The sequence below is a fragment of the Flavobacterium sp. IMCC34518 genome (assembly GCF_027111095.2).
Lineage (GTDB): Bacteria > Bacteroidota > Bacteroidia > Flavobacteriales > Flavobacteriaceae > Flavobacterium > Flavobacterium praedii.
The window spans coordinates 1,107,501-1,165,171 of sequence record NZ_CP114284.2 but is presented as its reverse complement, the minus strand read 5'-3'; the positions used below and the strand labels follow the sequence as shown (position 1 = coordinate 1,165,171).

At 34.9% G+C, this 57,671-nt stretch carries 51 protein-coding genes, 1 rRNA gene and 1 riboswitch (2 of these 53 cut by a window edge); of the genes, 45 read left to right on the top strand and 7 right to left on the bottom strand.

Annotated elements, in window-relative coordinates:
• The 5 genes from OZP06_RS05160 to OZP06_RS05140 all read left to right on the top strand — a co-directional run.
• Window positions 1-482 carry the end of an alpha/beta fold hydrolase gene (locus tag OZP06_RS05160; RefSeq protein ID WP_269223945.1) on the top strand. 484 nt of this gene lie to the left of the window's left edge, so 482 of the gene's 966 nt are visible here — the last part of the coding sequence; its start codon lies off the left edge, out of view; it ends in the stop codon at window positions 480-482.
• A 241-nt stretch (window positions 483-723) separates the two neighbouring features.
• Entirely contained in the window at window positions 724-3,138 is a 2,415-nt protein-coding gene (gene thrA / locus OZP06_RS05155) for a bifunctional aspartate kinase/homoserine dehydrogenase I (protein ID WP_269223944.1), read from the top strand.
• A gap of 120 nt (window positions 3,139-3,258) precedes the next feature.
• Complete coding sequence (locus OZP06_RS05150; RefSeq protein WP_281324314.1) at window positions 3,259-3,501, top strand: DUF2007 domain-containing protein; 243 nt, start codon at window positions 3,259-3,261, stop codon at window positions 3,499-3,501.
• Window positions 3,502-3,536: 35 nt separating this feature from the next.
• On the top strand, window positions 3,537-3,971 hold the full coding sequence (locus tag OZP06_RS05145; protein ID WP_264566519.1) for an OsmC family protein: 435 nt from the start codon (window positions 3,537-3,539) through the stop codon (window positions 3,969-3,971).
• 127 nt (window positions 3,972-4,098) lie between these two features.
• Complete coding sequence (locus tag OZP06_RS05140) at window positions 4,099-5,271, top strand: aminotransferase class I/II-fold pyridoxal phosphate-dependent enzyme (RefSeq protein ID WP_281324313.1); 1,173 nt, start codon at window positions 4,099-4,101, stop codon at window positions 5,269-5,271.
• A 95-nt stretch (window positions 5,272-5,366) separates the two neighbouring features.
• Here the strand turns inward: OZP06_RS05140 and OZP06_RS05135 are convergent, their stop codons facing one another.
• On the bottom strand, window positions 5,367-6,020 hold the full coding sequence (locus OZP06_RS05135; RefSeq protein ID WP_281324312.1) for a porin family protein: 654 nt from the start codon (window positions 6,018-6,020) through the stop codon (window positions 5,367-5,369).
• Window positions 6,021-6,209: 189 nt separating this feature from the next.
• Between OZP06_RS05135 and OZP06_RS05130 the strand changes: the two genes are divergently transcribed.
• The 15 genes from OZP06_RS05130 (at window position 6,210) to metF (ending at window position 21,616) form a co-directional block, all read left to right on the top strand.
• Window positions 6,210-6,746 carry an alpha/beta hydrolase gene (locus OZP06_RS05130; protein WP_269223940.1) on the top strand — a complete coding sequence of 179 codons (537 nt, stop codon included), beginning with the start codon at window positions 6,210-6,212 and terminating at the stop codon, window positions 6,744-6,746.
• A gap of 66 nt (window positions 6,747-6,812) precedes the next feature.
• Window positions 6,813-7,223, top strand: a complete 411-nt coding sequence (locus tag OZP06_RS05125; protein WP_111411123.1) for an Rrf2 family transcriptional regulator — start codon at window positions 6,813-6,815, stop codon at window positions 7,221-7,223.
• Between the two features lie 111 nt (window positions 7,224-7,334).
• Window positions 7,335-8,087 carry a phosphoadenylyl-sulfate reductase gene (locus OZP06_RS05120; RefSeq protein ID WP_281324311.1) on the top strand — a complete coding sequence of 251 codons (753 nt, stop codon included), beginning with the start codon at window positions 7,335-7,337 and terminating at the stop codon, window positions 8,085-8,087.
• A 43-nt stretch (window positions 8,088-8,130) separates the two neighbouring features.
• Window positions 8,131-9,030, top strand: a complete 900-nt coding sequence (cysD, locus tag OZP06_RS05115; protein WP_269223938.1) for a sulfate adenylyltransferase subunit CysD — start codon at window positions 8,131-8,133, stop codon at window positions 9,028-9,030.
• A gap of 92 nt (window positions 9,031-9,122) precedes the next feature.
• Window positions 9,123-10,367, top strand: coding sequence for a GTP-binding protein (locus OZP06_RS05110; RefSeq protein WP_269223937.1), 1,245 nt, complete (start codon window positions 9,123-9,125; stop codon window positions 10,365-10,367).
• 89 nt (window positions 10,368-10,456) lie between these two features.
• Entirely contained in the window at window positions 10,457-12,547 is a 2,091-nt protein-coding gene (locus OZP06_RS05105; RefSeq protein ID WP_269223936.1) for a nitrite reductase, read from the top strand.
• Window positions 12,548-12,556: 9 nt separating this feature from the next.
• The gene (cobA, locus tag OZP06_RS05100; RefSeq protein WP_269223935.1) at window positions 12,557-13,378 is read left to right on the top strand and encodes a uroporphyrinogen-III C-methyltransferase; all 822 of its coding nucleotides are present in this window, start codon (window positions 12,557-12,559) and stop codon (window positions 13,376-13,378) included.
• Window positions 13,378-13,956: a bifunctional precorrin-2 dehydrogenase/sirohydrochlorin ferrochelatase gene (locus OZP06_RS05095; RefSeq protein WP_281324310.1), complete on the top strand. Its 579-nt coding sequence runs from the start codon at window positions 13,378-13,380 to the stop codon at window positions 13,954-13,956. The genes cobA and OZP06_RS05095 overlap by 1 nt, the downstream gene beginning before the upstream one ends.
• Window positions 13,957-14,061: 105 nt before the next feature.
• Complete coding sequence (locus OZP06_RS05090; RefSeq protein WP_281324309.1) at window positions 14,062-15,114, top strand: NAD(P)/FAD-dependent oxidoreductase; 1,053 nt, start codon at window positions 14,062-14,064, stop codon at window positions 15,112-15,114.
• Window positions 15,115-15,221: 107 nt separating this feature from the next.
• Window positions 15,222-15,446, top strand: a complete 225-nt coding sequence (locus tag OZP06_RS05085) for a hypothetical protein (protein WP_269223934.1) — start codon at window positions 15,222-15,224, stop codon at window positions 15,444-15,446.
• A complete protein-coding gene (locus OZP06_RS05080) occupies window positions 15,437-15,730 on the top strand; it encodes a type II toxin-antitoxin system RelE/ParE family toxin (protein ID WP_269223933.1) in 294 nt (97 codons plus the stop codon). Before OZP06_RS05085 ends, OZP06_RS05080 begins: the two co-directional genes overlap by 10 nt.
• 68 nt (window positions 15,731-15,798) lie before the next feature.
• A riboswitch (SAM riboswitch) is annotated at window positions 15,799-15,906 on the top strand.
• A gap of 326 nt (window positions 15,907-16,232) precedes the next feature.
• The gene (locus tag OZP06_RS05075; protein WP_281324507.1) at window positions 16,233-17,180 is read left to right on the top strand and encodes a homocysteine S-methyltransferase family protein; all 948 of its coding nucleotides are present in this window, start codon (window positions 16,233-16,235) and stop codon (window positions 17,178-17,180) included.
• Window positions 17,181-17,294: 114 nt separating this feature from the next.
• The gene (locus OZP06_RS05070) at window positions 17,295-17,576 is read left to right on the top strand and encodes a hypothetical protein (protein ID WP_269223931.1); all 282 of its coding nucleotides are present in this window, start codon (window positions 17,295-17,297) and stop codon (window positions 17,574-17,576) included.
• 301 nt (window positions 17,577-17,877) lie between these two features.
• Complete coding sequence (metH, locus tag OZP06_RS05065) at window positions 17,878-20,559, top strand: methionine synthase (protein ID WP_281238738.1); 2,682 nt, start codon at window positions 17,878-17,880, stop codon at window positions 20,557-20,559.
• Window positions 20,560-20,659: 100 nt separating this feature from the next.
• The gene (gene metF / locus OZP06_RS05060; protein ID WP_281238739.1) at window positions 20,660-21,616 is read left to right on the top strand and encodes a methylenetetrahydrofolate reductase [NAD(P)H]; all 957 of its coding nucleotides are present in this window, start codon (window positions 20,660-20,662) and stop codon (window positions 21,614-21,616) included.
• Window positions 21,617-21,732: 116 nt separating this feature from the next.
• Here the strand turns inward: metF and gldA are convergent, their stop codons facing one another.
• Window positions 21,733-22,629, bottom strand: a complete 897-nt coding sequence (gene gldA, locus OZP06_RS05055; RefSeq protein ID WP_281324308.1) for a gliding motility-associated ABC transporter ATP-binding subunit GldA — start codon at window positions 22,627-22,629, stop codon at window positions 21,733-21,735.
• 165 nt (window positions 22,630-22,794) lie between these two features.
• Between gldA and OZP06_RS05050 the strand changes: the two genes are divergently transcribed.
• The 12 genes from OZP06_RS05050 to kynU all read left to right on the top strand — a co-directional run bounded on the left by OZP06_RS05050 (window position 22,795) and on the right by kynU (window position 37,049).
• On the top strand, window positions 22,795-24,039 hold the full coding sequence (locus OZP06_RS05050; RefSeq protein ID WP_281240393.1) for a dicarboxylate/amino acid:cation symporter: 1,245 nt from the start codon (window positions 22,795-22,797) through the stop codon (window positions 24,037-24,039).
• A 562-nt stretch (window positions 24,040-24,601) separates the two neighbouring features.
• Window positions 24,602-25,429, top strand: coding sequence for a prephenate dehydratase (locus tag OZP06_RS05045; RefSeq protein WP_269223927.1), 828 nt, complete (start codon window positions 24,602-24,604; stop codon window positions 25,427-25,429).
• Window positions 25,430-25,560: 131 nt separating this feature from the next.
• Window positions 25,561-26,703, top strand: a complete 1,143-nt coding sequence (locus tag OZP06_RS05040; RefSeq protein ID WP_269224553.1) for an aminotransferase class I/II-fold pyridoxal phosphate-dependent enzyme — start codon at window positions 25,561-25,563, stop codon at window positions 26,701-26,703.
• Window positions 26,704-26,837: 134 nt separating this feature from the next.
• Window positions 26,838-27,695, top strand: coding sequence for a prephenate dehydrogenase (locus OZP06_RS05035; protein WP_269223926.1), 858 nt, complete (start codon window positions 26,838-26,840; stop codon window positions 27,693-27,695).
• 135 nt (window positions 27,696-27,830) lie between these two features.
• The gene (locus tag OZP06_RS05030) at window positions 27,831-28,913 is read left to right on the top strand and encodes a bifunctional 3-deoxy-7-phosphoheptulonate synthase/chorismate mutase type II (protein WP_269223925.1); all 1,083 of its coding nucleotides are present in this window, start codon (window positions 27,831-27,833) and stop codon (window positions 28,911-28,913) included.
• Window positions 28,914-29,030: 117 nt separating this feature from the next.
• Window positions 29,031-30,686, top strand: a complete 1,656-nt coding sequence (locus OZP06_RS05025; RefSeq protein WP_281324307.1) for a hypothetical protein — start codon at window positions 29,031-29,033, stop codon at window positions 30,684-30,686.
• Window positions 30,687-30,862: 176 nt separating this feature from the next.
• Window positions 30,863-31,840: a ribosome small subunit-dependent GTPase A gene (gene rsgA / locus OZP06_RS05020; protein ID WP_269223922.1), complete on the top strand. Its 978-nt coding sequence runs from the start codon at window positions 30,863-30,865 to the stop codon at window positions 31,838-31,840.
• Between the two features lie 133 nt (window positions 31,841-31,973).
• Window positions 31,974-32,426 carry a D-aminoacyl-tRNA deacylase gene (dtd, locus tag OZP06_RS05015; RefSeq protein ID WP_281324306.1) on the top strand — a complete coding sequence of 151 codons (453 nt, stop codon included), beginning with the start codon at window positions 31,974-31,976 and terminating at the stop codon, window positions 32,424-32,426.
• Between the two features lie 42 nt (window positions 32,427-32,468).
• On the top strand, window positions 32,469-32,795 hold the full coding sequence (locus tag OZP06_RS05010; RefSeq protein ID WP_007811153.1) for a nucleotide pyrophosphohydrolase: 327 nt from the start codon (window positions 32,469-32,471) through the stop codon (window positions 32,793-32,795).
• 80 nt (window positions 32,796-32,875) lie between these two features.
• On the top strand, window positions 32,876-34,111 hold the full coding sequence (locus OZP06_RS05005; protein WP_269223921.1) for a 3-phosphoshikimate 1-carboxyvinyltransferase: 1,236 nt from the start codon (window positions 32,876-32,878) through the stop codon (window positions 34,109-34,111).
• Window positions 34,112-34,285: 174 nt separating this feature from the next.
• The gene (queA, locus tag OZP06_RS05000) at window positions 34,286-35,335 is read left to right on the top strand and encodes a tRNA preQ1(34) S-adenosylmethionine ribosyltransferase-isomerase QueA (protein ID WP_281238745.1); all 1,050 of its coding nucleotides are present in this window, start codon (window positions 34,286-34,288) and stop codon (window positions 35,333-35,335) included.
• Between the two features lie 436 nt (window positions 35,336-35,771).
• On the top strand, window positions 35,772-37,049 hold the full coding sequence (gene kynU, locus OZP06_RS04995; protein WP_269223920.1) for a kynureninase: 1,278 nt from the start codon (window positions 35,772-35,774) through the stop codon (window positions 37,047-37,049).
• A 230-nt stretch (window positions 37,050-37,279) separates the two neighbouring features.
• Here kynU and OZP06_RS04990 read toward each other — a convergent pair whose 3' ends face one another.
• Window positions 37,280-37,924, bottom strand: a complete 645-nt coding sequence (locus tag OZP06_RS04990) for a flavin reductase (protein WP_269223919.1) — start codon at window positions 37,922-37,924, stop codon at window positions 37,280-37,282.
• 272 nt (window positions 37,925-38,196) lie between these two features.
• Between OZP06_RS04990 and OZP06_RS04985 the strand changes: the two genes are divergently transcribed.
• Window positions 38,197-40,587, top strand: coding sequence for a penicillin acylase family protein (locus OZP06_RS04985; protein ID WP_269223918.1), 2,391 nt, complete (start codon window positions 38,197-38,199; stop codon window positions 40,585-40,587).
• A gap of 1 nt (window position 40,588) precedes the next feature.
• On the opposite strand, the gene OZP06_RS04980 is transcribed toward OZP06_RS04985, so the two are convergent.
• Complete coding sequence (locus OZP06_RS04980) at window positions 40,589-41,035, bottom strand: DUF4440 domain-containing protein (RefSeq protein WP_269223917.1); 447 nt, start codon at window positions 41,033-41,035, stop codon at window positions 40,589-40,591.
• Window positions 41,035-42,543 carry a helicase HerA-like domain-containing protein gene (locus OZP06_RS04975; RefSeq protein WP_281238750.1) on the bottom strand — a complete coding sequence of 503 codons (1,509 nt, stop codon included), beginning with the start codon at window positions 42,541-42,543 and terminating at the stop codon, window positions 41,035-41,037. Before OZP06_RS04975 ends, OZP06_RS04980 begins: the two co-directional genes overlap by 1 nt.
• Before the next feature lie 364 nt (window positions 42,544-42,907).
• Between OZP06_RS04975 and OZP06_RS04970 the strand changes: the two genes are divergently transcribed.
• The 8 genes from OZP06_RS04970 to OZP06_RS04935 all read left to right on the top strand — a co-directional run bounded on the left by OZP06_RS04970 (window position 42,908) and on the right by OZP06_RS04935 (window position 50,086).
• On the top strand, window positions 42,908-43,732 hold the full coding sequence (locus OZP06_RS04970) for a MotA/TolQ/ExbB proton channel family protein (protein WP_269223916.1): 825 nt from the start codon (window positions 42,908-42,910) through the stop codon (window positions 43,730-43,732).
• Between the two features lie 42 nt (window positions 43,733-43,774).
• The gene (locus OZP06_RS04965) at window positions 43,775-44,398 is read left to right on the top strand and encodes a biopolymer transporter ExbD (RefSeq protein WP_281238751.1); all 624 of its coding nucleotides are present in this window, start codon (window positions 43,775-43,777) and stop codon (window positions 44,396-44,398) included.
• A gap of 19 nt (window positions 44,399-44,417) precedes the next feature.
• The gene (locus OZP06_RS04960) at window positions 44,418-44,990 is read left to right on the top strand and encodes a biopolymer transporter ExbD (protein ID WP_269223914.1); all 573 of its coding nucleotides are present in this window, start codon (window positions 44,418-44,420) and stop codon (window positions 44,988-44,990) included.
• Window positions 44,991-45,024: 34 nt separating this feature from the next.
• A complete protein-coding gene (locus tag OZP06_RS04955) occupies window positions 45,025-45,822 on the top strand; it encodes an energy transducer TonB (RefSeq protein WP_269223913.1) in 798 nt (265 codons plus the stop codon).
• A 232-nt stretch (window positions 45,823-46,054) separates the two neighbouring features.
• Entirely contained in the window at window positions 46,055-46,969 is a 915-nt protein-coding gene (locus tag OZP06_RS04950; RefSeq protein ID WP_281324305.1) for a substrate-binding domain-containing protein, read from the top strand.
• Window positions 46,970-46,997: 28 nt separating this feature from the next.
• Window positions 46,998-48,671, top strand: coding sequence for a hypothetical protein (locus OZP06_RS04945; RefSeq protein ID WP_269223912.1), 1,674 nt, complete (start codon window positions 46,998-47,000; stop codon window positions 48,669-48,671).
• Window positions 48,672-48,778: 107 nt separating this feature from the next.
• Window positions 48,779-49,411 (top strand): 7-carboxy-7-deazaguanine synthase QueE, encoded by a 633-nt coding sequence (locus OZP06_RS04940; protein ID WP_281238754.1) that lies wholly within the window; start codon window positions 48,779-48,781, stop codon window positions 49,409-49,411.
• Window positions 49,412-49,687: 276 nt separating this feature from the next.
• The gene (locus OZP06_RS04935; RefSeq protein ID WP_269223911.1) at window positions 49,688-50,086 is read left to right on the top strand and encodes an energy transducer TonB; all 399 of its coding nucleotides are present in this window, start codon (window positions 49,688-49,690) and stop codon (window positions 50,084-50,086) included.
• Between the two features lie 168 nt (window positions 50,087-50,254).
• Here the strand turns inward: OZP06_RS04935 and OZP06_RS04930 are convergent, their stop codons facing one another.
• A complete protein-coding gene (locus tag OZP06_RS04930) occupies window positions 50,255-50,959 on the bottom strand; it encodes a class I SAM-dependent methyltransferase (protein ID WP_269223910.1) in 705 nt (234 codons plus the stop codon).
• 74 nt (window positions 50,960-51,033) lie between these two features.
• Between OZP06_RS04930 and OZP06_RS04925 the strand changes: the two genes are divergently transcribed.
• Both OZP06_RS04925 and OZP06_RS04920 read left to right on the top strand, forming a co-directional pair.
• Window positions 51,034-51,528, top strand: a complete 495-nt coding sequence (locus tag OZP06_RS04925) for a YkgJ family cysteine cluster protein (protein WP_269224552.1) — start codon at window positions 51,034-51,036, stop codon at window positions 51,526-51,528.
• A gap of 105 nt (window positions 51,529-51,633) precedes the next feature.
• Window positions 51,634-52,869 (top strand): FtsX-like permease family protein, encoded by a 1,236-nt coding sequence (locus OZP06_RS04920; protein WP_269223909.1) that lies wholly within the window; start codon window positions 51,634-51,636, stop codon window positions 52,867-52,869.
• Window positions 52,870-52,920: 51 nt separating this feature from the next.
• Here OZP06_RS04920 and OZP06_RS04915 read toward each other — a convergent pair whose 3' ends face one another.
• Window positions 52,921-53,088 carry a hypothetical protein gene (locus tag OZP06_RS04915; RefSeq protein WP_269223908.1) on the bottom strand — a complete coding sequence of 56 codons (168 nt, stop codon included), beginning with the start codon at window positions 53,086-53,088 and terminating at the stop codon, window positions 52,921-52,923.
• Between the two features lie 136 nt (window positions 53,089-53,224).
• Here OZP06_RS04915 and OZP06_RS04910 point away from each other — a divergent pair, with 136 nt between their 5' ends.
• On the top strand, window positions 53,225-54,385 hold the full coding sequence (locus OZP06_RS04910) for an IS110 family transposase (protein ID WP_269222240.1): 1,161 nt from the start codon (window positions 53,225-53,227) through the stop codon (window positions 54,383-54,385).
• Between the two features lie 2,170 nt (window positions 54,386-56,555).
• A 16S ribosomal RNA gene (locus tag OZP06_RS04905) occupies window positions 56,556-57,671 on the top strand (it continues 398 nt past the right edge of the window).

The window sequence follows — 57,671 nt, the reverse complement described above, 5'->3', positions numbered from 1 at the left end:
ATTGTTTTTTGCAAGAACAAATTTTGAATAATTCGGCTAAGCCAATTGAAGACGCTCGCATTCACGCCATGTTGTGTTATAGAACGCCGGAGTCTTTCAAAGCAAAATTTGATCGAACCACCAATGAAGAATTGGCTGTTTTTAATATCGAAAGTTGGCTGAATCATCACGGTGAGAAATTGCAAAAGCGTTTTCAGCTTTCAGCGTACAAGTTGATGAATCAATTGTTGAAAACGATAGACATTTCAAGAAATAGAGAGTCTTTTATTTCGGTAGCCTCTCAAATTGAAGGGAATATTCACATCATCGGAATCAATTCGGATTTGTTTTTTACGGTAAATGAGAATAAAGAGACCTACGAAACATTGAGAAAACACAAAACCAATGTAACGTTTCAAGAGATTGATTCCATTCACGGACACGATGCTTTCTTGATAGAATACAAACAATTGGATAATTTGCTTAAAGGAGTTTTTCTTTAGGAAATATAAAGTTCTAATTATAATAAATAGTTCTTGGTCATGCGTGAGGGATAGAAGCTGGCTACCAAAGTAGCGCGTATAGCCCGACAGCATTAGGAAAAGGAGCCGAATGAGCGCATAGAAAAGTTGGCTCCTTTCCCTAATGGTGGCACGCCCAAAAGAAGATAATTAAAAAGAAATAAGGTTTTATTACGGATAGAAAAAACGGTCGAACGAGATTTTGACTTTAAAAAATAAGATAATGAAGATATTAAAATTTGGAGGAAAGTCTTTGTCGAATGGAGACGGAATCAATAAAGTGGTGGCGATTATTGCCGGAAAAGTAACTAATGGAGAGCAGATTGCTGTAGTGGTTTCGGCACGTGGAAACGCAACAGATGAACTGGAAGATATATTGGCTTTGGCCTCTAAAAACGGGGATTACAAACCGCTTTTTGAGGATTTTAAAAGTTACCAACAAGACGTTTACGAGGATGTAGATTTGTCTGAAGAATTCAATAAACTGGAAAAACTTTTTGAAGGGGTTAGTCTGATTGGGGATTATAGCGTGAAAATTAAAGATGAGGTTTTGTCAAAAGGAGAACTCATTTCGGCTAAATTGCTGACAGCTATTTTAATCAAAAACGGTATAAACGCTCACTTTGCTGATACTCGTGATTTGATAAAAACGGACTCGAATTATGGTGATGCGCAACCAGTTGAGCAATTGTCTAAGAAAAATGTGGTGGCTTATTTTAAAGAGCATAACGGAACTACGGTAAATGTGGTGACTGGTTTTATTGGTTCCAACAGTAAAAATGAAGCTACGACTTTGGGAAGAAACGGTAGTAATTATACGGCTTCGTTGTTGGCGAATTACCTTGATGCAACGGAACTTCAAAATTATACGCACGTTGACGGAATTTATACGGCGAATCCTGATTTGGTTTTGGATGCCAAAAAAATAGACCATTTGTCTTTTAACGAAGCGAATGAGTTGGCCAATTTTGGAGCAACGATTTTACACGCAAAAACTATTATTCCTTTGTTGGAAAAAAATATTCCGCTTCGTATTTTGAATACATTCAATCACGAAAACCAAGGAACATTAATCACTTCCAGGGCAGATAAAGAAGGAATTAAAACACTTTCGGTTCTGGAAAATGTGGCTTTGGTGAATTTGGAAGGTCGAGGATTGCTAGGAAAAACAGGAGTTGATGCCCGTATTTTTAAAGTAATGGGAGACAACGAAATCAGCGTTAGTATTATCTCGCAAGGTTCATCTGAAAGAGGAATTGGCCTTGTGGTTGATGCAGACAAAGCGACTCGTGCGATGATTGAATTGGAGAAAGAATTTGAAAATGATTTTTACTCAAAAGACGTTAACAAAATTACGGTAACCGATAATGTTTCGGTAATTTCTATTATCGGACAGGATTTGAGTACGTTTCATAAACCGTATACGGCTTTAATCAAAAACAAAATTGTTCCGATCCTTTTCAACAACACGGTTACGGGTAAAAACGTGAGTTTGGTGGTGAAAAAATCGGAGTTGAACAAGGCTTTGAATGTGATTCACGGAGAGATTTTTGGAGTTTCGAAGAAAATCAATATTGCAATTTTTGGTCACGGATTGGTAGGAGGAACGTTGATAAACCAAATTTTGGAATCGGCTGGTGCGATCGAAAAACGCAAAGGAATCAAACTGAATGTTTTTGCGATTGCCAATTCCAAAAGTGTGCTTTTGAATAAAAACGGCGTTTCGCCAAATTGGAGAAATGAAATTCAAACCAACGGAACTTCGTATACAATTGATGATGTTATTGCTTTTGCAAATGAGCATCACTTGGAGAATTTGATTGCGATTGACAACTCGGCATCTACTGCTTTTGTTGAAAATTACATCAAATTGGCCGAGAATAGCTTCGACTTGATTTCGTCTAATAAAGTAGCGAATACGTTGAGTTACGCTTTTTACAAACAATTGCGTCAAGTATTGGAACACAATCAAAAAACCTATCTTTATGAAACCAATGTTGGTGCTGGTTTGCCATTGATTGATACGATAAAATTATTGCACCTTTCGGGTGAAAATATTACCAAAATCAAAGGTGTATTCTCTGGAACATTGAGTTATTTGTTCAACAATTTCTCTGCGAAAGACGCTCCGTTTAGTGAAATATTAAAAGAGGCCATTGATAACGGTTACACAGAACCGGATCCAAGAGAAGACCTTTGCGGAAACGACGTAGGTAGAAAATTATTGATTTTGGCTAGAGAATTGGACTTGCAAAATGAGTTTGAAGAGATTAATATTGAGAATTTAATTCCGGAGCATTTGCGTGAAGGTGATGTGTCGGATTTCTTGAATAAACTGACAGAATTTGATCCTATTTATGCTAAAATCAAAGCAGATCAAGAACCGAATCACGTGTTGCGATACATTGGAGAATTATCGGGTGATTTGCAAAACGACAAAGGGAATCTAGAAGTGAAGCTGGTTTCGGTGCCAAAAGACACTGCTTTGGGTGGATTGAAAGGTTCGGATTCTTTCTTCGAAATTTACACCGAATCTTATGGAGATAGACCAATCGTTATTCAAGGAGCTGGAGCTGGATCGGCAGTAACGGCGAGAGGCGTTTTTGGAGATATTTTGAGATTATCGGATAAAGGGTAGCCCCCTACCCCCCGAAGGGGGAATAAAAAAGATTGCAGATTTTAGAGTTTGATTTAAGAATAAAAATAATCGTTGAATCTGAGTTAGAAAATCGCATTATTAGCATTAAAAAAAATAGTTATGGTAGAAGTTTTTCGTGGGTCGTATTTTGAGGCAATGAATGTTAGAAATTTATTAGAAGGAAAAGAAATTTCAGTTTTTACCCAAAATGAATATATGTCCAATATTGAGCCTTGGGTTGTTGCTTCGGGAGGTTTAAATCCTGTAAAACTTCAAGTTGATGAGCTGGATTTTGATGCATCAAAAATAATAATTGATGATTATTTAAATGGTAATAATAATTTAGAAACTGGAGATCAATAAAAAAATCCGCATCATCAGCGTTTAAAAAAAGAACAATGAAAATAACACTTAACAGAGTAAACGACAACTTCCATTTCGAAATGAAAAACGAACGTGGAATGGTTGTAAATGTAGACAGTCGTCCGGAATTTGGAGGAAATGATATGGGACCAAGCCCAATGGAATTAGTATTAATGGGCGTTGCAGGTTGTAGCGGAATTGATATGATTTCAATCCTAAAAAAACAGCGTCAGGAAATCACTTCTTTCAAGGCTGAGGTTGAAGGTGAACGCGTACAAGTAGGAGAAGCAAAACCTTTCAAAGATATTCACGTTGTGTTTTATTTGGAAGGACCAATAAATGGAGAAAAAGCGTTGAAAGCAGCACAACTTTCTTTTGAGAAATACTGCTCAGTTTCCAAAACATTGGAACCAACAGCAACAATACATTATAAAGTAGTTTTGAACGGAGAAGAATTAGCGAAAATCTAAATTCAACAATTATAAATATTCAACTTTAAAGAGATTCTTGTACAAACAACAAGAAAAAGAAACTTTGCGAATCTCTGTGTTTGCTTTGTGAATCTTTGCGAAATAACTCTTTTGAAAAATAATAACAATGAACGAACAAGAATTTGGTTTTGAAACCCAAGCCATACGTACCCAATTAGAAAGAACGCAATTTCAGGAACACTCAGTGCCTTTATACCTAACCTCTAGTTTTGTATTTGAAGATGCCGAAGATATGCGTGCTTCTTTTGCAGATGAGAAAGACCGCAATATTTATAGCCGTTACAGCAACCCCAATACCAACGAATTTATCGAGAAAATCTGCAAGATGGAAGGTGCTGAATCGGGTTTTGCCTTTGCCTCCGGAATGGCAGCCGTATATTCAACTTTGGCGGCTTTGTTGAACTCAGGAGACCATATTGTTTCGGCAAGTAGTGTTTTTGGAGCTACACATTCGCTGTTTGTCAATTATTTTCCAAAGTGGGGAATTGAAACTTCGTATTTTGATATCGATAAGCCTGAAACCATCGAAAATTTTATAAAACCAAACACAAAGATTCTTTTTGCAGAATCTCCAACCAATCCAGCGGTAGATATTATCGATTTGGAACTGTTGGGAGCTATTGCCAAAAAGCACAATTTGATTTTGATAATTGACAATTGTTTTGCTACACCTTATTTACAGCAACCGATCAAATGGGGGGCGCATTTGGTTGTACATTCGGCAACAAAATTAATAGATGGTCAAGGTAGAGTTTTGGGCGGAATAACAGTTGGAGATGCCGAATTGATTCAAAAAATCTATTTGTTTTCTCGACTTACAGGTCCTTCTTTATCCCCATTTAATGCTTGGGTATTATCAAAAAGCTTAGAAACTTTGGCGATTCGTTTAGATAGACATTGTGAAAATGCCTTGAAAGTGGCAACATTTCTAGAAAGTCATCCTCAGGTGAATAAAGTGAAATATCCTTTCTTGAAATCGCATCCGCAATATGAAATTGCCAAAAAGCAAATGAAATTAGGAGGCAATATTGTTGCTTTTGAAATCAAAGGCGGACTTGAAGCGGGAAGAGCTTTTTTGGATAAAATTAAATTGTGCTCCTTGTCACCAAATTTAGGAGACACAAGAACAATCGTTACACATCCAGCCTCTACAACGCACAGTAAATTAACCGTTGAAGAACGTTTGGCCGTGAGTATTACTGATGGTTTGGTACGGGTTTCCGTAGGATTAGAAACCGTAGACGATGTTATTGCCGATTTAGATCAAGCGCTTTCATAAAGATTTATAATTATAACAAAACCCACAGTTCGAACTGTGGGTTTTATATTTATAACAGGGGCATGTTATTATTAATTGCCAAAACATTTTTTTTGCTATTTTAAAAATACCGATATTCCAATATTAGCGCCTAATGAACCTGTTTTGACTTTACTATTATTTTCTTTATAAGTATACTTTGCATAAGCTAATCCTAAATCAAAACCAATTGCTTTCGAAACAAAATAGGCAAGACCACCACCTGCACCCCAAACAAGTCCATTATTGCTAGTACTAAAATTTGAAGATGTTTGACCATCTGCTAGTGAACCATAATAATTACTTTTTTCTTTCATATTAGCAAACCCCATCCCTGCATTTATATAAGGTCTTGTTTTTCCTTTGGAAAAAAAATAGGTTGCGGTTGGTATAATTGAAAGTGTATTTTGAGTAATTTTTTCATCAACTATCGTGTATCCGCCAGTAACACCTGAATTTATAAAGAAAGTTTTCTGTTTGGTGGTAACGGTTTTATAATTGAGATCCAAACCTAGCGATAAATTATCAATTATAAAATAACTAAGGCTTGGGGAGATATTAAAGGAACTTGTTTTTGGACCATCTGTTGTATTTCCTGAATTCTCGTATTTTATGGTTGTTGAATTGAAACCTAATCCTGTTTTTCCGCTAATTGCAAAAGTACCTTTTTCGGTTTGTGCAGTTATTATGACTGAAAATAATAAGGCAACTAATAAAAATCTTTTTTTCATTTTTATGTGTTTTTTGATTGTCGCGTAAAAATAGCGTATTGTTTTTTATTTGTACGAAAAAAACTAAAATTAACTTAAAATTATAAGATATTTTACTTAATGCAAAAGCAAAAATTTAAATTTGACACAGTGGAAGTCCGTTTTTGATTTGTTAAAATTGTAAATTTGGTTTTCTAAAATTATAATTAAATGAAACCAAGATTAATCATTTTATCAGATTTGTGGGGAAAAGAAAAATCAGATTGGGTTTCAGATTATGTTGAATTATTGAAAGACAATTTCGAAATTCAATATTATGATTGTTGTGAGTTGGGAGAAATTGATAAAACCAATTATATAGAAGAAAATTTGCACAGTCAGTTTGTGAATGGCGGAATTGAAAAGGCAGTTGAGAATCTCTTGAAAGTAGAAAAGAATCAAGTTGATATTCTAGCCTTTAGTATTGGTGGAACAATTGCTTGGAAAGCCGCTTTGAAGTGGTTGAATGTTAGAAATTTCTTTGCCGTTTCATCAACAAGATTGCGCTATGAAAATGAGATTGCCAATGGAGCAATAAAACTCTATTATGGAGAAAACGACAGCAATGTACCAAGTCAAAATTGGTTTAAAAAACTGTCGATCAATTTTGAAATTATAAAAAATAAGGATCACGATTTTTATACTGAAAAAGAATTTACTTCTTTAATTTGCAAGGAAATTTTTAAAATAGTTAGATGTAATTGGTAGACAAAAGAATAAAGTTTGTAGTTTCGTAAACATATAAAAAATGATAATCCACAATCTTAAATCATAATGCTTTCAAAAAAAACAAAATACGGAATAAAAGCACTTACTTTTTTGGCACGCCAAAAGGATAATACGCCTGTTCAAATTGCCGAAATTGCTAAAAACGAACATATTTCGATTAAATTTTTGGAAAGTATTTTGTTATTACTCAGAAACTCTGGTTTTCTGGGTGCCAAAAAAGGAAAAGGCGGTGGTTACTACTTGATAAAAGACCCAAAAGACATCAGTATGGCCAAAGTATATCGCATTCTCGAAGGGCCAATTGCATTGCTTCCGTGTGCAAGTCACAATTTTTATGAAAAATGTGATGATTGTGATGACGAAACTACTTGTGCCGCACGACGCTTAATGACTCAGGTTAGGGATAATACCCTTAAGGTTCTTGAGAGTAACTCTTTGGCTGACATCGCTTTTTAAACTATAAATTTTATTTAAAAAATTTTTGAATTTAAAAAAAAATGTTACTTTTGCAAAGTAATCTAGTAAGCCGATAGGGTAATGGATTTAAAATTAAAAGCGAACAGATAAATGAGCACAGCAATAGCAAATACTTTATTAGAAAAAACTGCAGGATTTTCCATTGAGGAAACCTTGGCTTTTTTAGCTAATGAATACAAAGGAAAAGCGGTTTTTTCGACTTCATTTGGTCAGGAAGATCAGGTTATAACTGCATTAATTGCTAAGGATGAGTTGCCAATCAATATATTCACATTAGATACGGGCAGATTATTCCAAGAAACCTATGATGTTTTTCACAGAACAATAAAGAAATACAAAGTAGCCATTCAAACTTATTTTCCTGAAGCCAGCGATGTAGAAAATTTGCTGAATAAAAAAGGGCCAAACAGCTTTTACGAATCGGTGGAGAACAGAAAAGAATGTTGTTTTATTCGAAAAGTAGAGCCGTTGACCAAAGCGTTGAAAGGAAATGAAATTTGGATTACCGGTTTGCGTGCCGAGCAATCGGAAAATAGAAACGATTTGGCAGCCTTTGAATACGACGCTCATTTCAATATCATAAAATTCAATCCATTGTTGAAATGGAGTTTAGAAGACGTTCAAAAATACATTGATGAAAATAATGTACCACAAAATGCTTTGCACAAAAAAGGTTTTGTAAGTATAGGTTGCGCGCCATGTACGAGAGCCATTGCCGAAGGAGAAGATATTAGAGCAGGTAGATGGTCGTGGGAATCCAGTCATAAAGAATGCGGATTGCACAGCCCCCTAGCCCCCGAAGGGGGAAACAATAATGAGATAAATAAAATTATTAACAAATAAATACCCCAATAGTTCCCCCTTCGGGGGTTAGGGGGCTGATATTATGAGTACACTTTTAAAAACAAATGCTTTAGAAAGCGAAGCAATTTACATATTCAGAGAAGTAATTTCTCAATTCGACAAACCCGTTTTGCTTTTCTCAGGCGGTAAAGATTCTATTACTTTAGTGCGTTTGGCACAAAAAGCATTTTTCCCTGCGAAAATTCCTTTTCCATTGTTGCACGTAGATACTGGTCACAATTTTCCAGAAACTATTGAATTTAGAGACAGATTGGTAGCCGAATTAGGATTGGAACTAATCGTTCGTAATGTTCAGGATGCAATTGATGAGGGGAAAGTGGTTGAAGAATCTGGTAAATATTCCAGCCGAAACAGTTTGCAAACGACTACATTATTGGATGCTATCGAAGAATTCAAATTTGACGCTTGTATTGGAGGTGCCCGTAGAGATGAGGAAAAAGCAAGAGCCAAAGAACGTATTTTTTCTGTTCGTGATGATTTTGGTCAATGGGATGAAAAAAACCAACGCCCTGAATTGTTTGATTTATTAAATGGAAAAATTGAAAATGGTCAAAACGTACGCGTTTTTCCAATTTCAAACTGGACAGAATTGGATGTTTGGAGTTATATCGAACAAGAGCAAATCGAAATTCCATCGATTTACTTTTCACACAAACGTAAAGTTTTTTTGAGAGACGGTTTAATTTGGTCACACTCTCCTTTTGTGTACCAAGAAGAAGACGAACAAATCGAAGAACGAATTGTTCGCTTCAGAACCGTTGGCGATATGAGTTGTACTGCCGCAGTTGAGTCGTATGCCGCAACCATTCAAGAAGTGGTTGGAGAGATTCGTATTTCGACTATTTCTGAAAGAGGAGCCAGAATCGATGACAAACGCTCTGAAGCTGCTATGGAAAAAAGAAAGCAACAAGGGTACTTTTAGAATAGCAATTGAAAGATTTAAGGATTTAAAAATTAAAAGATTTGAGGAGCAAGTTAAACAACTTTAAACCTTAAACTTTAAACAAAAAATAAATGGAAGTTTTAAAAATAGCAACAGCAGGAAGTGTAGATGACGGAAAAAGTACTTTAATCGGGAGATTATTATACGATACACAATCGTTAACTACCGATAAATTAGAAGCAATAGAAAAAAGCAGCAAGCAAAAAGGATACGATTATCTTGATTTTTCTTTGGCTACTGACGGTTTGGTTGCCGAGAGAGAGCAAGGAATTACGATAGATGTAGCGCATATTTATTTTTCGACTGCGAAAAAAAGTTACATCATTGCCGATACTCCGGGTCACGTAGAATACACTCGTAACATGGTTACTGGAGCTTCAACTTCGCAAGTGTCCATCATTTTGATCGATGCCCGTAAAGGAGTGATTGAGCAAACGTACCGTCACTTTTTTATCAATAATTTATTGAGAGTAAAAGATGTGATTGTTGCGGTAAACAAAATGGATTTGGTTGATTATTCAGAAGAAGTTTATAACAAAATCAAAGCCGATTTCCAAGCTTTAAACGCAAAAAGCGCTTACAAGGAACAAAATGTAAGTTACATTCCATTGAGTGCTTTGACAGGAGATAATGTGGTGGAAACATTAGGGAAAATGCCTTGGTATACAGGACAAACTATCCTGCAACATTTGGAAAATTTAGAAGCAAAAGATGTTTACGATAATGGACAAGCACGTTTTCCGGTTCAAACAGTTATTCGTCCAAAAACGGAAGAATATCATGATTTTAGAGGATATGCCGGAAAATTATACGGCAACAATATTAAAGTGGGTGATGCAGTAACTGTTCTTCCTTCATTAACAGAATCTACAGTGACGAACATTCACTTTTTCGACAAACAATTTGATGAGGCGAGCGTTGGTTCTTCCATCACTATTGAATTGGAAAATGATATCAATGTGACTAGAGGTGATATGATTGTAAAATCAAACGAGCTTCCTAGAATTGAAAAAGACATCATAACAACGGTTTGTTGGATGGACAGTAAAAAATTGGTGGCAGGAGCAAAATATTTTGTGCAACACAACACGAATAGAGTTTTGGCAAAAATTGATAGTGTGAAAAACGTAATCGCTACAGATTATTCAGGAGTAACACCAGCGACTCAATTGGCCATAAATGAAATTGGAGAAGTGACCATTAAATTGAGCAAAGCCATTTATTTTGATGCTTACAATGACAACAAATCTAATGGAGCTTTTATTTTAATTGATGCAGCAACCAACACAACTGCAGGCGTTGGATTTATAAAATAGTTTTTAGCTTTTGCTAAAGAAGTAAAGGAATTAAAAAAGATATCGATTAACAGCTAAGAGCCAGTGCTAGTAGCCTAAAACCATACAAAATGCAAAGTTTTAGAACCGAAATAGAAGACCCGATTGTTCAAAAAGACATTATCGATTTAGAAAGAAAAATTGCTTTATTCCGTGATGGAAAAATCGATGACGAACGTTTTCGCAGTCTTCGTCTAGCAAGAGGAATTTACGGTCAGCGTCAGGAAGGCGTACAAATGATTCGTATCAAATTGCCTTACGGAAAAGTGACAAGTGAACAATTGCACCGTATTTGTAAAGTTTCAGATGAATATTCAACTGGACGTTTGCACATTACAACGCGTCAGGACATTCAAATTCACTATGTAAGTTTGGATAGAACTCCGGAACTTTGGGCTGAGTTAGAAAAAGACGATGTTACTTTGAGAGAAGCTTGTGGAAACACCGTAAGAAATATTACAGCTAGTGAAACGGCTGGAATCGATGTGGATGAGCCTTTTGACGTATCGCCTTATGCACATGCTTTATTCCAATTTTTGTTGAGAAATCCAGTTTGTCAGGAAATGGGACGTAAGTTCAAAATGGCGTTTTCTTCTTCGGATAAAGATACTGCTTTGAGTTATTTACACGATTTAGGATTTATTCCAAAAGTGGTAAACGGAGAAAAAGGGTTCAAAGTAATGCTTGGAGGAGGTTTAGGATCTCAACCACATCATGCCGAATTATTGTCCGAATTTATTCCAGTAAATCAAATTATACCAACAACTGAGGGGATTCTTAGAGTGTTTGACCGTCATGGAGAAAGAACCAAACGATTGAAAGCACGATTGAAATTTTTAGTAAAAGAGTTAGGCAGAGATGAGTTTTTAAGATTGGTAGAGGAAGAGAAAAAAGCCTTGTCTTGCCAAACTTTTGAAATCGATACCACTGCATTTGAAGGAGCTATTCCAGCACCTTTGTTGGCAGCACCAAAAGTTGTTATTGAAGACACTGCAGCTTTTGAAGCTTGGAAAAAGTCAAATGTATTTGCTCAAAAACAAGCTGGATATGTAGCAATCGGAATCAAAGTGGCTTTGGGTGATTTTTATACAGACAAAGCGAGACTATTGGCTGATTTAATGAAAAATTATGCTACTAATGAATTGCGTTTTTCATTAAGACAAAATATAGTTCTTCGTCATATTAAAGAAGAAGATTTGCCTTTTTTCTATCAAGAATTAGCCAAATTGGATTTTGTAAGTTTAGGATACGATACTATTGGTGATATTACAGCTTGTCCAGGTACAGATACCTGTAATCTTGGAATTGCAAGCAGTACTGGAATTGCAGTAGAGCTAGAAAGAGTATTGGCAACAGAATATCCACAATACAGCAACAATCAAGGAATCACTATCAAAATTAGTGGATGTATGAATGCTTGTGGACAACACAATATGGCCGAAATTGGTTTTCAAGGGATGTCCATCAATTCCGGAAAATTAGTAGCTCCAGCACTTCAAGTATTGTTGGGTGGTGGAAATTTAGGAAATGGTCAAGGTCGTTTTTCAGATAAAGTTATAAAAATACCAAGCCGAAGAGGTCCAGAAGCTTTGCGTTCTATTCTAAATGATTTTGAAGCAAACGCAAACGGATTATCCTTTTTGAATTACTATGATGCCAAAGGAGAGAAATATTTTTTCGAATTATTGAAACCGCTTTCGGATATTACGAATTTAACAGAAGCCGATTTTGTAGATTGGGGAAATGCAGACAACTACGTAAAAGCAATTGGAGTTGGAGAATGTGCAGGTGTTGTAATTGACTTAGTAGCAACTTTAATCTTTGAAGCAAAAGACAAACTAACATTTGCTAAGGAAGCTTTTGATGACAAAAAATGGTCAGATGCTATTTATTTGGCTTATGCAGGATTTGTAAATGGAGCCAAAGCATTATTATTGGCCGAAAACGAAAAAACAAACCACCACGCAGGAATAATCGATTTGTTTGATACGGTTTTTATCGAAAGCAAAAAAATCGAACTGGGTTCTACTTTCAAAGATTTGGTTTATCAAATCAAAGCCAATGAACCATCTGAAGCCTTTGCACTAAAATACATTCAAGAAGGAGTTGTCTTTTTTGATAAAATAGAAACATACAGAGCCAAAGATTTAGCTAATGCCTAATACTGACAAATGAATTCAAAATCAACTTACAACAGTTCTTACTCCCTCCCTTTTGGGGAGGGTCGGGGTTGGGCTAAAGTAACTTTAGTAGGTGCAGGTCCTGGCGACCCAGACTTGCTTACCCTTAAAGGTGTAAAAGCACTTGCTGAAGCGAATGTGGTTTTGTATGATGCCTTGGCCAATGAAGAAATAATGAATCACGCTCCTCTAGATGCCATAAAAATATTTGTGGGAAAAAGAAAGGGTTGTCATGAATATTCGCAAGACCAAATCAATCAGTTGATTGTTGATAATGCGCTAACTTACGGCCACGTGGTTCGATTAAAAGGCGGAGATCCATTTATTTTCGGACGAGGAAGCGAAGAAATAGAGTACGCAGAAAGTTTTGGAATCCCTACCTTTGTAGTTCCTGGAATTTCATCGGCAATTGCAGTTCCCGCTTATCAGGGAATTTCATTGACCAAAAGAGGAACTTCAGAAAGTTTTTGGGTAATCACAGGAACTACTTCCGACAGAAATATGTCTAATGATATTGCTCTCGCAGCACAATCGTCAGCAACTGTTGTAATTTTGATGGGAATGAGTAAACTATCACAAATTGTTAGTTTATTTCAAAAAGAATCCAAAGGAGAAATTCCAGTTGCGATTATTCAAAACGGAACAACAGCAAACGAAAAAATGGGTGTGGGAACAATTGATACCATTGAAGAAGTGGTTGCCGAAAAGAATTTAAGCTCACCGGCAATTATTGTAATTGGAGAAGTGGTCAAAGAAAGCAATAAATTAAAAGGCTTTTACGAAGAATTTGTAGCTGCTGAAATAAAATTATAATGGAAAGAAACGAATTATATCCTATTTTTTTAAAACTGCACAACCTCAATGTACTTATTGTGGGTGGGGGAAATGTAGGGTTAGAAAAATTGTCTTTTATGTTGAAATCCAGTCCCAATGCCAATGTTGAGGTGGTAGCACCAAAGTTCTTACCTGAATTGGAAGACTTAGTCGAAAAACATCCTTCGGTAAAATTGACCCAAGCGAAGTTCAAGAAAAAAATGCTCAAGAAACGCAACATGGTCATTGCCTGTACGGATGATTTGAAAGTTAATAAAAGAGTATATGATTTGTCCCGAAAAAGATATCTCATTTGCAATATTGCAGACACTCCGGATTTATGTGATTATTATTTGGGTGGCATTGTAACCAAAGGAAACGTAAAAATTGCCATTTCGACCAATGGAAAATCACCAACAACGGCCAAAAGACTGCGTCAGTTTTTTGAAGAAGTTATTCCGGAAGACATCAATAAAATGGTAGAAAACCTGAATGAATATCGCAAAACACTGAAAGGTGATTTCGAAGAAAAAGTCCAAAAGATGAACGAAATCACAGAGTCGTTGAAAAAAGAATAAGTAGATTTAATAGACAAAAAAGAATAAATAAAACAGAAATAAAAACAGAACTCAACCCAATATCTTCTTTCTTGGAGAGATTGGAGGGAGAAAAACTTAAACAGAATGATTAAAACAGACATACTTATAATAGGAGCGGGACCAACAGGTCTATTCGCTGTTTTCGAAGCAGGATTATTAAAATTAAAATGTCATATTCTAGATGCTTTGCCACAACCAGGTGGACAATTGTCAGAGTTGTATCCAAAGAAACCGATCTACGATATTCCAGGATTTCCAGAAGTATTAGCAGGTGATTTGGTTGATAATTTAATGGAACAAATCAAGCAGTTCGAACCGGGATTTACTCTGGGAGAACGTGCAGAAACGATTGATAAGCAAGAAGACGGAAGTTTTATTGTAACATCTAATAAAGGAAAAAAATTCCATGCTTCGGTAGTAGCCATTGCGGGTGGTTTAGGAAGTTTTGAACCAAGAAAACCTTTAATCGAAGATATTGAGTTTTACGAAGATAAGGGAATCAAATATTTTATTAAAAATCCAGAGAAATTTAGAGACAAAAGGGTCGTAATATCCGGAGGTGGAGACTCTGCTTTGGACTGGAGTATTTTCTTGTCGAATGTGGCTTCAGAGGTAACTTTGATACACCGCAGAAACGAATTCCGTGGAGCTTTGGATTCTGTAGAAAAAGTACAAGAGTTGAAAAATGCCGGAAAAATCAAAATGATTACTCCAGGAGAAGTTGTTGGATTAAACGGAGCAGAGCATTTAGAATCAGTAGATGTAGATATTGATGGAGCGCATCAAAATATCCCTACCGATTATTTTATTCCACTTTTTGGTCTTACTCCAAAATTAGGACCAATAGGCAATTGGGGATTGGAAATCGAAAAAAATGCCATCAAAGTAAACAACGCTTTAGATTACCAAACGAATATCCCTGGAATTTTTGCCATTGGGGACGTTAACACCTATCCAGGAAAACTAAAATTGATCCTTTGCGGATTCCACGAAGCTACATTAATGTGTCAAGCGGCGTACCAAATTATCAATCCAGGTAAAAAATACGTAATGAAATATACCACCGTTTCCGGAGTTGACGGATTCGACGGAACTCGTAAAGAAGCTCCAAAAGCAGTCGTGAAAGCAATTGTTTAAGTTGCTGAGTTACTGAGAAGCTAAGATTTTTACAAAAAGCTCAAACTTGTATTAAAGTTTGAGTTTTTTTTATTTATATCTTTGTGTTATATCAAAAATAATTCAAAATGAATTTAGCAACAAGGAAATATAATTTTATTCAAGAATTATCCAATGTAGATGAAAGTCTCTTAGGAAAACTGGAACTGTTGGTAAAGGCAAGCAAAAAGGACTGGTACACTGAATTATCAGCGCAGGAAAAAGAGGAAATTGAAATTGGAATTTCTCAAGCTGATAATAATGAGTTGTTAAGCCATTCAGCCATTATGGACAAATTTTCAAAATGGCATTAAGCACTAGGTGGACTCCACAAGCAGAAAAGGGATTAGACAGCGTGCTTCTTTATTTGGAAGAATTCTGGTCGATAAAAGAAATTTTGCAATTAGAAGAAAAAATAAAACAAGTAACACGTCTGATTATCCTTTATCCTGAATTATTTCCAAAATCAGAAACACATCAACTATTGCACAAAGCAATTATAGATAAAAATAATTATTTGGTTTACAGAGTAAACACTAAGAGGAGTCGAATTGAAATTGTTAATTTTAGAGGCACTAAGCAAAACCCAAAATATTAAACTTCTAAAAAAACATTTGCAATTGTTAGCGCTATGTCGTTTCTTTGCACTGTTCCTATTTTTATTGAAAGTTATCACGAAAGGCGGAGGGAAAAGACCCGATGAAACCTTAGCAACCCTTTACTTTTTTAAAGAAGGTGCTACATTCTACCACGCACAGCGCGGATAGATAACACAAGAATACATCTCCGTATTCCTCAAACCTTTTCCTGACAACATTTCGATATTTTTTTAAAGCGAATGATTAGTGCATTTTTGGCATTATCGTTCCCGCTATACACAAGTATCTTTTGTGCCGAACCCCGGCACAAAAGGATACTTGCTCCTATCGGGGCTAAAGAGTAAATAATTGTGATTTTTTGGATTCAAAGAGCCAAAAAACAGTAAATAATAAAATAAAATGTCAAAAGATTTAAAAGACAATATTGGTGTTCCCCCTTCGGGGGCTAGGGGGCTGATTACGGAAGAAATAAAAAAGAGAATACTCGTGCTCGACGGAGCAATGGGGACCATGCTGCAACGTTATAATTTCTCCGAAGAAGATTTTCGTGGCGAACGTTTCAAAGATTTTCCGCATTCGCTGAAAGGGAACAATGATTTATTGTCCCTAACGCAACCTCAAGCCATCAAAGCGGTACACGCCGCCTATTTTGAAGCAGGAGCTGATATAGTTGAAACCAACACGTTCTCCGGAACCACCATCGGAATGGCGGATTATTATCTAGAAGAATATGTTTATGAATTGAACTACGAGTCGGCAAAACTAGCCCGTGAAGTAGCTGACGAATTCACTGCCAAAAATCCAAACCAACCTCGTTTTGTTGCCGGTTCAATAGGCCCGACAAACCGTACGGCGAGTATGTCACCAGACGTGAACGATCCGGGATACAGAGCCGTTACTTTTGATGATTTGCGTATTGCCTACAAACAGCAAGTAGAAGCCTTACTAGACGGCGGTTGCGATTTACTTTTGGTAGAAACCATTTTTGATACTTTAAATGCCAAAGCAGCACTTTTCGCCATCGAAGAAGTAAAAGAAGAACGCAATCTTGATATTCCAATTATGGTTTCCGGAACAATAACGGATGCTTCGGGAAGAACACTTTCGGGGCAAACGGTGGAAGCTTTTTTGGTTTCGGTTTCGCATATTCCGTTATTGAGCGTAGGATTCAATTGTGCTCTTGGTGCCGATTTATTGAAACCGTATCTGCAGACTTTGTCACATAACACTTCTTTCAACGTGTCGGCGCATCCCAATGCTGGATTGCCAAACGCTTTTGGAGAATACGATGAGACACCAGAGGAAATGCAAGCCCAAATTAAAAGTTATTTAGACGATAATTTAATAAATATCATAGGCGGTTGTTGCGGAACAACCCCAAATCATATCAAATTGATTGCGAATATCGCCAAGGATTACAAGCCGAGGGTTTCTAAGGCTGTGATGTAGATTGAATAAATGGAAAGAGATTAAGATTTAAATCTACTGGATGTCGTATGATTTTCAGCGTGAGATATTGTTGTTGAAGCAGAGAATTAATTAAAAAACATTGTATAAATTTTTATGAATCAGACATTTCAATTGCACTATTTCGATTTTAATATTTTAACTGAAAATATTTTAAGTTTTAAAAATTCATCATTTAAAGATGAAAAAACAGTTAGGCAAACTATTGAAAATTGTATTATTTTTTTAAAAATAGAAAACATAATAGAGGTAAGCGAAATAAGTTTTTCTAGAGGTTCTATAGGTGAGAATTCGTTTGTGCATTTTACATTGACAAAAAAAGAAAATGTACAAGATAAAGATTTTTTAAAAGCTTTAAAATTTTTTAATATTAAGTAGCCCGATAGCGCGGATTTGCAATCCGTGCCCGTAAAGAGAATAAAATAAAAGGGTTTGATTAAAAACAAAACTTAATTTATTGCACAATGCCCGCGTGAGGGATAGCAGTGAAAAGCCCGGAGACCAATGGAGTGATAACGGAATTGGTCGAGGACTTGAAACGAATAGCCCGACCCTTTTGGTCACGCCCAAATAAAGTTGAAATTAAAATAAAATATAACTACAGTTTTTTAGCTGTAGACAAAATAATAAAAACTTAGGATCTAAGCTGCTTAGAAACTTAGTAACTCAAAATAAAAAAATGGGACACAATAAAAATAGAAGAAACCTTGTATTATCGGGATTAGAGCCTTTGATCATTACGCCGGACAGCGTATTTGTGAATGTTGGGGAAAGAACCAATGTAACAGGTTCTAGAAAGTTCCTTCGATTAATCAAGGAGGAAAAATACGAGGAAGCACTTGATATTGCGAGACAGCAGGTAGAAGGTGGCGCGCAAATCATCGATATCAATATGGATGAGGGAATGCTGGATGGCGTTTATGCGATGACCAAATTCCTAAATTTAATTGCTGCCGAGCCGGATATTTCTCGAGTGCCCATTATGATTGACAGCTCGAAATGGGAAATCATTGAGGCTGGTTTGAAAGTCGTGCAGGGAAAATGTGTGGTAAACTCGATTTCGCTAAAAGAAGGTGAAGAGGCATTTATCCATCACGCCAAATTAATCAAGCGTTATGGAGCCGCGGCTATTATCATGGCTTTTGATGAGGTGGGACAAGCGGATAATTACGATCGTAGAGTGGAGATTTGCCAACGTTCGTATGATATTCTGGTTAATAAAGTTGGGTTTCCTCCGCAAGATATTATTTTCGATTTGAATATATTCCCCGTAGCGACTGGTATGGAGGAACACCGCCTGAATGCTTTGGATTTTTTTAGGGGAACCAAATGGGTTCGGGAAAATTTACCGCACGCACACATAAGCGGTGGAGTGAGTAACGTTTCGTTTTCGTTTAGAGGAAATGACACGGTGAGAGAAGCGATGCACTCGGTTTTCTTGTACCACGCCATTCAAAACGGAATGACAATGGGAATTGTAAATCCAGAGATGCTGTCGATTTACGATGAAATTCCAAAGGATTTATTAGAGCATGTTGAGGATGTTATTTTGGACAGACGCGATGATGCCACAGAGCGCTTATTGGATTTTGCCGAAAATGTAAAAGGAGATACTAAAAGCAATGAAGTTGCGATACAAGAATGGCGTTCGGGAACAGTTCAGGAAAGAATCACGCATTCCTTGGTAAAAGGAGTGGATGCTTTTATAGAAATAGATGTTGAGGAAGCCCGATTGGCAGCCACAAAACCTATCGAAGTTATCGAAATCAACTTGATGACGGGGATGAATGTTGTGGGAGATTTGTTTGGTAGTGGTAAAATGTTTTTGCCACAGGTGGTAAAATCGGCACGTGTGATGAAAAAAGCGGTAGCTTATTTATTGCCGTTCATTGAAGCTGCTAAACAGGTAGGCGACAAATCAGGGAATGGAAAGATTTTGATGGCAACCGTAAAAGGCGACGTTCACGATATTGGTAAAAATATTGTTTCGGTGGTATTGGCTTGTAATAATTATGAAATTGTGGATTTGGGTGTTATGGTGCCTCCCGAAAAAATTATTGCTGCGGCTATCGAACACGAGGTAGATATTATTGGCTTGAGCGGATTAATCACGCCGTCGCTAGACGAAATGGTGTATCTCGCTAAGGAATTGGACAAAAGAGGAATGAAAATCCCAGTGATGATTGGTGGCGCAACCACTTCACGTGCACATACTGCCGTGAAAATTGCACCTCAATACAGGGAAACCGTGATTCACGTAAACGATGCGTCAAGAGCGGTTACAGTAGCTGGAAATTTATTGGATCACAATAGAAAAATTTATGCCAGCGATATTCGTGCCGATTACGATGCGTTTAGAGAAACATTCTTAAACCGTTCGCGCGACAAGAATTTCTTGACGATTGAGCAAGCCCGTAAAAATAAATTGCAATTGGATTGGAGGCATTTCGAACCTGTAAAACCAAAAGTTATTGGTGAGCAGATTGTGGAAGTGGATTTGGATGTGTTGGTTCCGTATATCGACTGGACGCCGTTTTTCAGAACTTGGGAATTATTCGGAAAGTATCCTGCGATTTTGACAGATGATGTTGTTGGTGAACAAGCGACTTCTGTTTTTGCAGATGCGCAAGCGATGTTGGAAGTAATTTTGAAAGAGAAAAAATTGCAAGCCAAAGGAATCTACGGCATTTTCCCTGCGAATCAAATCAACGATGATGATATTGAGTTGACTGATGAAAACGGAAAACCATTACAGACATTCTTGACTTTGCGTCAGCAGTCACAAAAAACTAAAGGTGCTCCAAATATCGCATTAGCCGATTTTATTGCTCCAAAAGAAAGTGGAAAAGTAGATTATATGGGAGCGTTTTGCGTAACCACTGGTTTTGGCGTTGACGAATGGGCAGCTGAATTTGAAAAGGATTTAGACGATTATAATTCGATTATGGTCAAAGCTTTGGCTGACCGTTTCGCCGAAGCATTCGCCGAATATTTACATGAAAAAATCCGTAAAGAAATTTGGGGTTATGCCTCTGATGAGGTTTTGAGCAAACAAGCACTTATTGAGGAAGATTATAAAGGAATTCGTCCTGCACCAGGTTATCCAGCTTGTCCAGATCACTTGGAAAAACCAACCATTTGGAAACTCTTAAACGTTGCTGAAGAAATAGGAGTAACCTTGACCGAAAGTATGGCAATGTGGCCTGCTTCTTCTGTTTCGGGTTATTATTTTGGAAATCCTGAAAGCAAGTATTTTGGACTTGGAAAAATAAAAGAAGACCAGGTTATTGATTACGCGAAACGAAGAAGTGTTTCAACCGAAGTTGCAATGAAATGGTTGAATCCGAATATTGCAGATTAGCCCCCTAACCCCCGAAGGGGAAATAGAAAGGCAGAATATATTAACACAATCCTGATGACCCCTTTCAGGAATTCCCCCTTCGGGGGTTAGGGGGCTGATTATGAAGGTAACACAACATATAGAAAATGCCAAAGGAGAAACGTTATTCTCTTTTGAAATTATTCCGCCGCAAAAAGGCAAAAGTATTCAGGAGTTATACGACAATATCGATCCGTTGATGGAGTTCAAGCCACCATTTATAGATGTAACGACTTCTCGTGAGGAGTATATATATGTGGATAAAGGCAATGGTTTATTGGAAAAAAAATTGACTAGAATGCGTCCCGGAACCTTAGGGATTTGCGCTTCTATCAAACATAAATACAATGTAGATACCGTTCCTCACGTACTTTGTGGTGGTTTTACCAAAGAGGAAACAGAATATTTATTGGTCGATTGTCACTATTTGGGAATCGACAATGTTATGGCACTTCGCGGAGATGCGATGAAAGACGAACAGTCCTTTGTACCCAAAGAAGGTGGGAATAATTATGCATCCGACTTAGTGAGTCAAATTTATCAATTGAATAACGGAAAGTATCTGCACGATGTAATGGACATCGACAACAAGGCCGATTTTTGTATTGGTGTTGCGGGTTATCCAGAGAAACATCTGGAATCGCCTTCTTTGATTTCGGACTTAAAAAGATTGAAAGAAAAAGTAGATGCTGGAGCCGATTATGTGGTGACTCAAATGTTTTTTGACAATGCCAAATATTTTGAGTTTGTAGCCAAAGCCAGAGAAATGGGAATCACCGTTCCAATTATTCCAGGAATAAAACCAATTGCGGTACAAAGACATTTACAAGTCTTGCCTCAAATTTTCCGTATCGATTTGCCCGAAGATTTGATAAATGCAGTTGATAAATGCAAGAACAATGCCGAAATACGTCAAGTGGGTATCGAATGGGCCATTCAGCAATCCATAGAATTGAAAGCAGCTGGAGTTCCAGTTTTGCATTATTATTCTATGGGAAAATCTGAAAATATCAGACAAATAGCGAGTCAGGTTTTTTAGTACTGACGTTTCAAAAAGAGAATCGGTCTTAATATAAAAAAGAAAGCTCGTTTAAATCCATTTTAAACGAGCTTTCTTTTTTATCTGCAAACTGACTGACCACTAAAAACTGATCACTACTTCGTTATCTCTCTAAAAACCGCTTCCAAATTCTTGTTCTTCTGATTCAGTTGTAAAGTCTTCAATCCATTATCATAAGCAAAGTCAAACACAGTTGGGCGCATATCTTTATCCGAAACAAAAATCAATTCCCAAGAGCAACCTTGAATATTTTTAAACGATTTTAAATGTGGAATTTGAGCAATTAATTCAGAGTCTGCTTCCAAATCAAATTCGACTTCAATTACCTGTTCTTTATTGACAGAGATTAAGTTGTCCAATTTTTTATCAGCTACAATATGTCCTTTGTCAATAATAATTACTCGGTCGCAAATTGCCTCAACCTCCTGCATAATATGTGTAGAAAGGAAAACGGTTTTGTCTTTCCCAACGTTTTTAATCACATTTCTGATTTCGACCAATTGATTTGGGTCTAATCCTGTTGTGGGTTCATCCAAAATCAAAACATCAGGATTGTGCAATAAGGCATTGGCCAATCCCACACGCTGACGATACCCTTTGGACAATTGTCCTATTTTTTTATGGCTTTCGGATTGTAACCCCGTTAGCTGAATCACTTCTTCGATTCTGGATTTTTCTACCTTATATACATCGGCATTAAAAGCCAAGTATTCCCGAACGTACAAATCCAAATATAACGGATTGTGTTCCGGCAAATACCCAATAGAGAGCTGAACTCTTTTTTCTTGAGAGTTCACATCAAAACCATTCACAAGTGCTACTCCTGAATCAGCGCTGATGTAAGTCGTTAAGATTTTCATCAAAGTAGATTTTCCGGCACCATTAGGTCCTAAAAACCCAACAATCTCTCCTTTTTTAACCGCAAATGAAATGTTGTCCAACGCTTTTTGAGCACCGTAACTTTTCGAAATGTTTTTTACTTCTATTGACATAAAACTTTATTTGTTGCAAAAGTAAACAGAAAAAACGTTTGTTTATTGTTTTTGTCCAACAATGAGCCTTTCGCCTTTGTCAAAGTTCAAAACTTTGACAAAGGTTGGATAGAAATGATGGCTTTATCATTAAGATTTATATATTTACAAGTAAACAAATTCAATATGGGAAATAATCAATCGGGCAGTTTCTTAAAAAATTACAGTAGTATCCTATTGCTCCTTGGCGGAATAATGGTTGGTAGCATTTTAGGTCTAGTTTTCGGAAATGGCGTAGAAGTCATAAAACCATTAGGAGATATTTTTCTGAATTTACTTTTTACTGCAATCATACCGCTAGTGTTTTTTACTATCGCTTCTTCGATTGCCAATTTGCAAAAATCCGAAAAACTCGGTAAACTTTTCGGTATCGTGCTAGGAGTATTTTTAACAACCGTAATTATTTCGGCCATCATAATGATTATTGGCGTTTTGCTTTTTCCAATCCATCAAGGCATTATAATCTCAAAAGTTGCCTTAGAAACCATTCAGGAAAGTAGTACCGGATCTCAAATCACACAACTGCTGACGGTTAATGATTTCTACGAAATATTGTCAAGAAAAAATATGCTCGCACTTATATTATTTTCTTTCCTAATTGGTTTTTCAACGCTACGCGCAGGCGAAAAAGGAAAAGACTTCGCAAGATTTCTTAATTCTGGAAACGAAGTAATGAAACAATTACTGCATGTAATCATGAAAACAGCTCCAATTGGTCTTGGCGCTTATTTTGCGTATCAAGTTGGAATTTTCGGGCCGCAATTGTTTGGCGCTTATGCCAAACCATTGGCGCTTTATTATGCCGTTTGTACTTTTTACTTTATCGTGTTTTTCAGTTTATATGCTTTTTTTGCTGGAGGAAAACCGGGATTAAAACTATTTTGGAAAAACAACATCACACCCGCATTAACTGCCGTGGGAACCTGCAGCAGCATCGCAACCATTCCGGCAAACCTTGAAGCAGCAGAGCAAATGAACATACCAAGTCACATTCGCAATCTCGTAATTCCTCTTGGAGCACCTTTACACAAAGACGGTTCCAGCATGTCGTCGATTGTCAAAATCGCCGTAATTTTTGCCTTATTCGGCAAGGATTTTACCGATCCTTACACCCTATTAACCGCAATCGGCATCACCATAATAGTGTCTGTAGTCGAAGGCGGTATTCCAAACGGAGGCTATATAGGAGAAATTCTCGCCATCACCGTTTACGGATTCCCAATGGAGCAAGCCTTGCCGGCCGCCATGATTATCGGAACTCTAGTAGATCCAATCGCAACTTTATTAAATGCCAATGGTGATTTGGTCTCTGCAATGGTAGTTGCCAGAATTTCCGAAGGCAAAAAATGGATTTCAAAAAGCATTACTTAAATTTAGATATTTTGGGCGTGCCCCCGTTGCGCAAAGGAGCCAAATTTAGACACTGCTTATTGGGCTCCTTTGCGCAACGCGGTCAGGCTGTTGCTGCTACTTCGGTAGCTTAGCCCATCCTTCACGCGTACATATCACCTTTTGATTAAAAACAGAACGGTGCCGTTTTTCATCAACTTTATAAAGGAAGGAATTCAAAAAACACTATTTTTCATCCAAATAGCCATATGCTTTTTTATTAGTTGTTTTGAATTCAATAATTTTAAGGTGCAAAAAACTCTTATTTTTATGAAATAATAAGTCAAAACATCTTTTAACAAGCAAATCTTTTTTTGTTACATAAAAAATTATATTTATTTTGGCCGACTCGAAATATGTTATACATTTGCATTAAATAATTGAACAACAAAGAAAACCATGTCTAATAATCGTTTTTATTTTAGCAACTCTTTTTATTTCTTCTTTAGGAAGTAAGGGATTGTGCTATGGTTATTTGAAAGATTAAAAAACAAATAAAACTAATATACAATCCTGATGAAAATCAGGATTTTTTTTTGACCCAATGAGAACGAAAATTGCAATACAAGGAATTAAAGGATCTTTCCACCATCAAGTGGCTCAGGACTATTTTTATCAAAATGTAGAAGTGGACGAATGTCTGTCTTTTGAGGAATTGGTAGCGAGTTTACTGTCGGGAAAATCAGATCAGGCGGTAATGGCCATTGAGAATTCTATTGCTGGACCTATCATTCCAAATTACGCACTAATTGACAAAAACAATTTGCACATTATAGGAGAACATTATTTGGATATTCACCAAAATTTAATGGCGCTGAAAGGTCAAAAAATAGAGGATATTCAAGAAGTTCATTCACACCCGATGGCTTTGTTGCAATGTATGGAATTCTTGAAAAAATACCCAAACATAAAACTGGTTGAAGACAAGGATACTGCCGAAACCGCTAGAAGAATTCACGAAAAACAGCTGACAGGAATTGCAGCTATAGCCAGTAAAACAGCTTCGGAAATGTATGATTTGGAGATCTTGGCGCCAGAAATTCAAACGATAAACAATAATATGACTCGTTTTGTTATTCTTAAAAAAGAAAATTCTTTTCTTGAAAAAAACGAAATCAATAGAGCATCGATAAAATTCGAATTGGATCACAAACGAGGAAGTTTGGCAGCGGTGCTGAATGTGATGAGTGATTGTAAATTGAATTTGACCAAAATACAATCGTTGCCAAAAATTGAAACACCTTGGAAATATTCTTTTTTCGTTGATGTGACTTTCGATAAATATGAAGATTATGCCAAGTCAAAAGCTTTGTTAACGATAATGGCCGAATATTTTAAAGTATTGGGCGAATACAAAAACACCAAACCTTAGCCCCCTAGCCCCCGAAGGGGGATTATAGAGCAATAAAACTTATAATTTTAGATTAAAAAATAGTACAATTGAAAAATTCAGAAAAAAAACAAATCTCTGCAATAGCTCCCTCATCTTCGGGGAGGGCTGGGGTGGGGCTATCAAAACGTCTCGATATCATTGAAGAATACTATTTCTCATCAAAGTTGAGAGAAGTGAGACAACTGGCCTCAGAAGGAAAACCAATTATCAATATGGGAATTGGAAGTCCGGATTTGAAACCATCATCAGCGGTAATTGACGCGGTGGTTTCGGCAATGCAGGACGAAAACGCACACCAATACCAAAGTTATCAAGGATTGCCAGAACTTAGAAAAGGTATGGCCGATTTTTATCAAAATAATTATGGAGTTGCCTTAGATCCCAATGTGGAAATTCTACCTTTAATTGGTTCCAAAGAAGGAATTATGCACATATCTATGGCTTTCTTGAATGAAGGAGATCATGTTTTGATTCCAAATCCAGGTTACCCGACATACAGTTCTGTGACGAATCTGGTTGGAGCCGTGCCTGTTTATTACGATTTGAAAGAAGCAAATAATTGGGAACCTGATTTTGATGCTTTAGAGAAATTAGATTTGTCAAAAGTAAAAATTATGTGGATCGGTTATCCGCACATGCCTACAGGAGCGAGAGGAAGTTTGGAATTGTTTGCAAAATTAGTGGCTTTCGCCAAAAAACACAGCATATTATTAGTCAATGACAATCCGTATAGTTTTGTTTTGAATGATAAACCAATGAGCTTATTGCAAGTGGAAGGAGCTAAAGAGGTGGCATTGGAATTGAACTCTTTGAGTAAAACATTCAACATGGCAGGATGGAGAGTTGGAATGGTTTTGGGAAATGCAGCATTTATTGATGCCGTTCTTAAAGTAAAAAGCAATATGGATAGTGGTATGTTCTACGGAATTCAAAAAGGAGCGATTGAAGCTTTAAAAAGCGATCAGTCTTGGTTTGATTCGATGAATGCCATTTACAAAACACGTCGTGTCCTTACCGAGCAATTGGCTGAAAAACTTGGTTGCGAAGTATACAAAGAAGGTGTTGGACTATTTGTTTGGGCCAAATTGCCTGCAGGGATAGCATCTGCGGAGGATTTTATCGATAAAATATTATACGAGAAACATATTTTTATTACTCCAGGAACTATTTTTGGAAGCAATGGAGAAGGGTACATTCGATTTGCACTTTGTGTAAAAGAGGAGAAAGTACAGGAAGCTATTGATCGATTTTAGTACCGTTGAAATAAAATAAAATCTCTTAAAAAACGGGAAGCCCTAGCCCTGATAGCAGTGTAAATCCTTTTACTTTTTCTTTTAAAAGTAAAAGATTGAAACGGATAGCAGGATTAGCTACAAAAAACAGAATTATGAATATATACGTAATAGGTGTAGGGTTGATAGGAGGATCAATAGCATTGGATGCTAAAGGTTTGAATCCTGATGCCAAAATTTTTGGAATAGACAGCAACGAAAAGCATTTGCAAGAAGCTATAGCACTTGGAGTTATTGATGAAGCAGCGACTTTTGATGATTTGTCCAAAGCGGATTTGGTAATTGTTTCGGTTCCAGTAGATACGGCGATTGTGGTTTTGCCAACCGTGTTGGATTTAATTTCAGATTCGGCTATTGTTTTTGATGTAGGTTCGACCAAAATTCCAATTTGCGAAGCTGTTGCAGGTCATCCAAGAAGAAGGAATTTTATAGCAACGCATCCAATTGCAGGAACGGAGTTCTCGGGACCATCGGCAGCGATAAAAGGCTTGTTTCAAGGAAAGACTAACATCATTTGCGAGGTAGAAAAAACGACTTTCAAATTACAAGAAAAAGCATTGTGGCTCTTTTCGGCAATCGGAATGAGAATTCGATACATGGATCCAAAATCGCACGATAAACACATTGCTTATGTATCGCATTTGTCACACATTAGTTCGTTTATGCTCGGAAAAACGGTAATCAATAAAGAGAAAGACGAGCAAGATATTTTTGATATGGCGGGTTCCGGTTTTGAAAGTACGGTTCGTTTGGCCAAAAGTTCGCCAGCAATGTGGACACCGATTTTTAAACAGAATAAAAAGCAGGTGGTGAAAACATTGGAAGAATATATTTCGAATTTAACCAAGTTCAAAGAGCTTTTGGTAAATGATGATTACGAAGCGATTTTTAACGAAATGCAAAGCGTAAACAAAATCAAGGAAATATTAAATGGAATGAATGCCAAAAAGTAGGAAGTAATTAGTTTGCAGTCATACTTTAGAATAAAAATAAAATTAGAAGAATTAAATAATAAAAGTAGTAAGTAATTAAAAACAATCATCCATTTACGACAACATAAGTGTTGGAATGGGGAAAACTAAGAAAAGATGGAAAACAAGAAAGAAATGAGAGATTGGTTGAACGAATTCAAATTGTCTCACCCACTTGTAATTGCAGGACCTTGTAGTGCTGAAACAGAAGAGCAAGTTTTAAGAATTGCTCACGAATTGAAAGACTCGGATGTTAGTGTATTTAGAGCAGGTATTTGGAAACCAAGAACCCGTCCAGGAGGATTTGAAGGTGTTGGTGAAATTGGATTGAAATGGTTGAAAAAAGCCAAAGCAGAAACAGGTTTGCTAATGGGTACTGAGGTAGCTACTGCAGCGCACTGTAAATTAGCTTTAGAAAATGACATTGATGTTTTATGGGTTGGTGCTCGTACAACGGCAAATCCATTTGCTGTTCAAGAAATCGCCGATACATTGGCAGGGACTGATAAAATAGTTTTGATTAAAAATCCAGTAAACCCAGATATGGCTTTATGGTTGGGTGGAGTTGAGCGTTTGTATGCTGCTGGAATCAAGAAATTGGGAGTAATTCACAGAGGTTTTTCTACTTATGAAAAAACAAAATACAGAAACATTCCAGAATGGCAGATTGCTATCGAATTGCAAAACAAATTCCCTGATTTGCCTTTAATTATCGACCCTTCACATATTACAGGAAACCGCGATATGATTCTTGAAGTGACTCAAGAGGCATTGGATTTGAATTATGACGGTATGATTATCGAAACACACCACGATCCAGATAATGCTTGGAGTGACGCAGCACAACAAGTTACTCCAGACGCTTTGAAACAAATTTTCAAAGATTTGAAAGTAAGAAAAGTGAGCGGAGATACAGACGAATTTGCAAGTAAAATGACTAAATTAAGAGCTAATATCGACGTATTGGATGCTAATTTATTAGAACTATTAGGGAAAAGAATGAAAGTAGCTGACGAAATTGGACAAGTGAAAAAAGACAATAACGTGGCTATTCTTCAAAACAACCGTTGGAATGAAATTCAAGAAAAAATGGTTGCCGAAGGTGCCAAAAAAGGATTGACAGAAGAATTTATCGTTAGATTATTCAAAGATATTCACCAAGAAAGTATTGGTCACCAAGAAAAAATATTAAACGCTTAATTATTAAAAAAATAAGTATTAATATTGTTAAATAAAATGAACCTTCTGTGTCATGCAGAAGGTTTTTTTATGTTTCATAAAAAAAAATATCCTATTAGTATTATTAAAAATTTAAAAATGAAAAAAATTACTTTTGCTTTTTTATTGTTTTGTTTGTCTTGTATGAGTTTGTCTGCACAAAACAAAATTGATAAACTGAACATGACTTATGGTGAAGAACTACCAGAAGACAATCAAAAAATCGTTAAAATTATTGGGGAATCCAATGATAAAATTTATGCTTTAGCCATTGCGGGCAAGGAAGAATATTTTTTAAAGATTTTCGAATCGAAAACAATGAAAATTATTTCTTCAAATCCTATTGTTATCCCTAAACTTGAAGATAGAGAAGTTGATTTTGAAGAAATATTTTTGTTAAGCGAAAATTTATATGCTATTGGTAGTGTTTACAATAGAAAACAAAAAACGTTTAATTTGGTTGGAGTGCCAGTATCAGATAAAGGTGTTTTAAGTGAAAAATCAATCCTTTTATTTAATTCTGTTGTTGAAAAAAAATCAGAAAAAGGAATGTTTTATTTTAAACTTTCTCAAGATGAAAATAACTTGCTAGTAATGCACACCTCTTTATTCTCGAAAGAAGATGCTGTTCAGTATGAAGTGAAATTATTAGACAATAAATTAAATGAACTTTTTTCAAATGCCGAAAAGGTAAAATTTGATGATAGTAAAAAAGATTATGAATTTACTATTTCAGATTTTGAATTGAATTTTCAAAATGATGTTTTTTTAGTTATTAATGAAAGTTATAGAGACTCTAAAAAGAAAGAGCAAATTGAAAAATTTCAGATTCATACTTTCAAACGAGCAAATAATTATAAAAAAGAGGTTGTTGATATTAATATAAAAGGAAAAGAAATTATTAACTGCAAAATGATTTCTACAATAAAAAACACATTAAAACTAGTTGGATTTTATTCAAGTGTCCGAGAAAATGGCAAAGCGAATAAGGATTTAAAAGGAGTTTATAATGCAACATTAGATCTTAGCAGTACAGCGATACCCGAAGTGAAATTTGATGAGTTTGATTATGAAACAAAAGTTAAGTTATTAGGCGAGAGAAGAGCTAAGAATGGAAAAGATGTAAAACCACTTTATAATATTACAACAATAATTGAAAGAAATGATGGGGGTTTAATTGTGCTTTCAGAATTGCAAACTGTTTATTATGGTAAAAGTGCAGGATTCGGGCCTTTGTCATTTACACCAGTAATTTACACCAAAAATGAGATTATAGTAACCTCTCTAAAGCCTGACGGGTCATTAGATTGGAGTAATGTTTTGCCAAAAGAACAAGTAGCAGCAATTACTACAATGTCATTGTCATTAGGAGCTGTAGGAGGAAATGGGAGTTTTACGGTTGGAGCATCTTTAACGATACCACTAGTAGATTTGGGAAAAGGACCTGAATATCTAGGAGCAATTCCAATGTATAGAGATGGTAAGTTGAATGTGATTTTTAATGACAATATTAAAAACAAAGGAATTACGGATATTGAAAAAATAAAAGCACTTGGTAATTATAATAATTCGGTTCCTTCTCTTTTTATATTTGACGAAAAAGGGGCGATTACGAGAAAAGATCCTGAGGAAGTCGTAAAAAACGAATTGGTGCTTCGTCCAGGTGTTTATTATAGAAAGAATGAGAGTGAATTTATTTTGTATTCATCAAGAAAAAAACAAGATAAATTGGGAAGGTTAATTTTAGAACAATAAAATTTTAAAAGGTTGTGATTCTTTCACAATCTTTTTTTTATTAAATATTTAAAAGCGTTTAAATATTTAAACCTAAAACAAACTAATTATCTTTGCAAAGTCTTAGATTTTAAATCAGAAATCTAAAATCAGAAATCTAAAATCAGAAATCTAAAATCAGAAATCTAAAATCAATAATGACAGGACTCGTTTACAAATCTACAGGAAGTTGGTACACCGTAAAATCGGAACAAGGTGATTTTATAGAATGCCGTATGAAGGGGAAATTCCGAATCAAAGGAATAAAAAGCACCAATCCAATTGCTGTGGGTGATATTGTCGATTATGAACTCGAAGAAACTTCGGATACTGTAACTGGAACCATACATACTATTCACGAAAGAAAGAATTACATCGTTCGTAAAGCAGTAAATTTATCGCATCAAATGCATATTATTGCTTCGAATATTGATCGTGTATTTTTATTAGTAACTGTAAATAATCCACCAACCACATTCAATTTTATTGATCGTTTTTTGGTGACTGCTGAAGCGTACGGAATTGAGGCTATTTTGGTATTCAATAAAATCGATACTTTGGATGAGGTTACGCTAGATGAGCAATTGTATATGCAACATGTCTATCAGGAAATAGGGTACAAATGTTTGAGAGTTTCGGCTGCAGAAATGAAAGGAATTGATGCTTTGCAGGAATTAATGAAAGGAAAAGTGAGTATGTTCTCTGGGCATTCAGGGGTTGGTAAATCGACTTTGGTAAATGCGATGGAGCCTTCTTTGCATCTAAAAACGAAGACCATATCGGAAGCAAGTAAACAGGGACAACACACCACCACTTTTGCCGAAATGTATGATTTGTCTTTTGGTGCCAAAATTATAGATACTCCCGGTATCAAAGGTTTTGGAATGGTCGATATGGATCCTGCCGAGATTAGCGGTTATTTTCCGGAATTCTTCAAATTAAAAGATCAATGCAAATTTAACAATTGTTTGCATAAAGAAGAACCACATTGCGCCATAAAAGCTGCGTTGGAAAGAGATGAAATAGCTTGGTCTCGTTACAATAGTTATCTCAAAATTCTCGAAGGTGATGACGAACATTATCGTACAGATGATTACAATGAAGACCGAATCATTAGTGATAAATCTAGAGAATAGCCCCCTAACCCCCGAAGGGGGAACTCAAAAAAGATGTTTAAATTTTTTGTAATTTATGCTTTTTTAATCTTTATTAAATATGATTGATTTTATTTGTTCACGTTGTAATTCCCCCTTCGGGGGTTAGGGGGCTATGAAAGTTGTTATCCAAAGAGTTTCCCAAGCCTCTGTAACTGTTGATGCTAAAATTGTAGCCGATATTCAAAAAGGGCTATTGGTTTTAGTAGGAATCGAAGATGCCGATGCGCAAGAAGACATCAATTGGCTTTGCCAAAAAATCACCAATCTTCGTGTTTTTGGAGATGAAAATGACGTAATGAATCTTTCTGTAAAAGATATTGAAGGCGAAGTTATTGTGGTTTCTCAATTCACGCTTCATGCCTTGACCAAAAAAGGAAATCGCCCTTCGTATATAAAAGCTTCAAAACCTGAAATTGCCATTCCTTTATATGAAAATTTCGTAGAATCTTTAGAAAAGGAATTAGGAAAAAAAGTGCAGACCGGTATTTTTGGTGCCGATATGAAAGTATTGTTGCTCAATGATGGTCCGGTAACAATTCAAATAGATAGTAAAAATAAAGAGTAAAGTTCAATTTTTTTTGAATCTTTAAATATAAAAAAATCAACCATGAACCTAAAAAATGCCCAATTAGACGTTGATACGTGGATCAAAGAACACGGAGTTCGCTACTTCAATGAATTGACCAATATGGCGCAACTCACCGAAGAAGTAGGTGAAGTAGCTCGAATTATAGCCCGTCGTTACGGCGAACAATCCGAAAAAGAAAGTGATAAAAACAAAGACCTCGGCGAAGAATTGGCCGATGTTGTTTTTGTAGTATTGTGTTTGGCCAATCAAACTGGAATCGATTTGCAAGCCGCTTTTGATAAAAAGATGGATTTAAAATCCGTTCGAGACAAAGACCGCCACAAAAACAACGATAAACTAAAATAATGTTATAAGTCAGGACAAAGTTTTGGTACATCCTTTTTTTAAAATAAATTTGCCAGAACACACCTATCAATTACTCCAAAATGAATTTACTGTTACAAACTTCCCAACTCGATTTAGAAGAACAAATTGCCATTACAGGTTCCAAAAGCGAAACCAATAGACTGTTGTTGCTTCAAGCATTATATCCAAATATTACTCTAGCGAACACTTCCAATTCGGATGACAGTGAGGTAATGCAAAAAGCTTTAGAAGGAAATGAGGAAATTGTTGATATTCACCATGCGGGAACGGCAATGCGTTTCTTAACGGCCTATTTTTCTGTAAACGAAGGTCGAGAAGTAGTGTTAACAGGTTCGCAAAGAATGACCGAACGCCCAATTAAAGTTTTGGTGGAGGCTTTGCAACAATTAGGAGCACAAATCACTTATGAAAAAGAAGATGGGTATCCGCCCATTCGAATCATAGGACAAAAAATTACCGCCCATAAAGTGAGTATTCCTGCTAATGTAAGCAGTCAGTATATATCGGCATTGCTTTTGGTAGCGCCAAAATTAGAAAATGGTATCGAACTGACTTTGGTTGGTGAGATTACATCAATTCCCTATATCAAAATGACCTTGGCTTTGCTGAATGATTTAGATATTCAAACCAATTTTATCGAAAATGTAATTACGGTACATCCTAAAAAAGAAGTAGAAACCAAAGTAATGACGGTAGAATCCGACTGGAGTTCGGCGTCCTACTTTTTCAGTTTAGTCGCTTTGGCAAAGACGGCTTCTATTTCTTTGACAAGTTATAAGGAAACCAGTTTGCAGGGAGATTCGGAATTGGTTGAAATTTACAAACAAATGGGAGTTGCTTCTCATTTTGAAGGAAACAAACTGACTTTGACCAAACAAGAAGGTTTTGTTTATTCCGACTTAAATTTAGATTTAAATAACACTCCAGATATTGCCCAAACGATTGTAGTAACTTGTTTAGGACTCGGAATCGGATGCCATCTTACAGGGTTGCATACTTTAAAAATTAAAGAAACCGATAGACTGGAAGCACTTCGAATTGAACTAACAAAATTGGGAGCCAATATATCAGTTACTAATGATAGTTTGACTTTACTGGCAACAGAAAATATTAATAAAGAGATAAGAATCGACACCTATAACGATCACCGAATGGCAATGGCATTTGCACCTTTGGGATTAAAAGTGCCAATTATTATCAATAATGCTGATGTTGTGTCAAAATCCTATCCTGATTTTTGGGATGATTTAAAAAAATTAAATTTTTTAATGATTCAAAAATGGTCATTTACATAGGTATTTGTTGTGTTTTTCACAATTATATTGATAGATAGGAACGAGTAAGGAAAAATAAACCCTTAAACACTTGACAACGCCTATCTCACAGTCGTATATTTGCATTCGAAAGATTTTTAAGTTCAGTTTAAATAACTTGAAACTTGAAACTTTAAACTTTTAAACAAACAGCAAATGAAATTATCTCACTTTCAATTTAATTTACCAAAAGAACTTCTTGCAGAATATCCAGCCGAAAATAGAGATGAGTCTCGTTTGATGGTGATTGACCGTAAGAAACAAACGATAGAACATAAAATGTTTAAAGACGTTATCGATTATTTTGATGATGGTGATGTTTTAATATTGAATAATACTAAAGTTTTTCCAGCTCGTTTGTATGGAAACAAAGAAAAAACTGGAGCTAGAATTGAAGTTTTTTTACTTCGTGAACTTAATGCAGAGCAAAGACTTTGGGACGTATTAGTAGATCCAGCTCGTAAAATTAGAATCGGAAATAAATTATACTTCGGCGATGATGATTCATTAGTGGCCGAGGTAATTGACAACACTACTTCTCGTGGAAGAACATTGCGTTTTCTTTATGATGGTTCTTATGAAGAATTCAGAAATAAATTGACAGAACTAGGAGAAACTCCTATCCCTAAGTACATTAGTCGTGATGTAACTCCAGAAGATGCAGAGCGCTACCAAACAATTTATGCCAAAGAAGAAGGTGCTGTTGCGGCTCCAACTGCTGGTTTACACTTCTCTAAACATTTGTTGAAAAGATTGGAAATTAAAGGAATTAAATTTGCCGAAGTAACACTTCACGTTGGTTTAGGAACTTTCAATCCAGTTGAAGTGGAGGATTTATCGAAACACAAAATGGATTCTGAAGAGTTGAAAATCACTCAAGAAGCCTGTGATATTGTAAATACTGCTAAGGCCAATAAAAAAAGAATCTGTACCGTAGGAACTACTTCTATGCGTGCCGTAGAAAGTTCAGTTTCATCACAAAACACCCTGAATCCGTATGACGGTTGGACAAACAAATTTGTTTTTCCTCCTCACGATTTTAGCATTCCAACGTGTATGATTACTAATTTTCACACGCCAAAATCTACTTTATTAATGATGGTTTCTGCTTTCTGTGGACACGATTTAATGAAAAGAGCTTACGAGGAAGCAATCAAAGAAGAATACAAATTCTACTCTTATGGAGATGCCATGTTGATTATCTAATCACATTCAAAATTATAAATACAAGTCTCGTCAGCAATGGCGAGATTTTTTTTTGCCCTAAATTGAGCGAAGCGAACGCACAGTACAGAAATCTAAATTCTAAAATCTGTAATCTTTTTTATCTGGGCGTATTGCGGGCTATCCATTACAAGTTTTTACCCAAAACCAAAGTAATACTAGCACTGCGGGAGCTTCCGTTGGTCGCTTCCTCGTTGCTGTATTACTAAATGGTTTCAGATCAAAACTTTCCATTACTATCCCTAACGCAATTTCTTTTCATAAGAATCTTGTTGCTTTAAATGTAAAAAATAGGCTCATGGAGATTTAATTATTATTGAATTATCAGTTTTATTTCCTCTATTGTCTATTTTCTCTATTCTATTTTCTGTTCGCTATTATCTTTTTTCTATTTTTACGGCTTTAAAACATGGAAAAAATGGATTTCAAAAACACCTTAGAATTTGCGCAACAACTCGATTTACAGGATCATCTACATAAATACCAAGACGAATTTATTTTTCCAAAAGTCAATGATAAAAAAGTGATTTATTTTACGGGAAATTCTTTGGGATTACAACCCAAAAGAACCAAAAAATACGTTGATGAGGTAATGAACGATTGGGCAAACCTCGCTGTTGAAGGCCATTTTTATGCCGAAAAACCGTGGTGGGATTATCAAGAACGTTTTGCTAATCCGTTAAGTAATTTGGTGGGTGCTTTACCAAGTGAAGTTACCGTAATGAATACTTTAACGGTAAATTTACATCTGTTGATGGTTTCGTTTTATAGACCAACAGCAAAACGCTATAAAATTATTTGCGAGGAAAAAGCCTTTCCTTCTGATCAATATATGTTTCAAAGCCAAGTGCATTTTCATGGTTACAAACCCGAAGATGCGATCGTGGAAATAAAACGCCGTGAGGGAGAACATAACATCCGCCTGGAAGATGTTTTATCAAAAATTGAAGAAGTAGGAGAGGAGCTGGCTTTGGTTTTAATTGGTGGAGTGAATTACTACACAGGTCAGGTCTTTGACATGAAAACCATCACGGAAGCGGGGCATAAACAAGGAGCTTATGTAGGTTGGGATTTGGCTCACGCCGCTGGAAATATTAAACTAGAACTACACGATTGGAAAGTCGATTTTGCAGCTTGGTGCAGTTATAAATACATGAACTCAGGTCCAGGAAATGCTTCTGGTTGTTTTGTGCATGAGAAACATCATACCAATAAAGAGTTGCCTCGATTTGCCGGTTGGTGGGGACACAACAAAGAACGACGTTTTAAAATGGAGCCTGTTTTTGACCATGTTCACGGAGCTGGAGGTTGGCAAATCAGTAATTTGCCAATTTTATCATTAGCACCATATTTAGCTTCTGTCGAAATGTTTGACGAAATAGGAATGGACCAATTAATATTAAAAAGAGATTCAATTACCTCTTATTTAGAATTTATTCTGAACGAAATTAGCAATGAAGTGCAAGGTTCCTTTGAAATTATAACCCCAACAAATCCATCAGAAAGAGCATGTCAATTGTCTGTTTTTCTTCATGGAGAAGGACGCAGTTTATTTGATTATTTAATGAAGAACGGAGTAATTACAGACTGGCGTGAACCAAATGTAATCCGTCTAGCGCCAGTTCCGTTATATACTTCGTATGAAGATATGTTTCATTTTGGACAGATTTTAAAAACTGGAATTTTAGGAAAATAAAAAAAACGGGAATAGTTTTTTCAACTATTCCCGTTTTTTATTGTAATTTTTTTTCAGAGCTAGTTTTTATTTCTATTCAACTTTTAAAATCGAAGAATGCTGTTGTTTTAACTTTCAAAACAGATTTAATTTTTTATTAAATAGAGTTAAGAACGCCAATGGGTATCTTAACGGTCAATTCTGTAAACAGTTACTGAAAACAGCGACTCAAATTTTTTCTGTCACTTTTATCACTTCTCTTTGGGAAAAGATTTTGTCGGAACTCCTTGTCTGGCATATTGAAAACGATCAATTAGTTTAGGCAAGAAATAACCGTCAACACCATTTAAGGCAACAATATTTCCTTTATCAAGCTGCAACCAACCATCTTTATGCTCCAGAGCTTCATCAAAGAAAACATGTTCAATAGAGGCAATAATATGGATAGTATCATTTTCTTTGATGAAGTATTCGTTTACATATTTACAATAGAGTTGTACCGGACTCCCTTTCACAAAAGGAATATTGAAACCATCTTTATATTCTTCTTCTAGATTCGTTTTGTCAAATTCAGAGATACCAGAATCATAATTGGCAGAGGTATGATGTGCATCGGCAATCATATCAACTGTTATGTGGTTAATTGTAAAAAAACCAGTTTCCATAATGTTTTTATAAGTATCTTTAGGAACACTGGTTGGTCGTACAATAAAACCTACAAGAGATGGGCTGCTACCAAGATGGGTAACACTACTAAAAATAGCTACATTGGTATTTCCTTCAATAGATTTTGTGGCAATTAAATTGGCGGATTTAAAACCAGTACATGAATTAATTAAATTTAATTTTTCAATCTTATCCATTTGTGAAATGGTTTCTTTTGAAATATTTTTCATGGTTTTTTTTGTTTTAACAAATATAAGAAACTGACAGTTAATCCTTCTAATTTAATTGTAAAAATCTCAATATTTATAATTAATTTTAACTTTTAAGAGTATTATTCTTTGTATTATAATAAATAATTAACAATAATGCTTAAATTCATTAAAATTGTGTTTTATTTGTATTTGATAAAAATTGTCTCATTTTTAAATGTACTTCCTAAAAAAGGAATATAAAATGTGTTGATTTTTGCATAAGTTTGATAAAGCCTGTAAAATTATAACCAATGAGAAACCTAAAAAGAGCCTTACTATTTTTTATTTTTTTAATAATTGCCTTAGTTGGCGGTTTCTTTATTTACAGAAGTTATCAAAAGCCTAATTATGAAGGAGCGATTTCTTTAAAAAACATTAAAAATCAAACTACGGTTTATTTTGATGAATTTGGAGTACCTCATATATATGCCAAAAACACAAAAGAGGCCATGATTGCCTTGGGTTATGTACATGCTCAAGACAGGTTATGGCAAATGGAATTGCTCAGACGTATTGTACCAGGAAGATTGTCTGAAATATTTGGATCTGTTGCCTTGAAGAATGATAAATTTTTTGTGGGTTTAGGAATTGAAGAAGCTTCTCAAAATGCCATTCTTAAATTAGATAAAAAAAGTCCAGCTTATCAATTGACAATGGCATATCTAGACGGAATTAATCAATATGTTCAGGAAGGTGTTACGCCAGTAGAATTTCAGTTATTAGGGATTGAAAAGCAAAAATTTACAATTCAAGATGTGTATAATATTTTTGGATACATGTCTTTTAGTTTTGCAATGGCTCAAAAAACAGATCCTTTATTGACCGATATTCGAAATAAATATGGAATGGATTATCTAAAAGATTTTGGTTTAGATGGTAAATTCAATACAACACGAATTAAAATTGCAAAACAACGTCCTCAAGAATATGAGGCTATTTCTAAGTCTATTGCGTCATTATTAGATCAGTCTCCAGTTGCCCCTTTTGTCGGAAGCAATAGTTGGGTTCTTTCTCCGCAAAAGACAAAGAATAAAAAAGTAATTTTTGCGAATGATCCGCATATAGGGTTTTCGCAACCTGGAACATGGTATGAAGCGCATATTGAAACTCCAGATTTTGAATTGTATGGCTGTTATTTAGCAGGAGCTCCTTTTCCTTTGTTAGGACATAATCGAGAATATGCTTATGGTTTAACCATGTTTGAAAATGATGATGTCGATTTCTATCAAGAAATAAACAATCCTAAAAACAGTAATCAATACCAAACTAAAAACGGATTTAAGGATTATGAAATCAGGAAGAAAATAATAAAAGTAAAAGATTCCTCAGACGTGGTTTTGAATATAAAAGTAAGTCAGCATGGCCCTGTTATGAATGATTTGTTAGTAGGTTTAAAAAGTGATAAACCTGTTGCTATGTCTTGGATTTACACACAACAACCCATTCATAGTATTGAAGCCCTTTATGCTCTTTCTCATTCAAAGTCAATTACAGATTTTCAAAAAGGAGTTGCTCTCATTGCTGCTCCAGGACTGAATGTGATGTATGGCGACGCTAAAGGGAACGTGGGTTGGTGGGCAACTGGTAAATTGTATAAACACAGTAATGCTGTGAATACCAATTTTATTCTAGATGGTTCTAATGGAAAAGACGATACTCTAGAGTATTTTGATTTTTCTAAAAATCCATCAGCTGTCAATCCAAGTTGGAATTATGTTTATTCAGCAAACAATCAGCCAGAATCCATTGATGGTTTTGCTTATCCAGGGTATTATTTGCCTGAGGATAGGGCTAAACGAATCACACAATTATTGGATGCAAAATCATACTGGGATCGAAATGCTGTAGGCGAAATGATTAATGATAATACTTCTATTATTGCTCCAGAAGTGGTGAAAAATTTATTTTCGGCTTTAAATTTAAAATCATTTTCTAAAACTGAAACTGAAATATTACATATTTTAAAAACGTGGAGGGGTTCAAATAACTTAAAAGATGTTGGGCCTACTATTTATAACAAATGGATTTTTTTATATCTAAAAAATACTTTTCAAGACGAATTGGGGGATGAAGCATTCAAACAGTTTTTAGGAACTCACATTATGAAACAAATTGTAGCTAGACAAATAGCTAACGAAAATTCACCTTGGTGGGATAATGTTACAACTAAAAACACAAAAGAGAATAGAAGTCAAATTATAACCAAATCGTTTGAAGAAGCAATAGCTGCTTTAGAAAAACAATTAGGAGAAAATCCGTATGATTGGACTTGGGGAAAAGTGCATTCAGTAGAATATCAGCATCCAATTGGAAAAGTTGCATTATTTAGACCCTTTTTTAATGTTGGTCCATTTGAAATTTCTGGATCCAATGAAGTGATAAACAATCAGTTTTTTGATTTTGTAGATGATGGATTTTACAAAGTAAAAGGAGGGCCTTCAAGTCGAAGAGTAATAGATTTTTCGGATATTGAAAACAGTTGGGGAATTTTACCAACGGGCCAATCAGGAAATCCATTTAGTTCGCATTATAGAGATCAAGTGGAGTTGTACAATTCTGGAAAATTCAGAAAAATGAAATTGAATAAAAAAGAAATTATCCAATCTTCTACAAAATTGGTTTTTTATCCTTTAAAAAATTAAATTAATCCCAAATGTATTTCCAAGAACCGTCTTTTTGTTTTTTCCAAACTGTGTGAAAAACTCCTTTTGTGGTCTTTTCTTTTCCAGAAGCGTCTTTAGTGGTCCATTTGTATTTGCCATAGCTAGAAGCCATGTCACCGGCATCAGAAACAATTACGGCATCAGGAGACCAAGTTATAGTTGGATTTTGAAGTTTTAGGTTTAAGTAATATTTTTTTATATTATTCTTGCCAATGATTAATGAGTCGTTTTCTCTTTTGATAACAGCATTAGAATCGGCAAATTGATAAAAACCTTCTGCTGGTCCTTTTTCAGTAACTAATCTTTCAAAATCTTTTTCTGTCTTAACAATTTCTAATTTGACATATGTTAAGTTTTTAGATTCTGACTTTGGTGAGCAACTAGCAAAGGTGGAAAGAATAATAAAAAGGGTGATGAAGTTTTTCATTATTTTTTAAATATTTTAGATAATATTCCAAATGCACCTCTAATAAAAGTAGCACTTGTAACTACTTTCAAAACTGATTTTGTGACTACACTTGCAGTACTCGGTTCATTGCTTTCCTGTTTTTTTTCTTGCTCTGCTGCAACTTGTTCTTGAGCAGATTCTATTTTTTTGGAAAGCATTTCATAAGCACTCTCACGATCAATGATTTCATTGTATTTTTTAACTAAATTCGATTTTGCATTGATTTCTTGAATTTCAATATCTGTTAAAACATCCATTCTACTCATTGGAGCACGCATCATAGTGGCTACAAGTGGAGTTGGAATTCCTTTTTCACTCAAGGCAGTTACAAAAGCTTCTCCAATTCCCAAGCTCGTTAATACTTCGTCTGTTTTGTAAAATTCGGATATAGGATAATTCTCTGCTGATTGTTTGATTGCTTGCCTGTCGTTTGCTGTAAATGCCCTTAATGCATGTTGTATCTTTAAACCTAATTGAGCCAAAACACCACTAGGAATGTCCATAGGATTTTGGGTGATGAAATAGATTCCAATTCCCTTGGAACGAATTAATTTTACGATGGTTTCAATTTGTTCCAATAATGCTTTGCTGGCTTCATTGAAGATTAAGTGGGCTTCATCTATAAAAATAACCAATTCGGGTTGTTCTACGTCCCCTTTTTCAGGCATTTGTTGGTAAATTTCAGCTAATAAGCTTAGCATAAAAGTGGAGAATAATTTGGGTTTATCTTGGATATCGGTTAACCGAATAATATTTATATACCCTTTTCCGTTTTCGTCAATGCGCAATAAATCATCAATTTCAAACGACATTTCTCCAAAAAACAAATCGGCTCCTTGTTGTTCAAGTTCTATTATTTTTCTTAAAATGGTTCCAGTTGTCGAAGTTGATATTTTGCCATAACTTTTTTCAATATCTTCTTTTCCTTCGTTTGTAATAAAATTAATAACCTTTTTGATGTCTTTTAAATCCAATAATGGCATTTTTGTATCGTCACAATATTTAAATATGACTGAAACAACTCCGGATTGTGTGTCGTTTAAATCCAGAATTCTAGAAAATAGAACAGGACCAAATTCCGATATAGTAGAGCGAAGTCTTACTCCTTCTTGTTTAGAAAGAGACATTAATTCTACAGGAAAACTTGACACAGAGTAGGGTATATTTAATTTTTCATGGCGCTCTTTTATAAAATCTTTTTCAACCCCTTCTTTTGCAATACCGCTAAAATCCCCTTTTATATCCATCATCAAAACGGGTATTCCAAATGATGAAAGTTGCTCCGAAAGTACTTGAATTGTTTTTGTTTTTCCAGTTCCAGTTGCACCAGCAATTAACCCATGTCGATTTAAAGTTTTTATAGGAATTTTTACAAAAGTATTTGGTAAGACTTCGTTGTTAAGTATTGCGCCTCCAAGTGTTATGCTGTCTCCTTTTGAAAAATAACCGTTATTTATATGCTGAATAAATTCTTCTTGTTTGCTCATAACTAGTGGATATTAAAATTTTATGCAAGATATTAAATTTTTGCGAAAGGATGATATTAAGGATTTTCTGTAATTAAATATCACAAAATTGTGTTTATTATTTATTTTAAAGCGTTTTGAATTATATCCTTTTTTTTTGAATAAAAATATTCAAAATACTTAAAATCGTGTTTTTTTTTAATTTTTTGAATCACTTTTTTAAAAAAAATATTTAATTATTCTTAAAAAACGTAGTGCTTATGTTTTGAATATAAAATAATTTGCAAGATTACTTCAAAAAAAGTTTTTTTATTTCAACTAAAAATTTAAATTTGCTCCTATACAAGTTTATTAAAACTAAAATAAATATTTAAAATTTAAAAAAATGGCAAACGTTAAAGTTAAAAAAGAAAGCACTTCAAATGGTGGAGGAATGGTTTCAGGGATTATTATTGCAGCATGTATTTTTGTGGGTTGGTTAATCTGGTCTCAAGTAATGGGAGATCCATCAAATTTTGAAGGTGGTGATATTGAAAAAGGACACCCATTAAACACATTAGGTCAAGTTTATAAAGGAGGATTTATAGTACCAGTATTATTAGGTATGTTATTAATGGTTATTGTGTTTTCTATCGAGAGATATTTTGTTATCGCAAAAGCTGCTGGAAAAGGAAATTTAGATAAATTCATGAAAACAGTTCAAGCAAGTATCAAAACTGGTGATATTGATGGAGCTATTGTTACATGTGATAAACAACAAGGTTCTGTAGCAAATGCAATTAAATCTGCATTAGTTAAATACCAAGAGGTTAAAAAAGAAGGATTCAACAGTGAAGAAGCTGCTGAAACTATTCATAAGGAAATTGAAGAGATTACTTCTCTTGAAATGCCAATGTTAGAAAAAAATATGACTATTATTTCTTCTTTAGTTTCTTTAGGAACACTTGGAGGATTATTAGGAACAGTATCAGGGATGATTAAAGCGTTTGGTGCTTTGGCTTCTGCTGGAACTCCAGATCAAGCTGCACTTGCAGTAGGTATTTCTGAAGCTTTGATTAACACGGCTACTGGTATCTCTACATCTATTACAGCTATTGTTGCTTACAACTTCTTTACTTCAAAAATTGATGATTTAACGTACTCTATTGATGAGGCTGGTACAACAATCGTTAATACTTACAGACACTTCAGAGGTAGTTTAAAACAATAATTAATTTTTGATAATATTTTATCAAAATAATAGACATAAATAATGGCTAAAATAAAAATGAAAAAAAAGTCCACATCTACCGATATGACGGCGATGTGTGATGTTGCGTTTCTTTTGCTTACGTTCTTTATTTTGACTGCCACTGCTAAAACACCTGAAGTATTACCAGTTGATACTCCACAGTCTACTGTGCAAACAAAATTGCCAGCTACTGATTTGTCTACTTTGACAATTGGTAAAGTAGATGGAAAAACTGCTGTATTCTTTGATTTGAAAGGAAGAGAAGTTCGTAAAAAAGCTCTAGAATTAATGGGGCAAAAATACAATATAGCTTTTTCAGCAGCAGATGCAGAGAAATTTGCACTAATGGAAAGTTTTGGAGTGCCAATTCAAAATCTAAAAGCAGTTTTAGATATGAAAGCATCTGAAAGAAGTAAGGCAGGTCAACCAGGTGTTCCTAAAGACTCTTTGGATAATCAGTTGAAAGATTGGATTTTATATTCTCGTAAAGCTAATATAGAGATTAATGACAAAGAATTGCAATTTGCAATAAAAGGAGATGCTAAGGAGCAATATCCTGCAATCAAACAAGTGATGGATATTTTGCAAGATCAAAAAATCAATAGCTTTAACTTGGTTACGGGTTTAAGAGGAAAGAATTTTTAATTAAAAAAGACACACTAAAATGGCTGAATTAAATACCGGCGACGGTGGAGGCGGAAAAGGTGGTAAAGTAAGAAGTAAAAAACAAAACTCAAAGGTAGATTTAACTGCCATGGTGGATTTGGCGTTCTTACTAATCACATTCTTTATGCTTACCACTACGTTGTCTAAACCTCAATCCATGGATTTGACGTTGCCAGATAAAGAAAAAGATAATAATGCTCCTGAGAGTAATATTAAAGTTGATGAAAATCGTACAATGACTTTACTTCTTGGTGAAAATGGAAAATTGGTGCGTTATGTAGGTATGTTGGAAAAACCGCTTGCGGCTCCAAAAGATTTTACATATGGTAAAGATGGAATTCGAAAAGAATTGCTAGCTAGAATGGAATTGGTTAAACAGTACTCTACAGCTAAAGGAAAACCTAAAGACGGAATGATTGTTATTATTAAACCAAGTAAAAAATCAACGTATCGTAATTTGGTTGATGTTTTGGATGAGATGGCAATTGTTGGAGTAAATGCAACAGGATCCTATGCTATTGTACCTGAATTTTCACCAGAAGAACAAAAATTGTTAGAAGCAAAAAAATAATATTTTTTTGCTTATAACCTAATAATTAAAAAAAATGAAATTAGATTTAATAAAAAATCAATGGATTGAGATCGTTTTCGAAGGACGTAATAAGCTTTATGGTGCTTACGAACTTAGAAAATCGAATCGTAAGACTTCTATGCGAGCGCTTGTCATTGGTAGTGTTCTTTTTAGCCTAGCTGTTAGTGCTCCGCTTATAGCGAGTTACTTGCCAAAAGGAGGAGAAGAAGTTGATACTGATATCAAGATTACTGCTGTAAAATTGCCGCCTAAGAAGAAAGTTGAAGATGTAAAAGATCTTGCTCCACCACCACCACCACCACCAAAACAAGATCAGGTTAAATTTGTAAAACCTGTTGTTGCAAAGGCTGAAGATGTTACTGAAGATCCTCCAAAGATGGATGATATCAAGGACAAAAAAACGGGTGCTGAAACTATTAAAGGAGATCCAGATGCTCCTCTTACAGTTGAAGAAGTTGGAAATGGTCCAGTTGTTGAAGTTATCGAGGAGGACACTAGTGTACACTCTTTAGCTGGAATTGAACAAAAACCTGAATATCCAGGTGGAATTGAAAAGTTTTATCAATTTGTTGGTAAGAATTATCAAGCTCCTGAAGAAGAAGGTCTAAAAGGTAAAGTGTATGTTACTTTTGTTGTAGAAAAAGATGGATCATTAACAGATATCAAAGTAGTTAGGGATATTGGTTATGGAACAGGAAAAGAAGCGATTAGGGTTTTAAGCAAATGTCCTAAATGGCTTCCTGGAGAGCAAAATGGTAAAAAAGTGAGAGTTTTATATTCTCTTCCAATTACTATTCAATCTGCAGAATAATGTTAAATAGTTTATTTAATAATTTAAAGAAGAAATCGCTTATTGAGCGATTTCTTCTTATTATAACTGTTTTGGTTTTTTTAGCCTATTTTTTTTTAGGTTTAATGGTTATATTTTGGAATAAGTTTCCTTTTAACATGCAAATGGAATATAGAATAGCACTTGGTGTTGTTTTAATTGTATATTCTATTATCCGTTTTTTTCGTGTATATAATAGTAATAAAGAATAGTTATGTTCAGATTGAAAAATATTTATGTTTTAGTTTTGATTATTTTCATTTTTTTTAGTTGTAAAAAAAATGAAAATGAATCAATAGTTAAAGAAACTATTTTAAAAGGTAAAGCAACTATTCTTGTTGATGAGACAATTACGCCTATTGTTGAAGATGAAGTAATGGTTTTTGAAAGTAAGTACGATGCGAAATTTACATTAATTTCTTCGTCTGAATCAGAAGTTTTAAATTCTTTATTTAACAAAAAAGCTAAAATTGTTGCAATTGCTAGAAATTTAACTAAAAAAGAGTTAAAAGTGTTCGAACAGAGCAAAATAGTTCCTAAAATAACTAAATTTGCTATCGATGGTATTGCATTTGTTTCTAATAAATCAAACAATGATACTTTAATAGCTTTAAAAGATGTTATTGGTTTTATGAAAGGTAATAGGAATTCCAAAATAAAGGGTTTGGTTTTTGATAATCCGAATTCAAGTACTGTAAATTACATGAATGCATTAGCAGGATTAAGTGGATTGCCTGAAAAAGATGTTTTTACTTTTAAAACTAATAATGAAGTTTTAAAATTTGTTTCAGAAAATGATGGAATGATTGGAGTTGTTGGAGTAAATTGGTTATCGCAGCCTATACCTTCCATGGAATCAATAATTAAAAATATAAATATTTTAAGTGTTAAAGGACTAGATAAAGAAGGTTATTTTGCTCCTTCCCAGAATAATTTTGCAGAGGGAACTTATCCTTTGTTACGAGATTTGTTTATAGTGAATTGTCAAGGAGCTTCTGGATTGGGTATGGGTTTTTCCTCTTTTGTGGCAGGAGATATAGGACAACGTATAGTTCTAAAATCGGGTTTGTTACCATATAAAATACCCGCTAGGAATCTGAATATAATAAGAGGTGACTCTAAAAAATAATAGAAATAAAATAATTAATGTAATGAAGATGAACAAAGTTAAAGTTTTAAGTATTGCTTTATTAGCTGTTGTGGCTACTATTCAAGCGCAGGATATAAACCAAGCAAAAAAAGCAATTGATGCAGAACAATTTGAAAGTGCTAAAACTATTTTAAAATCTATTATTAATGCAAAGCCAACTAATGGTACTGCAGCGTTTTATTTAGGTAATGTTTACATGTTGCAAAATAATATCGATTCTGCTAAAATATATTATCAGAAAGGTCTTTTGGGTACAGAAGGAGCAAGATTAAATAATATTGGTTTTGGTTTAATAGATTTAGACAATGGTAATCCAGCTGCTGCGGAACAAAAATTTGCAATTGCTACTAAAGATTTAAAAAAGAAAGACATTGAAGAATATATTTTCATAGGTCGTGCTTATACCTTTTCTACAAAACCCGATTACAAGAAAGCTATTGATGTGTTAAATAAAGCTAAATTAATTAATCCTCAAGATGCACAATTAAACTTAGCTTTAGGGAACGCTTATTTTGGTGATAAAAATCAAAATGATGCTTACTCTTCTTATAGAAACGCTTATTCTTTTGACAATACATTAATTAGAGCAAAAATGCAATTAGGTGTTCTGTTAAAAGGAGCAAAAGCTTATACTGAAGCAATAAAAGCTTTCGATGAAGTAATTGCCATTAATCCAAATTATGGGCCTGTTTATCGTGAATTAGCTGAAACATATTATTTATGGGGAAGAAATGAACCTTCTAAATATAGAGTTTATGTTGATAAAGCTTTGGTTAATTATGAAAAATATTTATCGTTAACTGATTACTCTCTTAATTCTAGAATGCGTCATGCAGATTTTTTAGTTTTAGCTGGTGAATACAAAGCTTTAGAGATTGAGGCAAATAAAATGATTGAATTGGATAAAGTTAATCCAAGAATTTTACGTTATTTAGGGTTTTCAGCTTTTCAGAACGGTAATTATGATGTTGCAATAAAATCACTAGATAGTTTTATCTCAACTCCTGGTAATAAAGTAATTGCTTTAGATTATCAAACTTTAGGATTTGCAAAGATTAAAAAATCAGTAAGCGAAGATGGTAAAACTGTTGACCAATTCTTATTTGATAATGGTATTTTAGATATTAAGAAATCAGCTGAAATGGATGCTAATAGTTTAGCAATAAATATTAGTGAAGTTGGAAAAAAACTCTATGAGCAAAAATTATTTAAACAAGCAGCTCAAATTTATGAGATAGCCGTGGCTAATAAAGAATCAAAAAATTATGTATTGGATAACTTTTATTTAGGGAATAGTTTGTATTTTGATAATACAAGAAAAGATATTGTAAAGCCAGATGTTGAATCGTTAAAAAAGGCAGATGCGGCTTATGCGGCTGTTATTGAAGCTTCTCCAAAAACGCAAGATGCATATATTTATAGAGCAAGAACTAATAGTTTATTGGAAAATGATGAGTTAACAATAAAATATTATAGTGATTATGTTAATATTGTTACAGAAAAGGGACAGGAGGAGTTGGCTAAACCTGCAGTAATAAAAAAAATAATTGAAAGTTATAATACTTCTGCTGCAAGTTATGCTAATACAGACAAGAATAAAGCAATTGAGCTTTTTAATAAAACGTTGGCAATTGATCCAGCTAATCAATATGCATTAGATTCTTTAAAAGCTTTAAAATAAATAAACTATAATTTTACTAAAAATGGCAATTAGAAATAATTGCCATTTTTTTTTGGATTTCTATGGGTTGTTTTTAATTGCTTATCTTTGCAGACTAAATTTATATAATGTTATCTAGAGAAGTTCAATTAGAAGTAAATAAAGGAACCATGCTTCCTCTTATGGAAGAGTTTTATACCATACAGGGAGAAGGATTCCATACAGGTACTGCAGCTTATTTTATTAGAGTTGGTGGTTGCGATGTTGGTTGTCATTGGTGTGATGTTAAAGAAAGTTGGAATGCAGAATTGCATCCGCCCACAAAAATCGATTTGATTGTAAGTAATGCAACTAAATTTGCAGATACTATTGTAATTACTGGAGGAGAACCTTTAATGTGGGACATGAATCCTTTAACTCAAAAATTAAAAGAGGCTAAACTAAAAGTGCATATTGAAACATCCGGTGCGTATCCTCTTAGTGGGATTTGGGATTGGATTTGTCTTTCTCCAAAAAAAAACAAGTTACCTACTCAAACGGTTTATGATAATGCTAATGAACTTAAAGTTATAATTTATAATAAACATGATTTTATTTTTGCAGAAGAACAAGCTGAAAAAGTTAAATCAGAAACCATTCTTTTTCTTCAACCTGAATGGAGTAAAAAGGAGGAAATGACTCCACTTATAGTAGATTATGTAATGAATAATCCCAAATGGCGTGTCTCGTTGCAAACACATAAATACTTGAATATTCCTTAAACATGCCAAGTTTTACATTTCGATCAAATCGGAAGGCTTTCTTTAGTGTTTTTATGATTCATTTTTTTTTGTTAAAATAATTCAATCGTTTTCGTTGTGCTTGTTTTTAAATGTCACAAAATCAGAAGCTTATGTTTTACACATGAGAAACATGTAATTTTGCGTATTAATATTTATGAATATCGTTTTTTTATTCGAATATTTTTGTATTTTTACTAAAACCTACTATGTAATGTTTCTTTTTTTAGAGCGTACATACTTTAAATAATTTACGATATGAAAAAATTTTTACTTTCAGTAATTACTTTAGTTTTTGTGAATATTGCCTCTGCACAACCTACTAGTACTTATGTTGACGATGCTCCTTATAACTATGAAGAGGTAGAAGTTAGACCAGAATTTCCTGGTGGATATAATGAATTATTAAATTTTATTGGAAAAAATTTTAAAATTCCTGAATATGAAGGAAATGGAGGTATTTTAAAAGTTGCATTTGTTATTGAAATTGATGGTTCTATTTCAAATGTTAAAGTAGTAAAAGATCTTGGAGATGGAACTGGTATTGAAGCTAAAAGAGTAATATCTAGTTCTCCTAAATGGTCTTCTGGTGAAAATCGCGGTAAAAGAGTTAGAGTGCTTTATGAATTACCTATTAAAATTGCAGGTCAAGGGTAATTGTTTTAAAGTACAATAAAAACCTCTACAAAAAGATTTTATTTTTTGTAGAGGTTTTTTATTATTCTTATTTAAAGGTAAAGCCTTATTGTTTTATTTATTGGATTTAATCTAATTTAATTATTTAATTGTGTTGTATAAAAAGGATTAGTTGTTTCAATTTCTATACTATGAAAGTCTAGCTAAATAATCATAGTGTTCTCCTTCTATTATTAGTTCACATTGAAGATTATTATCTATAGCCGCATTTTGAAGTGTGTTATAGTCTAAGAAAAGCCAATCTAAAGGTGTTTCTTTTTCTCCTTTATATGTGATATTGAAAATAGTTTCGCCATAGTATTCGTTTTCCGATGGAATCCATTTGCCCCCGTCTTCATCTTCATCAAACATGTAAATAATGTCTGAGCTATCCATTAATATTTGTCCTCCTGGATAAAGTAATGATTTTAATTTCAAAAGGAACTTTGGGATGTTTTGTAATTTGCCACAAATTCCCGGACCATTCATTAAAACTATTATAGTGTCAAATTTTTCATTTTCAAATGACATTACATCTTGAATAATTGCTTTTTTTAGGCCTCGAAGCTTGCAGGCTTGAATTGCATTTACAGAAATGTCAATTGAAGTAACATCAAGATTTCTGTCGTTTTGTAAAGTTAAACTATGGCTTCCAGCTCCACATCCTACATCAAGTACTTTTCCTTTTGTGAGTTGTAGTGCTTTTTGTTCTATCCTTGGCATTTGATCATAACTCCTAAAAAGATAGGCGACACTCATCTCATCTTCTTCTGAAATAGTAGTTTCAGTGATTAAATCCTCAGGATTGTTATTGGTTTGGTAATCGAGTATGGCTTTTCCGAAAAGATCTTTCATAAAATTTAGTTTCAAGTTTAAATTTCCAAGTTTAAAGTTTAGTACTTTTGCTGAATCATCTATATATTTCAGCATTGAAACCAGCTTTAAACGAATTAGGAAAACTAGCCAAAGATAAGCATATCGAAAACAAAAAGTATTTTGATAGGCTAAAAAAGAAAGCGCCAAAGAATTTGGATTATGTTATGCAAGATATTCATGAAGCCGAATTCAAAAAAACCAATTGTTTGAACTGTGCAAATTGTTGTAAAACAACCGGTCCGTTATTCACTTTGGCAGATATTGAAAGAATTTCAAAGTTTTTAAGACAAAAACCACAACAGTTTATTGAGCAATATTTACGAATTGATGAAGATAGAGATTATGTGTTGCAAAGTGTGCCCTGTGCTTTTTTGGATCATGAGAACGCATGTATGATATATGAAGTTCGTCCAAAAGCATGTAGAGAGTTTCCTCATACTGATCGAAAGAAGTTTCAGCAAATTACTGATTTAACACTCAAGAATCTTGCAATATGTCCCGCAGCTTATAATATTGTAGAAGAGATGAAAAAGAAATTGCCGCTCTAAACGATTATTTTGTGTTTCAGTGGTACTTTAGTGTTAACTATTGGATTTGCAAAGTGTAAAATGAAACTTTATGTATATTTGTTCAGTTCCTCAAAATAAAACAATTTGAATTTAGAGTATTTTATAGCCAAAAGGCTTATAACCGCCAAAGATTATAAAAGCAGCATATCGGCGCCAATTATTAACATTGCTATTTCAGCTATTGCTATCGGAATGATTATGATGATTGTTTCTGTGGCTACCGGAATAGGTTTGCAAAATAAAATAAGGGAAAAAATTGCTGCATTCAATGGTCATATCATAATTTCAAATTATGATAATAACCAGTCCGAAACTACATTATTACCTATTTCAAAACATCAAGATTTTTATCCCAAGTTTATTTCAGTTCCTGGAGTAAATCATATACAGGCTATAGCTAGTAAAGCAGGAATTATAAGAACTGAAACTGCATTTGAAGGGATTATTTTCAAAGGTGTAGGTGATGACTATCAATGGGGGAATTTAAAAGAGTATCTCGTCTCAGGTAGATTACCTATTTTTTCCAAAGGTATTACCCAAGAAGTTGTAATTTCTCAATTTCTTGCTTATCGACTAGATCTAAAAGTGGGTGATTACTTTAATACTTTCTTTATTAAGGAAGACCAAAATCAATTACCTAATATTCGTCGATTCAAAATAGCCGGAATTTTCAATTCAGGGTTTCAGCAATTCGATGCTACTTATATAATAGGTGATATTCGTCACATTCAACGAATAAATAAATGGTCGTCCAATCAAATTGGTGCTTTTGAGGTTTTTGTAAAAGACTTTAATACGATAAAAGAAACAGGGGAAGAAGTTTATAAAAAAACCTCCTCAACTCTAGATAGTAAAACAATTATTGAAAAATACAGTTATATATTCGAGTGGTTACAACTTTTCGATTTTAATATTATAGTTATTTTGGTGGTAATGATACTGGTAGCGACTATAAATATGGTTGTGGCCCTATTGGTTCTTATTTTAGAACGTACGCAAATGATAGGGATTCTTAAGGCGTTAGGTGCAGATAATTGGTCAGTAAGAAAAATTTTTCTGTACAATGCCTTTTATCTAATAGTGAGAGGTTTGTTTTGGGGTAATTTAATTGGAATTTCAGTATTGTTAGTGCAGGAATATTTCGGAATAGTAAAACTCAATCCCGAAAGCTATTATGTCAATCAAGCACCTGTATATTTGAATTTTGGGTATATCTTATCTCTAAATTTGCTTACAGTAGTGATTTGTTCTTTAGTTTTGTTGATTCCTTCTTATATAATCACAAAAATTTCACCCGTCAAAGCCATTCGATTTGATTAAAGATTAATCTTAGTTTAGGTAAGGAGCTTAAACCTGCTATCCGCTACAATCTTATGAGCCAAACACCGGCTCATAAGGATTTCCACTACTATCAGGGCTCATATCTTTGACTATGTTAAAAATATGAAATGTATCTTTGAAATACAACAATTGATAAGCAAAACGAAATGGCCAAATTCTATCGGGGCGAAATACATCTTTTGATGATATTGTAGACATTAGGTTAATCCATTTCGTTTTTATTACATTTCGAGTCACAATAGTACTTAAAGACCAGAATTTAATTTGGATCTTGTATAAAAAATGAGCAAAGATTTATGTAATATTTTGTTTATTGATTCTAAATCAAAGAGTTATGAATTTAAAGTATTCTGTTGGATTAGACGTTTCAAGCAAAAAAATTAATGCTTGTATTAGTGTTATTGATGAAAAACAAAAGGTAACTGTAAAGTCAAGTACCATTATTTCTAACACATTAAAAGGATTTTCTTCTTTGGAAGAGTGGATTTTAAAGCATAAAAAGGAAACTATTCCTGTGGTAATTTGCATGGAAGCTACAGGGATTTATCATGAGAATTGTGCTTATTGTTTGTTTGGGAAAGGATTTGATGTTTCTATAATTTTGCCTAATAAAGCAAAAAAATATTTGGAAGCTATTGGGCTCAAATCAAAAAATGACAGCATTGATGCCAAAGGATTATCACAAATGGGAGCCGAACAGTGCTTAGATTTATGGCAACCAATGGGATCCTTTTTCTATGAATTACGATTGTTGACAAGGCAACATCAAAATGTTACCGAATTGAAAACGGTTTTAAAAAACCAATTAGATGCGTTGAGTTTTGCAATGCACCATTTGGATTCAGTTACAAATCAATTAGAGCAAACCATAATTTTATTTGAGACACAGCTCAAAGAGTTGGACAAAGAAATAAAGATTCATTTGAAATCTAATAAAGAAGTTTATGACAAGACTGAAAATATATTGAAAATGAAAGGATTAGGAATTTTAACATTGAGTACTATTTTGGCTGAAACCAACGGTTTTACATTATTTACGAATTACAAACAGTTAGTGTCTTATGCGGGTTATGACGTAGTTGAAGCACAATCAGGAAAGCGTGTTGGTAAAACCAAAATATCAAAAAGAGGGAATTCAAGAATAAGACGCGCCTTACATATGCCGTCATTGGTAGTTATTCAATGCAAAGTTAAACCCTTCAAAGATTTATATGATAGAACCTATGAAAAACATGGAATAAAAATGAAAAGTTATGTGGCGGTTCAAAAAAAGATACTGACAATGATTTATCATTTATGGAAAAAGAATGAAGCTTACGATGCTATTTATCAGCTAAATATCCAAGAAGAGGAGCAAAAGTTGACCTCTCGGGCAATTGGCTTCGAAGAAGACACAATAGCAAAAAATAGCCCCAACATAAAAATTGAGGCTACACAAGGTAAACATCCAGTGAATAATCGCAAGAAGCTTCCTCTCGGTGTAACAAATATATAAAAATTAACCAAAATAAATTAGGTATTGAAGATAGTACCTAGGACATTCGTTTTCATGAGGTCGTATTCATAAAAAAAACAACACCTAATATATAGGTAAAGAAGAAACAAAGAAAATCCGCGCCTTCGCATTAGCGAATCCGTCAAATCCGCGTCTCACCGCGCCTAATTATATTGAGTTAAGCTTTGTTTTTCTCACCAAGACGCCAAGGCGCCAAGTTTAGAACTGTTTTCTTTGCGCCTTCGCGCGTTTGCGAGACCTATATTTTTTAATAAGATACAGCTATAAAAGCCCCACTATATAAAGGAGGGAATAAAAATCCGCGCTCATCCGCGCCTTCGCACTAGCGAATCAATAAAATTCGCTTCCCACCCCGCCGAATTAGATTAAGTTAAGCTTTGTTTTTCTCGTCAAGACGCAAAGGCGCCAAGTTTAGAACAATTTTCTTTGCGCCTTCGCGCCTTTGCGAGACCTATATTTTATAATAAGATACAGCTAGAAAAACCACCTTATATTAAGGAAGGGAATAAAAATCCTTTCTCCTCCGCGCCTTCGCATTAGCGAATCAATAAAATCCGCTTCCCACCGCGCCGAATTAGATTAAGTTAAGCTTTGTTTTTCTCGCAAAGAAGCAAAGGCGCCAAGTTTAGAACTGTTTTCTTTGCGCCTTCGCGCCTTTGCGAGATCTATATTTTATAATAAGATACAACTGCAAAAGCCCCACTATATAAAGGAGGGAATAAAAATCCGCGCTCCTCCGCGCCTTCGCATTAGTGAATCAATAAAATCCGCGTCCCACCGCACCTAGATATATTGAGTTAAGCTTTGTTTTTCTCGCCAAGATGCCAAGGCGACAAGTTTAGAACTTTTTTCTTTGCGCCTTCGCGCCTTTGCGAGACCTATATTTTATAATAAGATACAGCTATAAAAGCCCCACTATATAAAGGAGGGAATAAAAATCCGCGCTCCTCCGCGCCTTCGCATTAGCGAATCCGTCAAATCCGCGTCCCACCGCGCCGAATTAGATTAAGTTAAGCTTTGTTTTTCTCGCCAAGATGCCAAGGTGACAAGTTTAGAACTTTTTTCTTTGCGCCTTCGCGCCTTTGCGAGAACTGTATTTTTTAATAGGACACAGCTATAGAGAGGTACAAAGACCACATTATATTAAGGAAGGGAATAAAAATCCGCGATCCTCCGCGCCTTCGCATTAGCGAATCCGTCAAATCCGCGTCCCACCGCGCCGAATTAGATTAAGTTAAGCTTTGTTTTTCTCGCCAAGATGCCAAGGCACCAAGTTTAGAACAATTTTCTTTGCGCCTTCGCGCCTTTGCGAGAACTGTATTTTTTAATAGGACACAGCTATAGAGAGGTACAAAGACCACTTTATATTAAGGAAGGGAATATAAATCCGCGATCCTCCGTGCCTTCGCATTAGCGAATCCGTTAAATCCGCGTCCCAAAGAGTGATAAAAGTCTATTAGTAAAACCCAGGCGAATACAACCAGGAACAAAGAGTAGTACTAACAAGCGGTAAAAAGGGCGATACATCTGGTATGAATCCCTTCTGAAAAGGCACAAAAAGTAATAAAACCGTAAAAAGGGCCTAAAATTTTCAGTAAAAACGATGGATTTGATAAAAAAGGGGTTGTATAAAGCTCAATATACCAATAGATTAAAAAATAAATCAAAAAAACCTCAAAAAAGTCATTGTTTAAAGGGATAAAGGGTCTACTTTTGCACCCGCAACAGCGACTAAGTTCTTTAAAACACTGACAAGTAATAAAAATCACAAAGAAGATTTATTTTCAAAAAAGATTAAAAAAAGCTTGTGGGAATTAAAAGAGTATGTTACTTTTGCACCCCGCTAAACGCGCAACGTTCGTTGAAAGACTGATAAGAAAAGAGAAGAAACCGGGAAAAATATTTTTCAAAAAAACTTCAAAAATTTCTTGCCAGTCACAAAAAGAATTGTTAGTTTTGCACCCGCTTTGAGAGACAGCGAAAAGTGGATTAAACGATAAGAATACGTTCCTAGACATATTGAATTGACAGCCGTTTTAACAGAGATGTTAGAACAAAAGAATAAGAGTAATAGAATCGAAAGATTTGAGAATAGACCACTAGAATTGGAGTCGCATAATAATAGCTTAATTAATTAAGCGCACAATATACGATGAAGAGTTTGATCCTGGCTCAGGATGAACGCTAGCGGCAGGCTTAACACATGCAAGTCGAGGGGTATAGGTTTTCGGACCAAGAGACCGGCGCACGGGTGCGTAACGCGTATGCAATCTACCTTTCACAGAGGGATAGCCCAGAGAAATTTGGATTAATACCTCATAGTATAGTACAACCGCATGGTTGAACTATTAAAGTCACAACGGTGAAAGATGAGCATGCGTCCCATTAGCTAGATGGTAAGGTAACGGCTTACCATGGCTACGATGGGTAGGGGTCCTGAGAGGGAGATCCCCCACACTGGTACTGAGACACGGACCAGACTCCTACGGGAGGCAGCAGTGAGGAATATTGGACAATGGGCGCAAGCCTGATCCAGCCATGCCGCGTGCAGGATGACGGTCCTATGGATTGTAAACTGCTTTTGCACAGGAAGAAACAACATTACGTGTAATGTCTTGACGGTACTGTGAGAATAAGGATCGGCTAACTCCGTGCCAGCAGCCGCGGTAATACGGAGGATCCAAGCGTTATCCGGAATCATTGGGTTTAAAGGGTCCGTAGGCGGTTTAGTAAGTCAGTGGTGAAAGCCCATCGCTCAACGGTGGAACGGCCATTGATACTGCTAGACTTGAATTATTAGGAAGTAACTAGAATATGTAGTGTAGCGGTGAAATGCTTAGAGATTACATGGAATACCAATTGCGAAGGCAGGTTACTACTAATGGATTGACGCTGATGGACGAAAGCGTGGGTAGCGAACAGGATTAGATACCCTGGTAGTCCACGCCGTAAACGATGGATACTAGCTGTTGGGAGCGATCTCAGTGGCTAAGCGAAAGTGATAAGTATCCCACCTGGGGAGTACGTTCGCAAGAATGAAACTCAAAGGAATTGACGGGGGCCCGCACAAGCGGTGGAGCATGTGGTTTAATTCGATGATACGCGAGGAACCTTACCAAGGCTTAAATGTAGATTGACCGGACTGGAAACAGTTTTTTCGCAAGACAATTTACAAGGTGCTGCATGGTTGTCGTCAGCTCGTGCCGTGAGGTGTCAGGTTAAGTCCTATAACGAGCGCAACCCCTGTTGTTAGTTGCCAGCGAGT

Excerpts from the sequence above, each read along its gene's own strand:
- OZP06_RS05110 (WP_269223937.1), top strand. The coding sequence starts at position 9,123 with ATGGAAGTTTTAAAAATAGCAACAGCAGGAAGTGTAGATGACGGAAAA.
- OZP06_RS04915 (WP_269223908.1), bottom strand. The coding sequence starts at position 53,088 with ATGTCTACAATATCATCAAAAGATGTATTTCGCCCCGATAGAATTTGG.
- cysD (WP_269223938.1), top strand. The coding sequence starts at position 8,131 with ATGAGTACACTTTTAAAAACAAATGCTTTAGAAAGCGAAGCAATTTAC.
- OZP06_RS05035 (WP_269223926.1), top strand. The coding sequence starts at position 26,838 with ATGAATATATACGTAATAGGTGTAGGGTTGATAGGAGGATCAATAGCA.
- OZP06_RS05090 (WP_281324309.1), top strand. The coding sequence starts at position 14,062 with ATGATTAAAACAGACATACTTATAATAGGAGCGGGACCAACAGGTCTA.
- OZP06_RS04955 (WP_269223913.1), top strand. The coding sequence starts at position 45,025 with ATGAAATTAGATTTAATAAAAAATCAATGGATTGAGATCGTTTTCGAA.
- OZP06_RS05050 (WP_281240393.1), top strand. The coding sequence starts at position 22,795 with ATGGGAAATAATCAATCGGGCAGTTTCTTAAAAAATTACAGTAGTATC.
- dtd (WP_281324306.1), top strand. The coding sequence starts at position 31,974 with ATGAAAGTTGTTATCCAAAGAGTTTCCCAAGCCTCTGTAACTGTTGAT.
- OZP06_RS04945 (WP_269223912.1), top strand. The coding sequence starts at position 46,998 with ATGAACAAAGTTAAAGTTTTAAGTATTGCTTTATTAGCTGTTGTGGCT.
- OZP06_RS05010 (WP_007811153.1), top strand. The coding sequence starts at position 32,469 with ATGAACCTAAAAAATGCCCAATTAGACGTTGATACGTGGATCAAAGAA.
- OZP06_RS05140 (WP_281324313.1), top strand. The coding sequence starts at position 4,099 with ATGAACGAACAAGAATTTGGTTTTGAAACCCAAGCCATACGTACCCAA.
- gldA (WP_281324308.1), bottom strand. The coding sequence starts at position 22,629 with ATGTCAATAGAAGTAAAAAACATTTCGAAAAGTTACGGTGCTCAAAAA.
- metF (WP_281238739.1), top strand. The coding sequence starts at position 20,660 with ATGAAGGTAACACAACATATAGAAAATGCCAAAGGAGAAACGTTATTC.
- OZP06_RS04940 (WP_281238754.1), top strand. The coding sequence starts at position 48,779 with ATGTTATCTAGAGAAGTTCAATTAGAAGTAAATAAAGGAACCATGCTT.
- OZP06_RS05030 (WP_269223925.1), top strand. The coding sequence starts at position 27,831 with ATGGAAAACAAGAAAGAAATGAGAGATTGGTTGAACGAATTCAAATTG.
- OZP06_RS05085 (WP_269223934.1), top strand. The coding sequence starts at position 15,222 with ATGAATTTAGCAACAAGGAAATATAATTTTATTCAAGAATTATCCAAT.
- OZP06_RS05025 (WP_281324307.1), top strand. The coding sequence starts at position 29,031 with ATGAAAAAAATTACTTTTGCTTTTTTATTGTTTTGTTTGTCTTGTATG.
- OZP06_RS04980 (WP_269223917.1), bottom strand. The coding sequence starts at position 41,035 with ATGAAAAACTTCATCACCCTTTTTATTATTCTTTCCACCTTTGCTAGT.
- thrA (WP_269223944.1), top strand. The coding sequence starts at position 724 with ATGAAGATATTAAAATTTGGAGGAAAGTCTTTGTCGAATGGAGACGGA.
- OZP06_RS04975 (WP_281238750.1), bottom strand. The coding sequence starts at position 42,543 with ATGAGCAAACAAGAAGAATTTATTCAGCATATAAATAACGGTTATTTT.
- OZP06_RS05125 (WP_111411123.1), top strand. The coding sequence starts at position 6,813 with ATGCTTTCAAAAAAAACAAAATACGGAATAAAAGCACTTACTTTTTTG.
- queA (WP_281238745.1), top strand. The coding sequence starts at position 34,286 with ATGAAATTATCTCACTTTCAATTTAATTTACCAAAAGAACTTCTTGCA.
- OZP06_RS04965 (WP_281238751.1), top strand. The coding sequence starts at position 43,775 with ATGGCTAAAATAAAAATGAAAAAAAAGTCCACATCTACCGATATGACG.
- OZP06_RS04985 (WP_269223918.1), top strand. The coding sequence starts at position 38,197 with ATGAGAAACCTAAAAAGAGCCTTACTATTTTTTATTTTTTTAATAATT.
- OZP06_RS05070 (WP_269223931.1), top strand. The coding sequence starts at position 17,295 with ATGAATCAGACATTTCAATTGCACTATTTCGATTTTAATATTTTAACT.
- OZP06_RS05095 (WP_281324310.1), top strand. The coding sequence starts at position 13,378 with ATGGAAAGAAACGAATTATATCCTATTTTTTTAAAACTGCACAACCTC.
- OZP06_RS05150 (WP_281324314.1), top strand. The coding sequence starts at position 3,259 with ATGGTAGAAGTTTTTCGTGGGTCGTATTTTGAGGCAATGAATGTTAGA.
- OZP06_RS05105 (WP_269223936.1), top strand. The coding sequence starts at position 10,457 with ATGCAAAGTTTTAGAACCGAAATAGAAGACCCGATTGTTCAAAAAGAC.
- OZP06_RS05075 (WP_281324507.1), top strand. The coding sequence starts at position 16,233 with ATGGGGACCATGCTGCAACGTTATAATTTCTCCGAAGAAGATTTTCGT.
- OZP06_RS05045 (WP_269223927.1), top strand. The coding sequence starts at position 24,602 with ATGAGAACGAAAATTGCAATACAAGGAATTAAAGGATCTTTCCACCAT.
- OZP06_RS04990 (WP_269223919.1), bottom strand. The coding sequence starts at position 37,924 with ATGAAAAATATTTCAAAAGAAACCATTTCACAAATGGATAAGATTGAA.
- cobA (WP_269223935.1), top strand. The coding sequence starts at position 12,557 with ATGAATTCAAAATCAACTTACAACAGTTCTTACTCCCTCCCTTTTGGG.
- OZP06_RS04935 (WP_269223911.1), top strand. The coding sequence starts at position 49,688 with ATGAAAAAATTTTTACTTTCAGTAATTACTTTAGTTTTTGTGAATATT.
- OZP06_RS04970 (WP_269223916.1), top strand. The coding sequence starts at position 42,908 with ATGGCAAACGTTAAAGTTAAAAAAGAAAGCACTTCAAATGGTGGAGGA.
- OZP06_RS05005 (WP_269223921.1), top strand. The coding sequence starts at position 32,876 with ATGAATTTACTGTTACAAACTTCCCAACTCGATTTAGAAGAACAAATT.
- kynU (WP_269223920.1), top strand. The coding sequence starts at position 35,772 with ATGGATTTCAAAAACACCTTAGAATTTGCGCAACAACTCGATTTACAG.
- OZP06_RS04960 (WP_269223914.1), top strand. The coding sequence starts at position 44,418 with ATGGCTGAATTAAATACCGGCGACGGTGGAGGCGGAAAAGGTGGTAAA.
- rsgA (WP_269223922.1), top strand. The coding sequence starts at position 30,863 with ATGACAGGACTCGTTTACAAATCTACAGGAAGTTGGTACACCGTAAAA.
- OZP06_RS05120 (WP_281324311.1), top strand. The coding sequence starts at position 7,335 with ATGAGCACAGCAATAGCAAATACTTTATTAGAAAAAACTGCAGGATTT.
- OZP06_RS05135 (WP_281324312.1), bottom strand. The coding sequence starts at position 6,020 with ATGAAAAAAAGATTTTTATTAGTTGCCTTATTATTTTCAGTCATAATA.
- OZP06_RS04950 (WP_281324305.1), top strand. The coding sequence starts at position 46,055 with ATGTTCAGATTGAAAAATATTTATGTTTTAGTTTTGATTATTTTCATT.
- OZP06_RS05080 (WP_269223933.1), top strand. The coding sequence starts at position 15,437 with ATGGCATTAAGCACTAGGTGGACTCCACAAGCAGAAAAGGGATTAGAC.
- OZP06_RS05130 (WP_269223940.1), top strand. The coding sequence starts at position 6,210 with ATGAAACCAAGATTAATCATTTTATCAGATTTGTGGGGAAAAGAAAAA.
- metH (WP_281238738.1), top strand. The coding sequence starts at position 17,878 with ATGGGACACAATAAAAATAGAAGAAACCTTGTATTATCGGGATTAGAG.
- OZP06_RS05145 (WP_264566519.1), top strand. The coding sequence starts at position 3,537 with ATGAAAATAACACTTAACAGAGTAAACGACAACTTCCATTTCGAAATG.
- OZP06_RS04930 (WP_269223910.1), bottom strand. The coding sequence starts at position 50,959 with ATGAAAGATCTTTTCGGAAAAGCCATACTCGATTACCAAACCAATAAC.
- OZP06_RS04910 (WP_269222240.1), top strand. The coding sequence starts at position 53,225 with ATGAATTTAAAGTATTCTGTTGGATTAGACGTTTCAAGCAAAAAAATT.